At 64.5% G+C, this 56819-nt stretch carries 51 protein-coding genes, 3 tRNA genes and 3 pseudogenes (1 of these 57 running past the window's edge); 48 read left to right on the plus strand and 9 right to left on the minus strand.

What is annotated here, in order from left to right:
- Positions 1–280, plus strand: a pseudogene (locus tag ACFDR9_RS01985) (hypothetical protein); the annotation flags it as partial.
- A gap of 104 nt (positions 281–384) precedes the next feature.
- Here ACFDR9_RS01985 and ACFDR9_RS01990 read toward each other — a convergent pair.
- Complete coding sequence (locus ACFDR9_RS01990; RefSeq protein ID WP_409029879.1) at positions 385–1146, minus strand: PP2C family protein-serine/threonine phosphatase; 762 nt, start codon at positions 1144–1146, stop codon at positions 385–387.
- A 215-nt stretch (positions 1147–1361) separates the two neighbouring features.
- On the opposite strand from ACFDR9_RS01990, the gene ACFDR9_RS01995 reads away from it, so the two are divergent.
- Both ACFDR9_RS01995 and ACFDR9_RS02000 read left to right on the plus strand, forming a co-directional pair.
- The gene (locus ACFDR9_RS01995; RefSeq protein WP_017874586.1) at positions 1362–1562 is read left to right on the plus strand and encodes a YdcH family protein; all 201 of its coding nucleotides are present in this window, start codon (positions 1362–1364) and stop codon (positions 1560–1562) included.
- Positions 1563–1617: 55 nt separating this feature from the next.
- Entirely contained in the window at positions 1618–3666 is a 2049-nt protein-coding gene (locus ACFDR9_RS02000) for an ATP-dependent DNA helicase (protein WP_409029938.1), read from the plus strand.
- Positions 3667–3718: 52 nt separating this feature from the next.
- Here the strand turns inward: ACFDR9_RS02000 and ACFDR9_RS02005 are convergent, their stop codons facing one another.
- Positions 3719–4696, minus strand: a complete 978-nt coding sequence (locus tag ACFDR9_RS02005) for an NADPH:quinone oxidoreductase family protein (RefSeq protein ID WP_409029880.1) — start codon at positions 4694–4696, stop codon at positions 3719–3721.
- A gap of 216 nt (positions 4697–4912) precedes the next feature.
- On the opposite strand from ACFDR9_RS02005, the gene ACFDR9_RS02010 reads away from it, so the two are divergent.
- The 9 genes from ACFDR9_RS02010 to ACFDR9_RS02050 all read left to right on the plus strand — a co-directional run bounded on the left by ACFDR9_RS02010 (position 4913) and on the right by ACFDR9_RS02050 (position 16864).
- Positions 4913–5518, plus strand: coding sequence for a toll/interleukin-1 receptor domain-containing protein (locus ACFDR9_RS02010; protein ID WP_017874589.1), 606 nt, complete (start codon positions 4913–4915; stop codon positions 5516–5518).
- 9 nt (positions 5519–5527) lie between these two features.
- On the plus strand, positions 5528–8032 hold the full coding sequence (locus ACFDR9_RS02015) for a tetratricopeptide repeat protein (RefSeq protein WP_409029881.1): 2505 nt from the start codon (positions 5528–5530) through the stop codon (positions 8030–8032).
- Positions 8033–8152: 120 nt separating this feature from the next.
- Positions 8153–8890 carry a 5'/3'-nucleotidase SurE gene (gene surE / locus ACFDR9_RS02020; protein WP_017874590.1) on the plus strand — a complete coding sequence of 246 codons (738 nt, stop codon included), beginning with the start codon at positions 8153–8155 and terminating at the stop codon, positions 8888–8890.
- Entirely contained in the window at positions 8887–9792 is a 906-nt protein-coding gene (locus ACFDR9_RS02025) for a protein-L-isoaspartate(D-aspartate) O-methyltransferase (RefSeq protein WP_409029882.1), read from the plus strand. The genes surE and ACFDR9_RS02025 overlap by 4 nt, the downstream gene beginning before the upstream one ends.
- Positions 9793–9843: 51 nt before the next feature.
- Positions 9844–10794 carry a peptidoglycan DD-metalloendopeptidase family protein gene (locus ACFDR9_RS02030; protein WP_409029939.1) on the plus strand — a complete coding sequence of 317 codons (951 nt, stop codon included), beginning with the start codon at positions 9844–9846 and terminating at the stop codon, positions 10792–10794.
- A gap of 8 nt (positions 10795–10802) precedes the next feature.
- Entirely contained in the window at positions 10803–11816 is a 1014-nt protein-coding gene (rpoS, locus tag ACFDR9_RS02035) for an RNA polymerase sigma factor RpoS (RefSeq protein ID WP_409029883.1), read from the plus strand.
- Between the two features lie 179 nt (positions 11817–11995).
- Positions 11996–13336: a 23S rRNA (uracil(1939)-C(5))-methyltransferase RlmD gene (gene rlmD / locus ACFDR9_RS02040; RefSeq protein ID WP_409029884.1), complete on the plus strand. Its 1341-nt coding sequence runs from the start codon at positions 11996–11998 to the stop codon at positions 13334–13336.
- 451 nt (positions 13337–13787) lie between these two features.
- Positions 13788–15755: a glycosyl hydrolase family 18 protein gene (locus ACFDR9_RS02045; RefSeq protein ID WP_409029885.1), complete on the plus strand. Its 1968-nt coding sequence runs from the start codon at positions 13788–13790 to the stop codon at positions 15753–15755.
- A gap of 77 nt (positions 15756–15832) precedes the next feature.
- Positions 15833–16864 (plus strand): cupin-like domain-containing protein, encoded by a 1032-nt coding sequence (locus ACFDR9_RS02050; protein WP_409029886.1) that lies wholly within the window; start codon positions 15833–15835, stop codon positions 16862–16864.
- Positions 16865–16951: 87 nt separating this feature from the next.
- On the opposite strand, the gene ACFDR9_RS02055 is transcribed toward ACFDR9_RS02050, so the two are convergent.
- Positions 16952–17638, minus strand: a complete 687-nt coding sequence (locus ACFDR9_RS02055) for a Bax inhibitor-1 family protein (protein WP_026132381.1) — start codon at positions 17636–17638, stop codon at positions 16952–16954.
- A 231-nt stretch (positions 17639–17869) separates the two neighbouring features.
- Between ACFDR9_RS02055 and ndk the strand changes: the two genes are divergently transcribed.
- The 17 genes from ndk (at position 17870) to ACFDR9_RS02140 (ending at position 35269) form a co-directional block, all read left to right on the plus strand.
- On the plus strand, positions 17870–18286 hold the full coding sequence (gene ndk, locus ACFDR9_RS02060; protein WP_017874598.1) for a nucleoside-diphosphate kinase: 417 nt from the start codon (positions 17870–17872) through the stop codon (positions 18284–18286).
- Between the two features lie 85 nt (positions 18287–18371).
- The gene (gene rlmN, locus ACFDR9_RS02065; protein WP_017874599.1) at positions 18372–19544 is read left to right on the plus strand and encodes a 23S rRNA (adenine(2503)-C(2))-methyltransferase RlmN; all 1173 of its coding nucleotides are present in this window, start codon (positions 18372–18374) and stop codon (positions 19542–19544) included.
- Complete coding sequence (gene pilW / locus ACFDR9_RS02070; RefSeq protein ID WP_409029887.1) at positions 19544–20362, plus strand: type IV pilus biogenesis/stability protein PilW; 819 nt, start codon at positions 19544–19546, stop codon at positions 20360–20362. The genes rlmN and pilW overlap by 1 nt, the downstream gene beginning before the upstream one ends.
- Positions 20363–20375: 13 nt before the next feature.
- Complete coding sequence (locus ACFDR9_RS02075; RefSeq protein ID WP_409029888.1) at positions 20376–21296, plus strand: helix-turn-helix domain-containing protein; 921 nt, start codon at positions 20376–20378, stop codon at positions 21294–21296.
- Position 21297: 1 nt separating this feature from the next.
- A complete protein-coding gene (gene ispG, locus ACFDR9_RS02080; protein ID WP_409029889.1) occupies positions 21298–22554 on the plus strand; it encodes a flavodoxin-dependent (E)-4-hydroxy-3-methylbut-2-enyl-diphosphate synthase in 1257 nt (418 codons plus the stop codon).
- A 103-nt stretch (positions 22555–22657) separates the two neighbouring features.
- A complete protein-coding gene (gene hisS, locus ACFDR9_RS02085) occupies positions 22658–24010 on the plus strand; it encodes a histidine--tRNA ligase (protein WP_026132383.1) in 1353 nt (450 codons plus the stop codon).
- A gap of 56 nt (positions 24011–24066) precedes the next feature.
- Positions 24067–24720, plus strand: coding sequence for a YfgM family protein (locus tag ACFDR9_RS02090; RefSeq protein WP_409029890.1), 654 nt, complete (start codon positions 24067–24069; stop codon positions 24718–24720).
- A 95-nt stretch (positions 24721–24815) separates the two neighbouring features.
- Positions 24816–25961 carry an outer membrane protein assembly factor BamB gene (gene bamB, locus ACFDR9_RS02095; RefSeq protein WP_409029891.1) on the plus strand — a complete coding sequence of 382 codons (1146 nt, stop codon included), beginning with the start codon at positions 24816–24818 and terminating at the stop codon, positions 25959–25961.
- A gap of 5 nt (positions 25962–25966) precedes the next feature.
- Positions 25967–27310, plus strand: coding sequence for a ribosome biogenesis GTPase Der (gene der / locus ACFDR9_RS02100; protein WP_026132384.1), 1344 nt, complete (start codon positions 25967–25969; stop codon positions 27308–27310).
- A 142-nt stretch (positions 27311–27452) separates the two neighbouring features.
- Positions 27453–27689 carry an RNA chaperone Hfq gene (gene hfq / locus ACFDR9_RS02105; protein WP_017874608.1) on the plus strand — a complete coding sequence of 79 codons (237 nt, stop codon included), beginning with the start codon at positions 27453–27455 and terminating at the stop codon, positions 27687–27689.
- 42 nt (positions 27690–27731) lie between these two features.
- Entirely contained in the window at positions 27732–28964 is a 1233-nt protein-coding gene (gene hflX, locus ACFDR9_RS02110) for a GTPase HflX (protein ID WP_409029892.1), read from the plus strand.
- 1 nt (position 28965) lies between these two features.
- Positions 28966–30261, plus strand: a complete 1296-nt coding sequence (gene hflK / locus ACFDR9_RS02115; protein ID WP_409029893.1) for an FtsH protease activity modulator HflK — start codon at positions 28966–28968, stop codon at positions 30259–30261.
- On the plus strand, positions 30261–31157 hold the full coding sequence (gene hflC / locus ACFDR9_RS02120; RefSeq protein WP_017874611.1) for a protease modulator HflC: 897 nt from the start codon (positions 30261–30263) through the stop codon (positions 31155–31157). Before hflK ends, hflC begins: the two co-directional genes overlap by 1 nt.
- 290 nt (positions 31158–31447) lie before the next feature.
- Positions 31448–32608, plus strand: a complete 1161-nt coding sequence (locus tag ACFDR9_RS02125) for an ATP phosphoribosyltransferase regulatory subunit (protein WP_017874612.1) — start codon at positions 31448–31450, stop codon at positions 32606–32608.
- A 2-nt stretch (positions 32609–32610) separates the two neighbouring features.
- A complete protein-coding gene (locus ACFDR9_RS02130) occupies positions 32611–33924 on the plus strand; it encodes an adenylosuccinate synthase (RefSeq protein ID WP_026132386.1) in 1314 nt (437 codons plus the stop codon).
- A 22-nt stretch (positions 33925–33946) separates the two neighbouring features.
- Positions 33947–34492 carry a phosphoribosyltransferase gene (locus tag ACFDR9_RS02135; RefSeq protein ID WP_026132387.1) on the plus strand — a complete coding sequence of 182 codons (546 nt, stop codon included), beginning with the start codon at positions 33947–33949 and terminating at the stop codon, positions 34490–34492.
- Positions 34493–34756: 264 nt separating this feature from the next.
- Positions 34757–35269: a GNAT family N-acetyltransferase gene (locus ACFDR9_RS02140; RefSeq protein WP_017874615.1), complete on the plus strand. Its 513-nt coding sequence runs from the start codon at positions 34757–34759 to the stop codon at positions 35267–35269.
- Positions 35270–35297: 28 nt separating this feature from the next.
- Here the strand turns inward: ACFDR9_RS02140 and ACFDR9_RS02145 are convergent, their stop codons facing one another.
- Entirely contained in the window at positions 35298–37349 is a 2052-nt protein-coding gene (locus ACFDR9_RS02145; protein WP_409029894.1) for an extracellular solute-binding protein, read from the minus strand.
- A 223-nt stretch (positions 37350–37572) separates the two neighbouring features.
- Positions 37573–39660 (minus strand): excinuclease ABC subunit UvrB, encoded by a 2088-nt coding sequence (gene uvrB, locus ACFDR9_RS02150; RefSeq protein ID WP_409029895.1) that lies wholly within the window; start codon positions 39658–39660, stop codon positions 37573–37575.
- Positions 39661–39765: 105 nt separating this feature from the next.
- Between uvrB and ACFDR9_RS02155 the strand changes: the two genes are divergently transcribed.
- The 7 genes and pseudogenes from ACFDR9_RS02155 (at position 39766) to ACFDR9_RS02185 (ending at position 43797) form a co-directional block, all read left to right on the plus strand.
- Positions 39766–40983: an amino acid aminotransferase gene (locus tag ACFDR9_RS02155; RefSeq protein ID WP_017874618.1), complete on the plus strand. Its 1218-nt coding sequence runs from the start codon at positions 39766–39768 to the stop codon at positions 40981–40983.
- Positions 40984–41103: 120 nt separating this feature from the next.
- Positions 41104–41179 (plus strand) — tRNA-Asn (locus tag ACFDR9_RS02160).
- A gap of 269 nt (positions 41180–41448) precedes the next feature.
- Positions 41449–41892 (plus strand): hypothetical protein, encoded by a 444-nt coding sequence (locus tag ACFDR9_RS02165; protein WP_409029896.1) that lies wholly within the window; start codon positions 41449–41451, stop codon positions 41890–41892.
- A gap of 41 nt (positions 41893–41933) precedes the next feature.
- Positions 41934–42352 (plus strand): annotated as a pseudogene (locus tag ACFDR9_RS02170) (aminotransferase class IV); the annotation flags it as partial.
- Between the two features lie 27 nt (positions 42353–42379).
- A pseudogene (locus tag ACFDR9_RS02175) lies at positions 42380–42666 on the plus strand (PEP-CTERM sorting domain-containing protein); the annotation flags it as partial.
- Between the two features lie 97 nt (positions 42667–42763).
- Positions 42764–42839, plus strand: a tRNA-Asn gene (locus tag ACFDR9_RS02180).
- Positions 42840–42957: 118 nt separating this feature from the next.
- Positions 42958–43797 (plus strand): metallophosphoesterase, encoded by an 840-nt coding sequence (locus ACFDR9_RS02185; protein WP_409029897.1) that lies wholly within the window; start codon positions 42958–42960, stop codon positions 43795–43797.
- A 206-nt stretch (positions 43798–44003) separates the two neighbouring features.
- Here the strand turns inward: ACFDR9_RS02185 and ACFDR9_RS02190 are convergent, their stop codons facing one another.
- A complete protein-coding gene (locus tag ACFDR9_RS02190; protein ID WP_409029898.1) occupies positions 44004–44546 on the minus strand; it encodes a helix-turn-helix domain-containing protein in 543 nt (180 codons plus the stop codon).
- A 129-nt stretch (positions 44547–44675) separates the two neighbouring features.
- On the opposite strand from ACFDR9_RS02190, the gene ACFDR9_RS02195 reads away from it, so the two are divergent.
- From ACFDR9_RS02195 to ACFDR9_RS02205, 3 genes are all read left to right on the plus strand, one after another.
- Positions 44676–45458 carry an aldolase gene (locus ACFDR9_RS02195; protein WP_409029899.1) on the plus strand — a complete coding sequence of 261 codons (783 nt, stop codon included), beginning with the start codon at positions 44676–44678 and terminating at the stop codon, positions 45456–45458.
- Positions 45459–45472: 14 nt separating this feature from the next.
- Positions 45473–46381, plus strand: a complete 909-nt coding sequence (locus ACFDR9_RS02200; RefSeq protein ID WP_409029900.1) for a dihydrodipicolinate synthase family protein — start codon at positions 45473–45475, stop codon at positions 46379–46381.
- Positions 46382–46640: 259 nt separating this feature from the next.
- Entirely contained in the window at positions 46641–48242 is a 1602-nt protein-coding gene (locus ACFDR9_RS02205; RefSeq protein WP_409029901.1) for an FAD-dependent oxidoreductase, read from the plus strand.
- Here ACFDR9_RS02205 and ACFDR9_RS02210 read toward each other — a convergent pair.
- The gene (locus ACFDR9_RS02210) at positions 48234–48959 is read right to left on the minus strand and encodes a helix-turn-helix domain-containing protein (RefSeq protein ID WP_017874631.1); all 726 of its coding nucleotides are present in this window, start codon (positions 48957–48959) and stop codon (positions 48234–48236) included. The genes ACFDR9_RS02205 and ACFDR9_RS02210 overlap by 9 nt on opposite strands.
- 105 nt (positions 48960–49064) lie before the next feature.
- On the opposite strand from ACFDR9_RS02210, the gene ACFDR9_RS02215 reads away from it, so the two are divergent.
- The 8 genes from ACFDR9_RS02215 to ACFDR9_RS02250 all read left to right on the plus strand — a co-directional run bounded on the left by ACFDR9_RS02215 (position 49065) and on the right by ACFDR9_RS02250 (position 53246).
- Entirely contained in the window at positions 49065–49535 is a 471-nt protein-coding gene (locus tag ACFDR9_RS02215; protein WP_409029902.1) for a gamma-glutamylcyclotransferase family protein, read from the plus strand.
- Positions 49536–49729: 194 nt separating this feature from the next.
- Complete coding sequence (locus ACFDR9_RS02220) at positions 49730–49897, plus strand: hypothetical protein (RefSeq protein WP_409029903.1); 168 nt, start codon at positions 49730–49732, stop codon at positions 49895–49897.
- A 61-nt stretch (positions 49898–49958) separates the two neighbouring features.
- A complete protein-coding gene (locus ACFDR9_RS02225) occupies positions 49959–51206 on the plus strand; it encodes a glycerate kinase (protein ID WP_409029904.1) in 1248 nt (415 codons plus the stop codon).
- Positions 51207–51222: 16 nt separating this feature from the next.
- Positions 51223–51561, plus strand: coding sequence for a Dabb family protein (locus ACFDR9_RS02230; RefSeq protein ID WP_409029905.1), 339 nt, complete (start codon positions 51223–51225; stop codon positions 51559–51561).
- A 159-nt stretch (positions 51562–51720) separates the two neighbouring features.
- Positions 51721–51796, plus strand: a tRNA-Asn gene (locus tag ACFDR9_RS02235).
- 189 nt (positions 51797–51985) lie between these two features.
- Entirely contained in the window at positions 51986–52369 is a 384-nt protein-coding gene (locus tag ACFDR9_RS02240) for a GtrA family protein (protein WP_017874636.1), read from the plus strand.
- A gap of 133 nt (positions 52370–52502) precedes the next feature.
- Positions 52503–52757 (plus strand): hypothetical protein, encoded by a 255-nt coding sequence (locus ACFDR9_RS02245; protein WP_409029906.1) that lies wholly within the window; start codon positions 52503–52505, stop codon positions 52755–52757.
- A 168-nt stretch (positions 52758–52925) separates the two neighbouring features.
- The gene (locus ACFDR9_RS02250) at positions 52926–53246 is read left to right on the plus strand and encodes a hypothetical protein (RefSeq protein WP_017874638.1); all 321 of its coding nucleotides are present in this window, start codon (positions 52926–52928) and stop codon (positions 53244–53246) included.
- An 80-nt stretch (positions 53247–53326) separates the two neighbouring features.
- Here ACFDR9_RS02250 and hutH read toward each other — a convergent pair whose 3' ends face one another.
- On the minus strand, positions 53327–54955 hold the full coding sequence (hutH, locus tag ACFDR9_RS02255) for a histidine ammonia-lyase (protein WP_017874639.1): 1629 nt from the start codon (positions 54953–54955) through the stop codon (positions 53327–53329).
- A 72-nt stretch (positions 54956–55027) separates the two neighbouring features.
- Complete coding sequence (locus ACFDR9_RS02260; RefSeq protein WP_409029907.1) at positions 55028–56281, minus strand: allantoate amidohydrolase; 1254 nt, start codon at positions 56279–56281, stop codon at positions 55028–55030.
- A gap of 378 nt (positions 56282–56659) precedes the next feature.
- On the opposite strand from ACFDR9_RS02260, the gene ACFDR9_RS02265 reads away from it, so the two are divergent.
- Positions 56660–56819, plus strand: the 5' end (the start) of a protein-coding gene (locus ACFDR9_RS02265) for an NCS2 family permease (RefSeq protein WP_409029908.1). 1142 nt of this gene lie beyond the right edge of the window; the window shows 160 of its 1302 coding nt (coding positions 1–160); the start codon lies at positions 56660–56662; its stop codon lies beyond the right edge, outside the window.

Genomic DNA, 56819 nt, shown 5'->3' on the forward strand with positions numbered 1-56819 from the left:
ACGCCTCCCCCGCCCCCCCCCCCCTCCCCCCCCCCCCCCCCCCCCACCCCCCCCCCCCGCCCCCCCACCCCCCCCCCCCCCCCCCCCTCCCCCCCCCCCCCCCCCCAACGCCGCCAAGTACGACGCCAAGCAGCGGGAGGCGGCCGAACGCCAGCGCAAGGTCGCCGTCAAGCAGGCCGAGAAGGCGGAAAAGGGGCGCAAGGCCGCCGCCGACAAGGCCGCGGCGGACGCCAAGGCGGCGGCCAAGGCGGCCGCCGCCGCCGCCGAAAACAAGAAGTAGGGGCCGCCGATGGCTTTGTTTACGCCAACGGCGTAAGCCCGAGGTCCGACCCCGAGGGTCCGAGCCGGCCCGTTGCCGGTGGTTTTACATGGCGCCGGCGGCCTTTACGCGGCCGGCGCCACCAGTTTGACAATCGCCATGCTGCAATTGTCGCCCTTGCCGCCGGCCCGTTCGAGCGCCTTGCCGATCAGCCGCTCGGCGGCGTGGCGCGGGGTTTCCTTGGCCACCACCGCGGCCAGCTCGGCGTCGGCGAAAAATTGCCACAGGCCGTCGCTGCACAGCATGAAGGCGTCGCCGGCGCGCACGCCGGCGTGGCTGCCAAAGGTAATAAACGGCTCCTTGAAGCGGTTGCCCAGCGCGTTGCCCAGCAGCGCGGAGCTGCGGTGCTTGCGGGCCGACTCGGGCGCCAAGCCGTCCTGCCGCACCAGGTGCTCGACATAGGCGGCGTCGCCGCTGCGCGCGGCGCAGCGGGCGCCGTCGAAGCGGTACACGCGGCAATCGCCGACGTGCGCCCAGACCGCCTGGCGCTGCGGCCCCAGCATCAGCAGCGCCAGCGCGCAGCGCGCCTCGGCCTGGCCGAGGGCCGGACTCATCTTGACGATCGCGTGCGCCTCCTGCACCACCTCGCGCAACAGGCGCACCATGTGCTCCGGGCTGGTGTCGGCGCCGGCGGCGAAGCCGTCGAACAGGTGTTTGCTGGTATGCAGCACTTGTTCGGCGGCGGAGGCGGCGCCGTCGCCGTCGGCCAGTACCGCCATCATGTAGCCGGGCGCGCGCGCGCCGGCGTACAACGCGGCGCGGTCGTGTTGCCGGGGGCGGCCGCCGATGTGCTGGCCGGTTCCTGCTTCGATTTTGTATGCGCTCATGTCCATTCCGCTGTCTTGCCGCCCGCCGGTTGCGCCGCGCCCGGCCCCCGCGTTGTGAATGCAGGTTGGCGGCGGCGTCGCTGTAGATTAAACTATCACCTGTAAGCAGTTTTGTTGCAAGTAAAGGTTGTTGTTATGGCGAAACTATTGGCGACAATACGCGCCGCCGCTCAGCCTCCCGGAACGTTTTGTCTCAACCGCAAAGAATGCGACACATGACCGATGCACTGGAAATACAGCGGCGCCTGGTGGAACTCGATGTCGAACATCGGGATTTGGACGCCGTCATCGACTTGCTGATACTCGATGGCCACCACGACGAATTGCAGCTGCGCCGCTTGAAAAAGCGTAAATTGCAGCTGAAGGATTACATTACTTTGTTGAAAATGCAATTAGTGCCCGATGTCCCGGCCTGACCGGCGCCAGTAGCGCCCCGCCTCACCGAAGCTTATTTTGACCGAACCCCTTACCATGCCCGCCCCGGCGGCCGGCGCCAGCGACGCGCCGCAGCCCGTCGCCGTCGCCGGCAAACACGACGCCGACATCGACCGCCTGTTCGGCGCCGGCGGCCCGCTCAGCCCCGCCGTCGGCAGTTACCGTCCGCGCCGTTCGCAGACCGAGATGGCGAAAGCCATCGCCAGCGCCATCGACGGCCAGAAAACCTTGATCGCCGAGGCCGGCACCGGCACGGGCAAAACCTTCGCCTACCTGGTGCCGGCGTTGCTGTGGGGCGGCAAGACCATTGTTTCCACCGGCACCAAGAACTTGCAGGACCAGCTGTTCCTGCGCGACATCCCGACCGTGCGCGCGGCCCTGCGGGCGCCGGTCTCGGTGGCGCTGCTCAAGGGCCGCTCGAACTACGTCTGCCACTACCACCTAGAGCGCACCTTGCAGAACGGGCGCATGACCTCGCGCGACGACGTCGGCCACCTGCGCGAAATCTCGCGCTTCATCAAGATGACCAGCTCCGGCGACAAGGCCGAGCTGGCCAAGGTGCCGGAAAACGCGTTGATCTGGAACCTGGTGACGTCGACCCGCGACACCTGCATGGGCGCCGAATGCCAGTACTACCAGGATTGTTTCGTGATGAAGGCGCGCAAGGAGGCCCAGCAGGCCGACGTCGTCGTCGTCAATCACCACCTGTTTTTCGCCGACGTGGCGCTGAAGGACACCGGCGTGGCCGAGTTGCTGCCGTCGGCCAACACCATCATTTTCGACGAGGCGCACCAGTTGCCCGACACCGCCACGTTGTTTTTCGGCAGCACCGTGTCGACCTCGCAGGTGCTCGAACTGTGCCGCGACGTGCTGGCCGAAGGCCTGGCGCACGCCCGCGGCATCGACTGGGGCAAGACCGTTACCGTCGTCGAGAAGGCGGCGCGCGACCTGCGCCTGACGTTCCCGCAAGACATCGTGCGCCTGTCGCTGGCGCAAATCGCGCCGTCGAGCGACTTCTTCCCGGCGCTGGAGACCCTGAAGGACGAGCTTGACGGCATGGTCGCCGTGCTGGAAACCCAGGCCGAGCGCGCCGAGACGCTGGAGCAGTGCCGCACCCGCGGCGTGGAACTGGTGCAGCAACTGGCGCGCTGGAAGTTCGATCCGAAGGCCAAGGTCGCCGCCGGCGAGGAGGCGGTGTTCTGGGTCGAGGCGTTTTCCAGTTCGCTGCAATTGCACCAGACCCCGCTGTCGATCGCGCCCATCTTCAACAACCAGCGCGAGGGCGTGCCGCGCAGCTGGATCTTCACCTCGGCCACGCTGGCGGTGAAGAACGACTTCAAGCATTTTTCGGAGCAGATGGGCCTGGCCGGCGAGCCGGCGCAGTCCTGGCCCAGCCCGTTCGACTACGCGCGCCAGGGCTTGCTGTACGTGCCGCAAAACCTGCCGCAGCCGAATGCGCTCGGCTACACCGACGCCGTGCTCGACTGCGCGCTGCCGATTATCGAGGCGGCCGGCGGGCGCACCTTCCTGCTGTGCACCACCTTGCGGGCGGTCAAGCGCGCCGCCGAGCGCTTGCGCGAAGAGTTCGCCGCGCGCGGCCTGAACTACCCGCTGTTCGTGCAGGGCGACCGCGGCCGTACCGAGCTGCTCGACCAGTTCCGCGCCGCCGGCAACGGCGTGCTGATCGGCAGCCAGAGCTTCTGGGAAGGCGTCGACGTGCGCGGCGAGGCCTTGTCGCTGGTGATCATCGACAAGCTGCCGTTCGCGCCGCCGGACGACCCGGTGCTGGCCGCGCGCATCGAAGTGATGGAAAAGCAGGGCAAGAACGGCTTTATGCACCACTCGCTGCCGGAGGCGATCATCAACCTGAAGCAGGGCGCCGGCCGGCTGATCCGCGACGAGGGCGACCGCGGCGTGCTGATGATCTGCGACCCGCGGCTGATCTCCAAGCCGTACGGCAAGCGCATCTGGCAAAGCCTGCCGCCGTTCAAGCGCACGCGCGAAGCGGCCGACGTCATCGCGTTCTTCCAGAACCCGCAAGGCGCCGGCGCGCCCGAAGCGCAGCCCGAACCCGACGCCGCATAAAGCCGGGCGCGGCGCTGTTGCCGGCCGGCTGGGCCCGGTGGGCGGCTGCGCCTCACCCCGGCAAAATCACCACTTTCCCCGTCACCTTGCGCGCCGCCATGTCGTTGAGCGCCCGCGCGGTGTCGGCCAGCGCGTAGCGCGCCGAGATGTGCGGCTTGATCTTGCCTTCGGCCAGCCAGCCCATCAACTGGCGCATCGCCGCCAGGTTGGCCTGCGGCTCGCGCTTGGCGTACTCCCCCCAGAACACGCCGATCAGCGCGGCGCCCTTGAGCAGCGTCAAATTCAACGGCAGCTTGGGAATCTCGCCGTTGGCGAAACCGACCACCAGGTAACGCCCGCGCCAGCCGATGGCGCGGAAGGCCGGCTCGGCGTAGACGCCGCCGACCGGATCGTAAATCACGTCCGGGCCCTTGCCGCCGGTGGCCGCCTTGATCGCCTCGCGCAAGTCCTTGGTGCTGTAGTTGATGGTGGCGTCGGCGCCGTGGGCGCGGCACACCGCCAGCTTTTCCTCGCTGGAGGCGGCGGCGATGACGCGCGCGCCGAGCGCCTTGCCGATCTCGATCGCCGCCAGTCCGACGCCGCCGGCCGCGCCGAGAACTAGCATGGTCTCGCCAGCTTTGAGCATGGCGCGGTCGACCACCGCGTGGTGCGAGGTGCCATAGGTGAGGGTGATAGCGGCCGCCGTGTCGAAGTCCATGCCGGCCGGCATCGGCATCAGGGCCTGCGCCGGCACCGCCAGTTGCTGGGCGAAGCCGCCCTGGGCGCTGAAGGCGATGCCGCGGTCGCCCACCCGCCAGCCGGCCACGCCCTCGCCGACGGCTCGCACCACGCCGGCCACTTCGCTGCCCGGCGTGAACGGCAGCGCCGGCTTGAATTGGTACTTGCCCTGGATGATCAGCACGTCGGGGAAGTTGACCGCGGCCGCCTTCACGTCGAGCACCACCTGGCCCGGTCCCGCCAGCAAGTCCGGCAACTCTTCCACCACCAGGCTGTCGGGCGGGCCCCAGGCTTTGCAAACAATGGCTTTCATGTACGCGTCTCCGTTTATTCTTTTGTTATAAAAAAGTACGACCGTTTGATTTTTTATTATGCCTGAATCCACGCGCCCGCGTACGTGCGCCGGCCGGTGCCGGCAACGCATGAGGCCGATGTAACTTTGCGCCGGCGCAAAGCGCTACCAGGTCAGCTTGCTACAGTGGCTCAAAGAGCGAAGTTATGAGGAAGGCAAGAAACAGGGGGGGATGATATGAAAATCCGCTACGGCTGTTTCTTAAGCTATGCGCACGGCCATTATGCGCATATGAGCAAGTTCAAGGACGACTTGGTCGACGCGCTCAAGTGTTACCTGGAGCCGCACCTCGACAACGAATACGCGCTGTTTGTCGACAGCGAGCAGCTCGGCGGCGGCGACGACCTGGATCAGCGCATCGCCCGCGCCCTGTGCGAGAGCGTCTGCATGGTGGTCCTGTACACCCCCAAATACGAAGCGCACGGCTATACCCGGCGCGAGTTCGCCGCGATGCAAATGATTGAAAACGAACGCAAGCAGTGGTACACCCTGCCCAGCCACCTGATCATCCCGGTGATCATGACGCGCCATCCCGCCGGTTTGCCGCAGCAAATCGCCGGGCCTGGCATGTACGCCGATTTTTCCGGCTACACGCTGGCCAGCGGCGACCTGAAGGCCAATGTGGCGTACCTGCCCGATATTGAAAAAATCGTGCTGCGGATCGCCAGCCACTACCACCTGTTGAAAAGCGCGACCCCAGCCGGCCACGATTGCAGCCGTTTCGTGATGCCCGATATTCCGCCGGAATGGCGTGCCATTCCGCCCCCCCATTTTCCACGCTAAAGGTTCGCCATGGAACTCCACCGACTGTTCCTGCCGCCGCTCACCGCGCCCGGCGAAGTCATCACCTTCTACTCGTATAAAGGCGGTACCGGCCGCACCATGGCCCTGTCCAACATCGCCGTGCTGTTGGCGCGGCGGCAGAACGCCACCGTGCCGATCCTGATGATCGACTGGGACATGGAGGCGCCCGGCCTGCACCATTATTTCGGCCAGCACGAGGAGCGCCCCGGGGTGCTGGAGTTTTTCGAGGCTTGCCGCGCCCAGCTCGAGCGCTTCGACCTGGAGCCGGCCGACCCGGGCGGCGTCGACGCCGAGGCGGACGCCGAGGCCGACACCGTGCTGGCCCAGCGGGTGCTCGACGCCATCGACTGGCAGCAGTATGTGGTGCGGGTCGACCAGAGCAGCCCGCTGTACCTGATGCGCGCCGGCCGCTTCGACGCCAGCTACAGCGACCGCCTGGCCGACATGCACTGGGACCGCCTGTTCCACGCCTGCCCCGCGCTGTTCCGTTGCTTCGCCGACAACCTGGCGCGGCATTTCCGCTACGTGCTGGTCGATTCGCGCACCGGCCGCACCGACAGCGCCGGCATCTGCACCACTTTGCTGCCGAAAAAGCTGGTGGTGGTGTTCACCCCCAACCGCCAAAGCCTGGAAGGGGTCGAGGCGCTGGTCACGAGGGCGATCGAATACCGCCGCAGCCACGAGGACGAGCAGCGCCCGCTGCTGGTGTATCCGTTGCCCTCGCGCATTGAAATGGGCGACGGCGAGCAGCGCGCGCAATGGCGCCGCGGCGATACGCACAAGGGCATCTTCGGCTTCCAGCCGATGTTCGAGCGCCTGCTGCGCCTGTCCTACGGCCTGCCGCTAATCGACCTGGACAGCTACTTCGACGAGGTCCAGCTACAACAAACCAAAACCTTCGCCTACGGCGAGCAACTGGCGGTGCGCATCGACCAGGGCGGCGACCGCTTTTCGCTGACGCGCACCTTCGAAGCCTTCCTGTTCTGGATGACGGGCGGCTATTTCCCCTGGCAGTCGAGCCGGGAAATCCATTTGCTGGCCGCCATCGACGAGGCCCGCCACACCCTCGACGACGGCCTGAGCCGGCCGGTGGCGCTGCCGCTGGCGCGCGACCTGGGGCGCCTGGGCGAGCTGTATAGCAAAGAGGGCAAGACCGGCCAGGCCCTCGACTGCGTGCGCGAATGCCTGGCGATGCGCGCGCGCCTGCTCGGCGAGGACCATGCCGACACGCTCGACAGCAAGGCCGCGCTGGCGCGGCTGCTGCGCCTGTGCGGCAAGCTCGACGAGGCGCGCTTCCTCGAAGAGGCGATCGTCGACGCGCGCACCCAGTTGCTCGGCGCCGAGCATCCGGCCACGCTGGCCGGCATGGCGAACCTGGCCGCGACGCTGGCCCAGCAGGGCGACTGCGCCACCGCGCTGGCGCTGCAGGACGCGGTGCTGGCCGCCTACATGCGCCTGCTCGGGCGGGAGCATTTGCTGACCCTGGGCGCGCTCGACAGCCGCGCCGCCACGCTGGCGCAAATGGGCGGGCTGGAGCAGGCCCGCACGCTGCTCGAGACGGTGGTGGCGGCGCGCGAGCGCCTGTTGGGCGTCGAGCACGCCGACACCCTCGACAGCCAGCACGCGCTGGCGCAGGTGTTGGCGCGGCTCAACGACCTGGCCGGCGCGCGCCGCCTGTTCGACGCCGTGGCCAGGGCGCAGCAGCACCGGCTCGGCGGCGACCATCCGAGCACCCTGGCGACGCTGGACCGGCTCGGCGAGGTGCTGACCCGGCTGGGCGACTGGCCGGCGGCGCGCATGCTGCACGAGACGCTGCTGGCGGCGCGCGAACGCAGCAACGGTTTGGAACACCCGGACACGCAGATGAGCCGGCGCAACCTGGCGCAGGCGCTGGCGCGCTATGGCGAGCCGGAGGCGCCGCACGGCGGCCGCGAGCCGCCGCTGCAAGCCTTGCGCGGCCAGCGCACGCCGTCCTGGTGGCCGCAGCAGGCCGGCCCCAGCCACGAGCCGGCGCACGACCGGGAGCAACAGCGGCGCGAGCAGCGCGAGCGGCACAACGTCGCGCGCGCGCTGGAAGACGCGGTGCTTGGCGCCAGCGACAGCCTGCTCAGCGCGCACCACCAGAGCCTGGCGGCGGCGTCGCCGTATCCGGAGCGCCTGCTCGACGTCGAACTGCACGGCGCGCACGGCTTGCACGAGGCGATGATGCTGGGCGGCCACGGCGCCGAGCCGCCGGCCACGCTGGCGCACATGATCAACACGCTGCAAGCCTTGCTCGACAGCGAGCAGCTGCGCCAGGCGCGCGAACTGGCCGACCGCCTGCGCGAGCCGCTGTTCAAGCCCGGCGTGGCGAGCAAGTTGCGCAAGCGCGGCATGACGGTATTGAAGCGCACCTACCGCTTGCAGGGCGACAAGGACGCGCTGGTCGCGCTGCAAGAGGAGGAGGTCTTGGCGCTGGAGGGGGCGCTGGAGGCGCGCGTCGGCAATCGCTGAGCGCGCCCCGGCCGGCCTCGCGCGGCGGCCCCGCCGGCCAATGCGCCCCGGCGCAAAATTTAAATGTCAAACGGGGCACCGCGTGCTCAGCCGGAGCGTTGCTTCAGGTAAAATCGGTGCATGAGAATCCTTATCAGTAATGACGACGGCTACCTCGCCCCCGGCATCGCCGCGCTCGCCGAGGCGCTCGCCGCCATCGCCGACATTGTCGTGGTGGCGCCGGACAGCAACCGCTCGGGCGCGTCCAACTCGCTGTCGCTGGACCGGCCCCTGTCGGTGCAGCGGGCCGCCAACGGTTTCTATTTCGTCAACGGAACGCCGACCGACTGCGTCCACGTGGCGCTGACCGGCATGCTGATCGAGCGCCCGGACCTGGTGGTGTCGGGCATCAACAACGGCCCCAACATGGGCGACGACACCTTGTACTCGGGCACCGTGGCGGCCGCCACCGAGGCTTACCTGTTCGGTATCCCGGCGATCGCCTTTTCCCAGGCCGCCTACGGCTGGACCCATGTCGACGCGGCCGCACGGCTGGCCCGGGACATCGTGCAGCGGCGCTTCGACGAGTTGCAAAAACCGTATCTGCTGAACGTCAACATCCCGAACCTGCCGTACGAGCAGCTCGGCAACGTGGTCGCCACGCGCCTGGGGCGGCGCCATGCGGCCGAGCCGGTGATCAAGGCGCTCGACCCGCGCGGGCGCGAAATTTTTTGGATCGGCCCGCCGGGCGCGACCCGCGACGCCGGCGAAGGCACCGACTTCCACGCGGTGGCGCAGGGGCGGGTGTCGATCACGCCGCTGCAAATCGACCTGACCCACAAAACCCAACTCGATGCATTGGCAAAAGGCTTGGCATGAGCGACAAACACCGAAATTTCCCGCTGTCCTTGTCGGCCGTGGTCGATAAATCGGTGAAGAAGAGCGGCGAGTTCGCGCCGGCCCGGGTGGCCACGCCGCAGACGGCGACGCAGAACGCGGCCCGGAGCGCGGCGCAAAGCGCGGCCCGCGGCACGCTCCAGCAGGCCGCCCAGGAAGCCCGGCCCGGCGCCTCGCCGTCGCGCGCCCACGGCTACGCGCTGGAGCGGGCGCAGTCGCCGGCGCCGGCGGCGCCGCCGCGGCAAAATCCGCTGGTGTCGGCGGCGGTGCGGCGCGCCATGGTGGCGCGGGTGGCCAAGCTGGGCGTCAAGGACGGCCAGGTGCTGGCGGCGATGGAAACGGTGCCGCGCCACCTGTTCATGGAGGAGGCGCTGGCCTCGCAAGCCTATATCGACGCCTCGCTGCCGATCGGCCACCACCAAACCATCTCCCAGCCCTACATCGTGGCGCGCATGATCGAGGTGATGCGCAACGGCGGCGCGCTGCAGCGGGTGCTGGAAATCGGCACCGGCTGCGGCTACCAGGCGGCGGTGCTGTCGCTGCTGGCCAAGGAGGTGTATTCGATCGAGCGCATCAAGCCCCTGCACGAGCTGGCCAAGAGCAATTTGCGGCCGCTGCGCGTGGCGAATCTGCGCTTGCACTACGGAGATGGTATGCTTGGCCTGCCGCAGGCGGCGCCGTTTGACGGCATCATCCTCGCCGCGGCCGGTCTGGAAGTGCCACAAGCCCTGCTGGAACAACTGACAATCGGCGGGCGCCTGGTGGCACCGGTGGGCGCCCGCTTGCAACATCTACAATTGATTACCCGCCTGGGCAAACAGGAATGGCGCAGCGATACACTGGAGGATTGCCATTTCGTGCCCTTGCGTCCCGGAATCGTATGATGCTTGCCGAGAGACAAAGCCGGATGGACAGAATTGACACACATTATGAGAATGACTAAAAAAAGCCACATTGCCGTACTGACTATTTCGCTGGGCCTGCTGAGCGCCTGCAGCTCGACTTCGAACCGCGCGCCGGTTGTCGACCGCACCTCGGTCGAGGCCACCAAGGGCATCGCCGACGACGGCAAGGACCGCGACCCGGCCCTGTACACCGTCAAGAAGGGCGACACGCTGATCCGCATCGCCCTCGAATACGGCCAGAACTACCGCGACCTGGTGGCCTGGAACAACCTGTCCAATCCGAACGACATCAAGGTAGACCAGGTGCTGCGCGTGCAGCCGCCGGAAGCCGGCTCGGGCGCCCAGACCGTGGCGGTGGCGATGCCGCCGGTCGAAGTGCGGCCGCCGCCGGCGCCGGCGCTGCCGAAGAAGAACGGGCCGCGCGGCGACAAGCGCGCCTACACCGACGCCGCGCTGGCCGAGTTGCAGCGCGTCGACGGCGCGCCCGCCGGCACCGCCGTGGCCGTGGCCGTGGCCGCCAGGCCCGAGCGCAACGCCGACCGCGAAACGGCGGCCGCCGCCAACGCCGCTCCGGTCGCGTCCGCGGCCGCCGCCTCGTCGAGCGCCGAGGACGACAAGCTGAGCTGGATGTGGCCGTCCGAAGGGCGCATCATCGCCAGCTTCGACGAGGGCAAGAACAAGGGCATCGACATCGCCGGCAGGGCCGGCCAGCAGGTGATGGCGGCCGGCTCCGGTAAAGTCATGTATGCCGGCAGCGGTATCCGCGGATATGGTAATCTCGTTATTGTGAAGCACAGTAATAGTTTGTTGTCGGCCTACGCGCACAACCGCAGCATCGTTGTGAAGGAAGGCCAGAGCGTGAACAAGGGTCAGATGATCGCCGAAATGGGCGACTCCGACGCCGACGGCGTCAAGCTGCATTTTGAAATCAGGCAGCAGGGCAAGCCGGTCGATCCTTCGAAATTCCTGCCTAACCGTTAGATACCGCAATGATACACATGCCGCCCGACCAGCTGGAAGACGATACGGCACCGGACCAGTTTCCGGAGGAGTCCATCGACGACATGGCGGTCGACTCCGGCGAGGCGGCGGACGAGGACGGCGCGGTCGAGGTCGGGGCGGCGCTGGAAAGCGTCGACGAATTGAAGAAGGTGCTGGCGGCCGAACTGTCGACCGACACCACCCAGCACTACCTGAACCAGATCGGCACGCGCGCGCTGCTCAGCGCGCCGCAGGAGGTGCACTACGCCACCCTGGCCAAGCAGGGCAATTTCGAGGCCCGCCAGACCATGATCGAACACAACCTGCGGCTGGTGGTGTCGATCGCCAAACACTACATCAACCGCGGCGTGGTCCTGCTCGACATGATCGAGGAGGGCAACATCGGCCTGATGCGGGCGATCGACAAGTTCGAGCCCGAGCGCGGCTTCCGCTTTTCCACCTACGCCACCTGGTGGATACGCCAGAGCATCGAGCGGGCCATCATGAACCAGGCGCGCACGGTGCGCCTGCCGGTGCACATGGTGCGCGAGCTGAACCAGATCCTGCGCGGCAAATACCACCTCGAAGCGCAACACCACAACGGCAAGGACGCCACCGCCGAGGACATTGCCCAGCTGGTCGGGCGCACGGTCGAGGAGGTGCAGGACATCCTGGCGCTGTCCGAGCACGCCACCTCGCTCGACGCGCCGCTCGACAACGACCCGCAGTCGTCGCTGATGGACATGCTGCCGGGCGACGCCGACGCCGGCCCCGACGCCCGCGCCGAGCACCGCGAAATGACGGTGCTGGTGCGCGACTGGCTGACCAAGCTGCCCGACAAGCAGCGCGTCGTCATCATGCGCCGCTTCGGGCTCGACAACGACGACCCGGCCACGCTGGAAACGCTGGCCGAGGAAATGGGCGTCACGCGCGAGCGGGTGCGGCAGATCCAGCAAGAGGCGCTGGTCAAGCTCAAGCGCGCTATGGCCGCCCGCGGCGTGGTGCGCGACTCGCTGCTATAAGCGCGCCGCCGCCCCGGGTCCAGAGCCTCGGGGTCCGACCTTCTCGCCTTGGCGCCGGCCCTTGCCCCTGGCTTAAAGCCCGCCCCCCCCAAAGCCGCATCTGCTATCATACGCCCCGCTCGCGGCGTCCGCACCCCCCATCCCATCCGCGCCTGGCCCACTTTTACATACTGATCGTTATGCAAGAAAATATCATCGAAATCGAATCGCTCGACATGGACGCCCGTGGCGTCGGCCATTTGGAAAACGAGGACGGCACCCCGGGCAAGGTGGTGTTTGTCGAAGGCGCGCTGCCGGGCGAGCGCGTGAGCTTCCTCACCTTCAAGAAAAAGAAAAGCTGGGAAGCGGCGCGCATGACCGCGCTGCACCGCGAATCGTCGATGCGGGTCAAGCCGAAGTGCGTGCACTACGAAATTTGCGGCGGCTGCTCGATGCAGCATCTGGAGCCGTCGGCCCAGGTCGCCATCAAGCAGCGCGTGCTGGAAGACAACCTGTGGCACATCGGCAAGGTGCGCGCCGAAACCGTGATGCGGCCGATGTACGGCCCGACCTGGGGCTACCGCTACCGCGCGCGCCTGTCGGTGCGCCACGTCAAGAAAAAAGACACCGTGCTGGTCGGCTTCCATGAAAAGAAATCGGCCTTCGTGGCCGACATGAGCAGCTGCGAAATCCTGCCGCCGCACGTGTCGGCGATGCTGCTGCCGCTGCGCGCGCTGATCGGCTCGCTGTCGATCTTCGAGCACATGCCGCAGATCGAACTGGCGGTCGGCGAGGAAACCACGGCGATGGTGCTGCGCATCATGGCGCCGCTGACGGTCGACGACGAAACCAAGCTCAAGGCCTTCGCCGACGCCTGGGACGTGCAGTGGTGGTTGCAGGTCAAAGGGCCGGAAACGGCGGTGCCGTTCTATCCGCTGGACAAGGAACTGTATTACCTGCTGCCGGAATTCGGCGTCAAAATGCCGTTCAAGCCGGTCGACTTCACCCAGGTCAACCACCACATCAACCGCGTGCTGGTGGCCAAGGCGCTGCGCCTGCTGGCGGTGCGGCCGGAAGACCGCGTCGCCGATCTGTTTTGCGGCCTGGGCAACTTCACGCTGCCGCTGGCCACCCAGGGCAGCGAAGTCGTCGGTATCGAGGGCAGCACCACGCTGACCGAGCGCGCGCTGGCAAACGCCAAGGCCAACGGCCTGTCGGCCAAGACCTCGTTCTCGACGCGCAACCTGTTCGACGTCACGACCGAGGACTTGATCGCGTTGGGCAAGTTCGACCGCATGTTGATCGATCCGCCGCGCGACGGCGCGATGGCGGTGTGCCAGGCGCTGGCCGGCCTGCGCCAGAGCCGTCCCGACATGATGCCAAAGCGCATCGTCTACGTGTCGTGCAGCCCGTCGACGCTGGCGCGCGACGCCGGCATCCTGACGCTGGAGGCCGGTTATGTACTGAAGCAGGCGGGCGTGGTCAACATGTTCCCGCACACCTCGCACGTCGAATCGATGGCGGTGTTCGAGCTGGTTTAACGCTGGCAATGGCTGGCGGCCGGCCCGGCCGCCAGTCGCGATACCGGAGGAGGGCGCAAGGCCTTCGATACCACTTCAAATCCGCTGGAAATTGGTCTGGGTTTTGCTCCTCGGACAATTTTCATGCGCATAGGCTACCTTTGGCCGCGGCGCTCCCTTTTTCTCGATTCCCCGTTTGATTCCGCCTATGCCGGGTGTGCGCCGGCGCGTGCGCGCCGAAGCGATCCGGGCGCGGATTTGCTGTCGTCTATTGCAAACGGAGCATTGATTTTTCCTTAATACATGGTTGCCTCACAATTGGTATTGCTGGTTTTGATGCCACTATAAAACCACTTGACCACCAGTTGTTTCCGCAACATGCTCGGCCTCGACAACGCATCGTCAACTACGGGAGCGCTTTCAGCCGGAAGAGTCGCGGAGTGGGGTTCCGCCAAACGACAGAGGAGACATCATGGAAAATTTTATAATAAGAAATAAGATCAGAAACATCGTACTGTGCCTTTCCAGCGGCGGCATTCTGGCCGCTTGCGGCGGCGGCACCGGCGGCAGTGATGCGCCGGCCACCCAAAGCAAATTATTTGCGGCGACAGTGACGTCTTGCGTGCTGTGGCAGGACGGCGGCACCTACACCGCCGGCACGGTGGTCAGCTATCTTGGGTCCAACTACACGGCGCTGGTAACGCAGACCGACCACGTTGGCGCCGGATGGAATCCGGCTGCGACGCCGAGCTTGTGGTCCGCCGGCGGCACCTGCGGCGACACGCCGACGCCGACGCCAACTCCGACACCAACGCCAACGCCGACGCCAACGCCAACTCCGACGCCAACGCCAACGCCGACACCAACGCCGACGCCGACACCAACCCCGGCGGCCTGTTTCGCCGCGTGGAGCGCGGACACAGCCTACGGCGGTGGCACGACGGTGACCTATGCGGGTGTGAATTACAAATCGAACTACTGGACCAAGGGCGACGTCCCGTCGACCAATAGCGGCGACGCCGGCACCGGCAAACCATGGACCAAGGTCAGCGACTGCGTGGTATCGCCAACCCCGACGCCGACTCCGCCAACCCCGACGCCGACGCCGACTCCGCCAACACCCACGCCAACCCCGACGCCGCCCACACCGACGCCGACGCCAACGCCGGTCGCCGGCAGGGAAGTCGGTTCGTATTTCGCGCAATGGGGCGTCTACGGGCGCGACTATGAAGTGGCGAACGTCCACACTAGCGGCGTGGCCGACAAGCTAACGTTCATCAACTACGCCTTCGGCAACATCTACGCCAAAAACGGCGGCTACGAGTGCGGCATGATCACCAAGGCCGAGCCGGGCGCCACCAACCCGAACGCGCCGGACGCCGGCACGGGCGGGGACGCCGAGGCCGATTACATCCGTACGCCGAAGCGCACGGTCGACGGCCAGGTGATTCCTTGGGACGCTCCGCTGTCGGGCAACTTCTTGCAGTTGAGGAAACTGAAGGCGCTGCATCCGAAACTGAAGGTTATCATTTCGCTGGGCGGTTGGAGCTGGTCGAAAAACTTCTCGGCCGGATCGGCAACCGACGCCTTGCGCAAGCAAATGGTCAGTTCCTGCATCAATATCTATCTGAAAGGGAACTTGCCGGTGCAGGAAGGCCGTGGCGGCGTCGGCGCCGCCAAGGGCGTCTTCGACGGCATCGACATCGACTGGGAATACCCGGTCGCGGGCGGCCAGCCGTACAACGGCTACAACCCGGCCGACAAGCGCAACTTCACCTTGCTGATGGCCGAATTCCGCGCGCAACTCGACGCGCTGGGCACGGCCGACAACAAGCGCTACCTGTTGACGGCGGCGGTCGGGGCCGGCAAGGACAAGATCGACAACACCGAGCCGGCCCTGTACTCGCAATACATGGATTGGATCAACGTCATGACCTATGACTTCCATGGAGCCTGGGACAACACGACCAACTTCAACGCGCACCTGTACGCCGATCCGGCCGACGTGTCCGTTGGCGTGGCGCGTGAATACGTCGGCGACAAGGCGATCCAGTACATGATCGGCGCCGGCGTGCCGCGCAACAAACTGTTGCTGGGCATTCCGTTCTACGGTCGCGGTTGGACCGGCGTGCCGGCCGGCCCGAAAGGCGACGGCTTGTACCAGACCGGCACCGGCGGCGCACCCGGCGCCTATGAAACCGGCATCGAGGACTACAAGGTGCTGGTGGCCAAGGCCGGCACCCGCTACTACCATCCGCTCACCAAGCAGTTGTACCTGTACACCGGCGCCGGCGGGCAGTGGTGGAGCTATGACGATCCAACGGTTATCGCCACCAAGGTCCAGTACATCAAGGACCAGAACCTGCGCGGCGCCTTTTCGTGGGAGCTGGACGGCGACGCCAACGGCGTCCTTGCCACCGAGGTATGGAAAGCGCATTAATCCGTAGCGGCAGGTGAGGGCGGCGGACATGATCACCATGTCCGCCGCTTTTTCGTCATTGTAGGAAGGAGATAGAAATGGACCGTATGCGTGCCATAAACACCGCGCCGCCAGCCGAGTTAAGCCACGAATGGCGGCGCTGGATTGCCGAGAACTTGATACTGGGCAGTCATCCCGCCAGCCTGATTCCGATCCTGGTGCAGGCCGGCATTGCCGAGCGCGACGCCGCCGCCGAGCTTGAGCAGGCGCTGCGCAGTCCGTATATCGAAGGCGCGGCCCGGTTGCGCAACCGGCTGGCCAAGCGCGACTGGGTGCTCGACATTTACCGCAAGCTGAACCGCCTGCGGGCGCCGCGCATCGAGCGCCGCCACCGCTTGTCGGCGGACCAGTTCCTGTCCGAGTATTACCGGGCGAATCAGCCCGTCATCATCACCGGCATGATGGATGACTGGCCGGCGATGCGGAAATGGAGTCTGGACTATTTCCGCGAAAATTTTGCCGGGCGCGACGTCGAAGTCCAATTCGGCCGCAACGCCGACGACAACTATGAAATGAACAGTGTCGCGCACAAACGCAAGATGCCCTTCGGCGACTATGTCGACCTGGTGCGCGACTGCGAAGGCGGCAACGATTTTTACATGACCGCCAACAACGACTCGTTGAACCGGCAGTCGCTGGCCGAGCTGTGGGCCGATATCGGCCAATTGCCGGAGTACCTGAGCCAGGACGCCGGCCGGCGCGGCTTTTTGTGGCTGGGTCCGGCCGGCACCGTCACGCCGTTCCACCATGACTTGACGAATAACTTCATGGCCCAGGTGATGGGGCGCAAACGGCTGCGCATCATCCCGGCGTGCGAGGTGGCCAAGCTGTCGAACCAGCAGCACTGCTTCACGCAGCTGGACGGCCGCAAGCTCGACTTCCGCCGCTTCCCGGACGCGGCGCAGGCGCAAATGCTGGAGTGCGTGCTGGAGCGCGGCGAGATCCTGTTCCTGCCGGTGGGTTGCTGGCACTTCGTCGAGGGGCTGGAAACCTCGGCCACGGTGGCCTTTACCAACTTCCGCTGGGACAACGACTTCTACAGCAACTACCCCGCTAACCATGAGTTTTAAGTGTTGTTCGCCGCGTCTGCGACAAACCCGGACGAAAAAAAGCCGACCTCGAAGGTCGGGTTTTTTGATGCCGCGTTGCCGCGTCGTTTAGTCGCGGCTACCGCCGCCAATGCCCAGCAGGGACAGCAGGCTGGTGAAGATGTTGTAGACGTCGAGGTAGATGCTCAGCGTGGCGGTGATGTAGTTGGTTTCGCCGCCGTTGATGATCTGCTGCACGTCATACAGGATGTAGGCCGAGAAGATGGCGATGGCCATGACCGAGATCACGATCGACAGCGCCGACATGCCCAGGAAGATGTTGGCAACCGACGCCAGCAACAGAACGATGACGCCGGCGAACAGCCATTTTCCCATCGCCGAGAAGTCGCGCTTGGATACCGTGGCGATGCTGGCCATGACGGCCAGGATGCTGGCGGTGCCGCCGAAGGCGGTCATGATCAGCATGCCGCCGTTCGAGTAACCCAGCGTGCGGGTCAGGATCGGCGTCAGCATCAGGCCCATGAAGAAGGTGAAGCCGAGCAGGAACGCCACGCCCAGGCCGGAGTCCTTGGTTTTTTGAATCGCGAAGATGAAGCCGAACGCGATCGCCATGAACAGCAGCATGCCCATGCCGCCGCCCAACATCGGCAGGTGCATTTGTACGCCGATGAAGGCGCCGAGCACGGTCGGGATCATCGACAGCGCCAGCAGCCAATAGGTATTGCGCAGTACGCGGTGGCGCACTTGCTGCATGCCTCCGGTCATGTCGTAGGTGCGTTGCATGTTTTGGGTCATAATGCCTCCGAGTTCGTTGAATCAGGTTAGTACATGTTCAAAGGATAGCACGGCTGCGGTTTTTCACAAAAATACTGGCTTAAGAATCAATTAAACGCAGGTTTTGGCGGCGGAATCCCCCCTCCCATGGGCTGATTCTGGGTTGTAGGGGGTGTTGTATGGTAAAATCGAAGGTTGATTGAGTTATCAATTTCTTGTTTTAAACCTTTCTTTTTATTGGAGTTTTTACACATGGCTATCGAACGCACCCTGTCGATCATCAAACCAGACGCAGTTGCAAAAAACGTCATCGGTCAAATCTACAGCCGTTTTGAAGGCGCTGGCCTGAAGATCGTCGCTGCCCGTATGGCCCAGCTGTCGCGCGAAGAAGCTGAAGGCTTCTACGCCGCTCACAAAGAGCGCGGCTTCTTCAAGGATCTGGTTGACTTCATGGTTTCCGGTCCCGTCATGATCCAGGCCCTGGAAGGCGAAAACGCCGTCCTGGCCCACCGCGACCTGATGGGCGCAACCGATCCTAAGAAAGCGGAAAAAGGCACGATCCGCGCCGATTTCGCTGAATCGATCGACGCTAACGCCGTGCACGGTTCCGACGCCGTCGACGCCGCTAAGGTTGAAATCGCTTACTTCTTCCCAGGCTTCGCAGCCTAAGTTGCACCCGTTACACTGATACACCCCCGTTCCCGCCGCGCCTTGCGCGCGGGAATGGATTTTTAGAATTGTTTTGAAAACGAATATGAACGCTACCCTCACCAACTTGCTGGATTTTGATCCCGCGCAACTTATCGCCTACTGCGCCGAGTTGGGGGAGAAGCCGTTCCGCGCCAAACAACTGCAGCGCTGGATCCACCAGTTCGGCGCCGCCGATTTCGATTCCATGACGGACCTGGCCAAGTCGCTGCGCGACAAGCTGGCCACCCGCGCCGAAGTGCGCGCGCCGGCCGTCATCAGCGACCACACCTCGCTGGACGGCACGCGCAAGTGGCTGGTCGACGTGGGTAACGGCAACGCGGTCGAAACCGTGTTCATCCCGGAGGAAAACCGCGGCACGCTGTGTATCTCGACCCAGGCCGGCTGCGCCGTCAACTGCCGTTTCTGTTCGACCGGCAAGCAGGGCTTCAACCGCAACCTGAGCGTCTCCGAGATCATCGGCCAGCTGTGGATGGCGGAATTCGAATTGCGCCGCACCAAGGGCATCGAACCCGGCCCGAAGGGCGAGCGCCAGATCACCAACGTGGTGATGATGGGCATGGGCGAGCCGCTGCTGAATTTCGAGCCGACCGTCACCGCCCTCAAGCTGATGCTCGACGATAACGCCTACGGCCTGTCGCGCCGCCGCGTTACCCTGTCGACCTCGGGCGTGGTACCGATGATGGACAAGCTGTCGCAGGAGGTGCCGGTGGCGCTGGCGGTGTCGCTGCACGCGTCGAACGACAAGCTGCGCGACAGCCTGATTCCGCTGAATAAAAAATATCCGCTGGCCGAACTGATGGCGGCGTGCAAACGCTACCTCGAATTCGCGCCGCGCGACTTCATCACCTTCGAATACTGCATGCTCGACGGCGTCAACGACACCGACGAGTGCGCCCGTGAACTGGTGGCGCTGGTGCAGGACCGCCAGTTCGGCGTGTCGTGCAAATTCAACTTGATTCCGTTCAACCCGTTCGCCGAGTCCGGCCTGCTGCGCTCGAAAAACCCGCGCATCAAGGCCTTCGCGCAGATCCTGATGGACGCCGGCATCGTCACCACCGTGCGCAAGACCCGCGGCGACGACATCGACGCCGCCTGCGGCCAGCTGGCCGGCGAGGTCAAGGACCGCACCCGCGTCCAGGAGCGCATGGAAAAAATGGCCGAATACCAGGAAAAATTCGGCGCCAACTTCGGCAAGATCGTGGAGATCCGTTCCTGATGAGGGACTTCGCTCACCGCTGCACGCTGGCCCTGGCCGCCGCCTTCGCGGCCGCGCTGCTGGGCGGCTGCGCGGCGGGCGGTGGCGTCGGCCAGAGCGGCAAGGCCGAGCTGGCCACCAGCTCGGACCAGTCGGCCGAGCAAAAGCGCGCGGCGATCCGCCTGCAACTGGCGGCCGGCTACTACGAGCAGGGCCAGCTGGAAGTGGCGCTGGACGAGGTTAAGCAGGCCCTGCAGGCCGACCCCAACCTGGCCGACGGCTACGGCGTGCGCGCCCTGATCTACATGGGCATGGGCCAGAACGCGCTGGCCGAGGATAATTTCCTGCGCGCGCTGAAATTGGCGCCGCAGCAGGCCGACCTGAGCAATAATTACGGCTCCTTCCTGTGCCGCAACGGCCGCGCCGCCGAGGCGATGGCCTACTTCGACGCGGCGCTGAAGAACCCGGCCTACCAGTCGCCGGGCCAGGCCTACAACAACGCCGGCTCGTGCGCGCTGCAGCTCAAGGACAACGCCGGCGCCGAACGCTACTTGCTGCAGGCGCTGAAGAGCACGCCCGACCTGCCGGCGACCAACGTCAACCTGGCGCGGGTCTATTACGAACGGCGCGACTACGCGCGAGCCGGGTTGTTCATTTCCCGGTTGACGAAAATAGCGAAAATGGAGAGCCTGACGGCCGATGTGCTGTGGCTCGCGATCAAGGTGCAGCATCAGCTCGGTGATGCGGGTGCGGAAGCAAGCATGGCGACGCAATTGCGCCGCCATCATTCCGCCTCGCCCGAATATGCTGCTTATCAACGTGGGGCGTTTGATGAGTGAGACAGGGATACCAATGAATTCAGAGTGGGCAGAACAGCCGCAGTCCCAGGGCAACCTGGGGGCGCCCGGAGCGCAATTGAAGGCGCAGCGCGAAGCCATGGGTTGGACCGTCGAAAACGTGGCCGACCAGCTCAAGCTGGCGCCGCGCCAAGTGGTCGCGCTGGAAGAGGGCGACTTCGCTTCGCTGCCGAACCTGGCCGTGGTGCGCGGCTTCGTGCGCGGCTACGCCAAGGTGGTCAAGCTGGACCCGGTGCCGCTGGTGGCGATGATCGACGTCAATCCGACCCCCAGCGCCGAAGCGGCGCCGGCGCGACGCGAGATTTCCGCCTCGTTCTCCGAGGCGCGCTTCCCGTCGATGACGCAGCGCTCGTCGACCAAACCGACCGTGTGGATCGTCGCGGCGGTGGCCGCGGCGGTGGCCGCCGCGCTGCTGGCCTACAAGTTCGGCTATATCTCGCCGGCCATGTTCGCGCAGTCCGACAAGGCCGCCGCGCCGCTCGCCGCCAGCGCCCCCGCGCCGGTCGGCACCGCGCCGGTGGAAACCACCTTGATGAAACCGGGGCAGGAACTGGCGCCGCTGCAAACGACGTCGGTGCCGCTAATTTCGGTGCCCGGCCCGGCCAACCCGACGGCGCCCGCGCCGGCCTCCGCCGGCACGCCGACGCCGGCCGCCGCCGCCGCCCCGGCCGCCACCGCCAACGCGCTGGTGCTGACCGTGGCGCAGGATTCCTGGGTCGACATCCGCCGCGCCAGCGGTGGCGCGCCGCTGATTTCGCGCATCGTCAAGGCGGGCGGCACGGAAACATTCAACATCACCGAGCCGGTGCAACTGGTGGTCGGCAAGCCGGCCGGCGTCGAGGCCAAGCTGCGCGGCGCCAAGCTGGAACTGACGCCGGTGCCGGGTGGTACCACTTCACGTTTAAACATTCAATAATATGTCCTCCTCGAATACAGCCATCGGATCGGGCCCGTCGGGCCGGCGCGACAGCCGCGGCGTCTTGATCGCGCACGGCCAGCGCCGCATTGTCGTCGGCGGCGGCGCCCCCGTGGTGGTGCAGTCGATGACCAACACCGACACCGCCGACGCCGTCGGCACGGCCATCCAGATCAAGGAGCTGGCCCGCGCCGGCTCGGAGCTGGTGCGCCTGACGGTGGACCGGCCCGAGGCCGCCGCCGCCGTGCCGTATATCCGCGAGCAGTTGGATAAAATGGGCATCGACGTGCCGCTGGTGGGCGACTTCCATTACAACGGCCACACGCTGCTGAACGACTACCCGGACTGCGCGCGCGCGCTGTCGAAGTACCGCATCAACCCCGGCAACGTCGGCAAGGGCGCCAAGCGCGACACCCAGTTCGCCCAGATGATCGAGGCCGCCTGCAAGTACGGCAAGCCGGTGCGCATCGGCGTCAACTGGGGCAGCCTGGACCAGGCCTTGCTGGCCCGCATCATGGACCAGAACGCCATGCGCGCCGACCCCTGGACCGCGCAGGCGGTGATGTACGAGGCGCTGGTGACGTCGGCGGTGGAGAACGCCGTCCGCGCCGAGGAGCTGGGCCTGGCGCGCGACCAGATCATCCTGTCGTGCAAGGTGTCGGGCGTGCAAGACCTGATCGCCGTGTACCGCGAGTTGGCGCGCCGCTGCGACTACCCGCTGCACCTGGGCCTGACCGAGGCCGGCATGGGCAGCAAGGGCATCGTCGCCTCGACGGCGGCGCTGTCGGTGCTGCTGCAAGAGGGCATCGGCGACACCATCCGCATTTCGCTGACGCCCGAGCCGGGCGGCGACCGCTGCAAGGAAGTCGTGGTGGCGCAGGAGATCCTGCAAACCATGGGCCTGCGCAAGTTCGCGCCGATGGTGATCGCCTGCCCCGGTTGCGGGCGCACCACCTCGACCACCTTCCAGGAGCTGGCCGACAACATCCAGACCTATCTGCGCGAGCAGATGCCGGAATGGAAGAAGCTGTATCCGGGCGTGGAAGCGATGAACGTCGCCGTGATGGGCTGCATCGTCAACGGCCCGGGCGAGTCGAAGCACGCCAACATCGGCATCAGCCTGCCGGGCACCGGCGAGTCGCCGGCCGCGCCGGTGTTCGTCGACGGCCAGAAAAGCGTGACCCTGCGCGGCGAGCGCATCGTCGAGGAATTCCAGGACATCGTGCTGGCGTACGTGAAGAGCCACTACGGAAAATAAACGCATCATGGCGCCGCGTGCGCCGGCTTCAACGTAGGTCGGGTTAGCCGAAGGCGCAACCCGGCACACGCGGCCCCACCGAACCACGGAATAGAAGAACACTATGTCAGAAAATAAAAAAGCAGAGAAAATCACCGGCGTCAAAGGCATGAACGACGTCTTGCCGGCCGACGCGCCGCTGTGGGAATTGTTCGAGAACACCGCCCAGTCGATCATGCAAAGCTACGGCTTCCAGCAGATCCGCACGCCGATCGTCGAAGAGACCAAGCTGTTCGCGCGCGCCATCGGCGCCGTCACCGACATCGTCGAAAAGGAAATGTACTCGTTTACCGATTCGATGAACGGCGACAACCTGACCTTGCGCCCCGAAGGCACCGCCGGCGTGGTGCGCGCCGTGGTCGAGCACAACCTGGTCTACGAAGGCCCGAAACGGCTGTGGTACAAGGGCCAGATGTTCCGCCACGAGCGCCCGCAAAAGGGCCGCTACCGCCAGTTCTACCAGTTCGGCGCGGAGGCGGTCGGCTTCACCGGCCCCGACATCGACGCCGAAATGATCATGCTGTGCCGCCGCCTGTGGGACGACCTGGGCCTGGAAAACATCCGCCTCGAACTGAACTCGATCGGCGACGCCGGCGAGCGCCTGCGCCACCGCGCCGACCTGATCGCCTACCTCGAAGGCCACGTGGACGTGCTCGACGAGGAGGCCAAGCGCCGCCTGCACAGCAATCCGCTGCGCATCCTCGACACCAAGAACCCGGCCATGCAGGAACTGGTCAACGCCGCGCCGAAGCTGCTCGACTACCTGGGCGCCGAATCGCTGGCCCACTTCGACGGCGTGCAGAAGATCTTGAACCACAACAACGTGCCGTTCACCATCAACCCGCGCCTGGTGCGCGGCCTGGACTACTACAACCGCACCGTGTTCGAATGGGTCAGCGACGCGCTCGGCTCGCAAGGCACCGTCTGCGCCGGCGGCCGCTACGACGGCATGGTTGAAATGTTCGGCGGCAAACCGACGCCGGCGGTCGGCTTCGCGATGGGCATCGAACGCCTGGTGCTGCTGATGAAAGCGGCCGGCGAACCGGAACTGCCGGGCCAGTGCGACGTGTATATGGTGCACCAGGGCGAGGGCGCGCAACTGCAGGCTTTCGTGCTGGCCGAACGGATTCGCGATGCCGGCCTCGACGTTGTGCTACATTGCGCAGCTAGCAACGGCGGCGGCAGCTTCAAGACGCAGATGAAAAAAGCCGACGCCAGCGGCGCCGCCTTCGCCGTCATCCTCGGCGAAGACGAGGTGACGCAGCACGTGGCCAACGTCAAGGCGCTGCGCGCCTCCGACGAGGGTCAGCAGCAGAGCACGGTGCCGTTCGACCAGGTGGTCGACTTCCTGGTGGACCAGATCACCGGTTGCACCGACCCGAGCCACGACCACGGCCACACCCATTTTCACCATTGATGTCTGAAATACGTTTTTTTCGCGCATTTTTTCGCTAACCATTACAACCGATACTCATGGCATACGACCTCGAAGAACAAGAACAATTAGCTTCGCTTAAAGCGTGGTGGAACAAGTACGGCAACCTGACATCGTGGGTGCTGATCGTCGCCATGGGCTCGTACAGCGCCTGGACCGGCTGGAACTACTACCAGCGCAGCCAGTCCACCCAGGCTTCGCAGCTGTACGACGAAGTGCAGAACGCCGTCACCGCCAAGGACAACGCCAAGGTGCAGCGCGCCGCCGGCGACATGGAAAGCCGCTTCGGCCGCACCGCCTATGCGCAGATGAGCGCCCTGGCCGCGGCCAAGAGCGCCTACGAGGCGAAGGACTTGAAAGCGGCCAAGGCCCAGTTGCAATGGGTCGCCGAGCACGGCAACGAGGAATTCAAGGCGGTCGCGGCACTGCGCCTGGCCGGCGTGCTGCTCGACGAGAAAGCCTACGACGAGGCGCTGAAGGCGCTGGCCGGCGAACTGCCGGCGCAGTTCGCCGGCGCCGTGGCCGACCGCAAGGGCGACATCCTGGTGGCGCAGAACAAGCTGGTCGAGGCGCGCGCCGCCTACCTGGCCGCGCTGGCCGCGACCGACAAGAAGAACCCGGGCCGCCAGTTAATCGAAGTCAAGCTCGAAGCCATCGGCGGCAGCGTGCCAGAGACCAAGGCGGCGGCTTAATCGGCTGCGATACGGCCCGCGGCTGCAGCCGGCGGGTTGCGTGGCCCCGCCGCGGCGGGGCGTGCATTCATAGTAGAGATCAAGGTTAAACTTATATGCGTATCACCGAAAAGCTGGTTGGTCTGGGTCTGCTGGTTCTGGTGGCGGGCTGTTCCTCATTGAATCCGTTCGCCTCGAAACAGACGAAAAACCTGCCGGCCAAGCTGGTCGAGTTAAAATCGAGCATTGCCGTGCGCAACGTTTGGAAGCAGTCGATCGGCAAGGCCGGCGCGTATTCGTTCACGCCGGCGCTGGCCGGCGGCAGCCTGTACGTGGCCGCCAAGGACGGCGCCGTGGCGCGCCTGGACGCGGCCAGCGGACGCGAAGTGTGGCGCATCAAGGCCGGCGGCGAGCTGACCGCCGGCGTCGGCAGCGACGGCGCGGTGGTGGTGGTCGGCGGCGCCAAGGGCGTGGTACTGGCCTTCGACGCCGACGGCAAGCCGTTGTGGAAGCAGCAGGCGTCGAGCGAAATCCTGTCGGCCCCGGTGGTCGGCCAGGACGTCGTGGTGGTGCGCAGCGTCGACAACCGCATCGTCGCCTTCGACGCCAAGACCGGCGCCAAGAAATGGACCGTGCAGCGCACCACGCCGTCGCTGACGCTGCGCAACGCGCCGGGCATGGTGATCGGCGGCGACAACGTCTACGTGGCCCAGCCCGGCGGCAAACTGCTGGCGCTGACCCTGGCCGCCGGCGTGCCGCGCTGGGAGGCGGTGGTCGGCGAGCCGCGCGGCGCCACCGAGCTGGAACGCGTCACCGACATCGCCGGCACGCCGGTGCTGTTCGACAAGGACGTTTGCGCGGTCTCGTACCAGGGCCGGGTCGCTTGCTTCGACGCCGCCACCGGCGTGCCGCGCTGGACCAAGGAACTCTCGTCCGACGTCGGCGTGGCCGTCGACCAGCGTTTTGTTTTCACCGCCGACGAGAAGGGCGCGCTCGCCGCGTTCAGTCGCGAAGGCGGCCAGAGCGCGTGGAAGAACGACGCGCTGGCCTACCGCCGCCTGTCGACCCCCTTGTCTTACGGTCGCGCGGTCGCGGTCGGCGATTTTGAAGGTTACATCCACTTCCTGTCACGGGAAGATGGCGCAGTAATAGGTCGCGTCAGCACCGACGGCAGCCCGGTTATCTCGGTTCCCGTCGTCGCAGGCACGAATTTGATTTTTCAAACCCAATCAGGGACAGTGACCGCTCTCGCGGTCGAGTAATACAAATGAAGCCGGTAATAGCACTAGTAGGTCGACCCAATGTTGGGAAATCGACTTTATTCAATCGTCTGACCCGCTCGCGCGACGCGCTGGTGGCCGACCTCCCTGGGTTGACGCGCGATCGTCACTATGGCGAAGGTCGGGTAGGCGAACGTCCCTTCCTGGTCATCGACACGGGCGGTTTCGAGCCCGTCGCCAAGGAAGGCATCATGCACCAGATGGCGTTGCAGACCAAGCAGGCCGTGGCCGAGGCCGACATCGTGATCTTCATCGTCGACGGCCGCCAGGGCCTGACGCCGCACGACAAGACCATCACCGACTTCCTGCGCAAGAGCGGCCGGCCGGTGATCCTGGTCGTCAACAAGGCCGAGGGCATGCGCTACACCGCCGTGGTGTCGGAGTTCTACGAGCTGGGCATGGGCGATCCGATCGCCATCTCCTCGGCCCACGGCGACGGCGTCACCGACATGATCGAAGAGGCGCTCAACACCGCCTTCTCGCTGCGTCCGCAAGAGGCTGAAGAGCTCGACCCGGTCGCCCGCGGCATCAAGATCGCCATCGTCGGCCGGCCCAACGTCGGCAAGTCGACGCTGGTCAACACCCTGCTGGGCGAAGAGCGCGTGATCGCCTTCGACATGCCGGGCACGACCCGCGACGCGATCGAGATCCCGTTCGAGCGCGACGGCCAGCAATACACGCTGATCGACACCGCCGGCATCCGCCGCCGCGGCAAGGTGTTCGAGGCGATCGAGAAATTCTCGGTCATCAAGACGCTGCAGTCGATCTCGGAAGCCAACGTGGTGGTGCTGCTGCTCGACGCGCAGCAGGACATCTCGGAGCAGGACGCGCACATCGCCGGCTTCGTGCTGGAAACCGGCCGCGCGCTGGTGGTGGCCGTCAACAAGTGGGACGGCCTGCAGTCGGACCAGCGCGACGAGATCAAGATCGACATCGACCGCAAGCTCGACTTCCTGTCCTTCGCCCAGACCCATTTCATCTCGGCGCTGAAGGGCTCCGGCATCGCCCCGCTGATGAAGTCGCTCAACGCGGCCTACGCGGCCGCCATGTGCGACCTGTCGACGCCGAAGCTGACGCGCGCCTTGATCGAGGCGGTCGAGAAGCAGGAACCGCGGCGCAAGGGTTCGATCCGTCCGAAGCTGCGTTACGCGCACCAGGGCGGCATGAACCCGCCGATCATTGTTATCCACGGCAACGCCCTGGACGCCGTCGGCGATCCGTACAAGCGTTACCTGGAGAAGCATTTCCGCGACACCTTCTCGCTGGTCGGCACGCCGCTGCGCATCGAGCTGCGCACCGGCAAGAACCCGTTCAATAAAACACAGAAATAGTCGCCGCCTGTGCGACGGACGGCGCCAAAACAGGTTACAGTAGCCAATAAGCATCATTCTCTTTGCGGAGAATGATGCATTGGCACTTGAAATCGGGCGAGTCGTCTCCAATTCTTAATTACAACAACATCACGGAGCTGTTATGAGCAACAAAGGGCAACTGTTACAAGACCCATTCCTCAATGCATTACGCAAAGAGCATGTTCCTGTTTCTATCTACCTGGTCAACGGCATTAAACTGCAGGGCCATATTGAATCATTCGATCAATACGTCGTCTTGCTGCGCAATACGGTCACGCAAATGGTGTACAAGCACGCCATTTCGACCGTGGTGCCGGCGCGCGCCGTCAATCTCAATATTGAAACCGAAGCGGAATAAGGCCTTGGGCCAAACTCTCCCCACCACCAGCCAGAATGCCGTATGCGCGCAGCCTTAGTCGGAGTTGACTTCGGTCACGGTGATTTCACCGCCAGCGTCGAGGAATTGATGCTGCTGTCGCGTTCGGCCGGCGCGGACCCGATCACGACCATCACGGCCAAGCGGTCGAGCCCGGATTCGGCGTATTTCGTCGGCAGCGGCAAGGCCGACGAGATCGCCGACGCGGTGGTCAATGACGGGCTTGAAATCGTCATTTTCAACCACGCGCTGTCGCCGGCCCAGCAGCGCAACCTGGAAAAGCGCCTGAACATCCGGGTGCTCGACCGCACCAGCCTGATCCTCGACATCTTCGCCCAACGCGCCAAAAGCCACGAAGGCAAGCTGCAGGTCGAGCTGGCCCAGTTGCAGCATCTGGCCACCCGCCTGATCCGCGGCTGGACCCATCTGGAACGCCAGAAGGGCGGTATCGGCCTGCGCGGTCCCGGCGAAACCCAGCTCGAGACCGACCGCCGCCTGATCGGCGACCGCGTCAAGGCGCTGCGCGCGCGTCTGGAGAAGCTGCACAAGCAGCGCGAAACCCAGCGCCGCGCGCGCGGGCGCAGCCACACCTTCTCGGTGTCGCTGGTCGGCTACACCAACGCCGGCAAGTCGACGCTGTTCAACGCCGTCACCAAGGCCGGCGTGTACGTCGCCGACCAGCTGTTCGCCACGCTCGACACCACCTCGCGCCGGGTTTACCTGGGGCAGGACGTCGGCAACGTGGTGATCTCGGACACGGTCGGCTTCGTGCGCGAACTGCCGCACCAACTGGTGGCGGCCTTCCGCGCCACGCTCGAAGAGACCATCCACGCCGACCTGCTGCTGCACGTCGTCGACGCGGCCTCGCCGGTGCGCATGGAGCAGATCGAACAGGTCAACCTGGTCTTGAAAGAGATCGGCGCCGACCACATTCCGCAGATACTGGTGTGGAACAAAATCGACGCCGCCGGCCTCGAACCGGCGGTCGAGCGCGACGAGGACGGCAAGCTGCACCGCGTCTTCATCAGCGCGCAGAAGGGCATCGGCCTCGATTTGCTGCGCGCGGCGATCGTCGAGTCGGCCAAGGACGCGCCCGGTTCGGCCCACCTGTACCAGCAGCCGGACGACGAGCCGGCGCAGCACCCGGGCGAAGACGAAGCGCCGGACGACGCGCAGGGCGACGCCAGTTCGGACCAGGCCTGCGAGGCTGATCCGACAGATAGTAATCCAACCAACATCCATGCCGGAACACGATAGTATGCTTGTCTCCCTAAAGAAAAAAATCGGCTTGAAGCTGTCCCTGAACGATCCTCGCTGGGGTAATCGGAAGGACGACGCCAACAAAGCCCAAGAGGGCAAAAAGCCCGGCGAAGGTCCGCCGGACCTGGACCAGTTGTGGCGCGACTTCACCAACCGCCTGAACACCTTTTTCGGCCAGAAGAACCGGCCCGACGGCGGCGGCAACAGCGGTGGCGGTGGCGGCATGCTGCCCGACATGAAGGGGGCCGGCATCACCGTCGGCGTGGCCGCTTCGGTGGCGGCGCTGATCTGGCTCGCCAGCGGCGCCTTTATCGTGCAGGAGGGCCAGACCGGCGTGGTGCTGACGTTCGGCAAATACAGCCATTCGACGCCGGCCGGTTTCAACTGGCGCTGGCCGTACCCGTTTCAAAGCGACGAGACCGTCAACGTGTCGCAGGTGCGCACCGTCGAGGTGGGCTACCGCAAGTCGGTGCGCGACAAGCAGGCCAAGGAATCGCTGATGCTGACCGACGATGAAAACATCATCGACATCCAGTTCGCGGTGCAATACAAGCTCAAGGACCCGGTCGCCTGGTTGTTCAACAACCGCGAACAGGAAGAGACCCTGCGCCAGGTCGCCGAGACCTCGATCCGCGAGATCGTCGGGCGCAGCAAGATGGACTTCGTGCTCTACGAGGGCCGCGAAAAAGTCGCCTTCGACACCCAGCAACTGATGCAGCACATCCTCGACCGCTACGCCGTCGGCGCCGTCGTTACCAACGTGACGATGCAGGCGGTGCAACCGCCCGAGCAGGTGCAAACCGCGTTCGACGACGCCGTCAAGGCGGGCCAGGACCGCGAGCGCCAGAAAAACGAGGGCCAGGCCTACGCCAACCAGGTGGTGCCGGTGGCGCGCGGCAACGCCTTCCGCCTGCTGCAGGAAGCCGAAGCCTACCGCTCCATGGTCACGCAAAACGCCATCGGTAACGCCTCGCGCTTCCAGCAGGTGCTGGCCGAGTACCAGAAGGCGCCCGGCGTGACGCGCGACCGCATGTACCTGGAGACCATGCAGCAAATCTTCTCCAGCGCCAGCAAGGTCATGGTCGACGCGAAAAGCGGCAGCAACCTGCTGTACCTGCCGCTCGACAAGCTGATCGCCCAAAGCGCCGCCCAGGACGCCAGCGCAGCGGCGGCCAAGGCCGCGGCGACGCCGCAGGCCAGCACCGCGCTGCCGCCGGAATTGATACAAACAGTGGAAGGGTCGCGCCGCGACAGCCGTTCCCGGGAATCGTCGCGTGATCGGGAGAGCCGCTAATGAATCGTATCGTCACAGCCTTGGTCGCGGGCTTTATCGCGCTGATGCTCCTGTCGTCGACCGTCTTCATCGTCGACCAGCGTAAATACGCCATCGTGTTCGCGCTGGGCGAGGTCAAGCAGGTTATCAAGGAGCCGGGTCTGCACTTCAAACTGCCGCCGCCGTTCCAGAACGTGCTGTTCCTCGACAAGCGCATCATGACCATCGAATCGCCGGAGGCGGACCGCTTCATCACGGCCGAGAAGATGAACATCCTGGTCGACGCCTTCGTCAAATGGCGCATCGTCGAGCCGAAACTGTACTTCGTCAGCTTCGGCGGCGACGAGGGCAGGGCGCGCGACCGCATGTCGCAAATCGTCAAGGCGTCGCTGAACGACGAAATCACCAAGCGCACGGTGCGCGAAGTGATTTCCGGCCAGCGCGGCAAGGTCATGGACGCTATCCTCGCCAAGGTCGTCGCCGAATCGAAACTGATCGGCATTGAAATCATCGACGTGCGCCTGAAACGCGTCGACTACGTCGAGCAGATCAACAACTCGGTGTACGAGCGGATGAAATCGGAACGCGTGCGGGTCGCCAACGAACTGCGCTCGACCGGTTCGGCCGACTCCGAGAAGATCCGCGCCGACGCCGACAAGCAGCGCACCGTGATCCTGGCCGAAGCCTACCGCGAGGCGGAGAAAATCCGCGGCGAGGGCGACGCCAAGGCTTCGCTGACCTACTCCGAGGCGTTCGGCAAGAACCCCGAGTTCTACAAGTTCTACCGCAGCCTGGAAGCCTACCGCGCGACGTTCAAGAGCCACAGCGACGTCATGGTGGTGGACGCCAACTCGGACTTCTTCAAATACTTCAAAGGGTCCGGCGCGTCCGGCCCGGCGGCGCCGGCGAAGAAGTAAGCGGCAGTCCCAGCGCGGACCGGGGCCGGTCCTTGCATCCCAACATTCTTCAGGGAATGCTGGCGTGCAAGGCCCGGCCCCGGTCTTTTTAACGCCTTTCGACGGCGTTTCGATCTGTATAGACATCGTTGCCGGCCGGGCTGTGGGCGGATTTTCTGGTCGCCGCGAGCGAACTTATCCCTGTTGCCACACATTTTCGCGTAAAATATCAGGTTCGGCCTTCTGCTGCGTGCGCGTTTCTCCGTCGCGCAGAAAGCATTTTTCAACTTTCTTCCGTATCTTGTCCCCTCATGCCGAATTGGCTTTTGCCCGAAAATATCGCCGATGTATTGCCGTCGGAAGCGCGCAAGATTGAAGAGTTGCGTCGGCTCATGCTCGATAATTTCCGTCTGTACGGATATGAACTCGTCATGCCGCCGCTGCTGGAGTATCTGGAGTCGCTGCTGACAGGCGCCGGCGCGGATACCGATCTGCGCACCTTTAAACTGGTCGACCAGCTGTCCGGGCGCATGCTCGGCCTGCGCGCCGACATGACGATCCAGGTCGCCCGCATCGACGCCCACCTGCTGAACCGGGCTTCGGTGACGCGCCTGTGCTACGCCGGCAGTGTGCTGCACACGCGCCCGTCCGGCCTGCACGCGACGCGCGAGCCGCTGCAGATCGGCGCCGAGATCTACGGCCACGCCGGCCTCGAAGCGGACGCCGAGATCCAGGAACTGGCGCTGGCGTCGCTGGCCCTGGCCGGCTTTAGCGAAGTGCGGCTGGACCTGTCGCACGTCGGCGTGCTGCGCGCCATCATCGCCGACGACGCCGCCGCCCTCAAGGACGAGGCGGCGCTGTACACGCTGCTGCGCGCGAAAGACGCGCCGGGCCTGGGCGCGCTGACGGCGAACTACCTGCCGGTCACCCGCGCGGCCCTGCTGGCCTTGCCCGGCCTGTACGGCGACATCGACGTGCTGGCCAGGGCGCGCGACGTGTTGCCGCCGCTGCCCGGCATCGGCAAGGCGCTGGCCGAGTTGGCGGCGCTGGCCGGATCGGCCATCGGCCGCGCCGAAGTGGCGATCGACCTGGCCGACCTGCGCGGCTACCAATATGAAAGCGGCGCCATGTTCGCGCTGTACGTGCCGGGCTTGCCGAACGCGGTGGCGCGCGGCGGCCGTTACGACCACGTCGGCGAAGCGTTCGGCCGGGCCCGTCCCGCCACCGGCTTTTCGCTCGACCTGCGCGAACTGGCGCGGCTGCTGCCGACCGCGGAGCGCAAGCATTCGATCCGCGCGCCGTGGGGCAACGCCCCCGAATTGAGGGAAAAAATCGCCGAGCTGCGCAAAGCCGGCGAGGTGGTGATCCAGAGCATGCCTGGTCACAGCAATGAACAAGACGAGTTCGAGTGCGATCGCGCGCTGGTCCTTGACGATAATGGTAGTAACTGGATTCTTAAAAACTTAGGTTAAGTATGTCAAAGAAAATTATGGCAAAGAACGTTGTGGTTATCGGCACCCAATGGGGCGATGAAGGTAAGGGCAAGATTGTTGACTGGTTGACCGATCACGCCCAGGGCGTGGTGCGCTTCCAGGGCGGCCACAACGCCGGCCACACGCTGGTCATCGGCGGCGTCAAAACCGCCTTGCAACTGATCCCGTCGGGCATCATGCGCCCGGGCGTGGCCTGCTACATCGGCAACGGCGTGGTGGTGTCGGTGCCGGACGTGCTGCGCGAAATCGACAAGCTGCAAGCCGTTGGCGTTGAAGTCGCCTCGCGCCTGAAGATCTCGGAAGCGTCGCCGGTTATCCTGCCGTACCACTCGGCTCTGGACGCGGCGCGCGAAGCGGCCCGCGGCGCCGCCAAGATCGGCACCACCGGCAAGGGCATCGGCCCGGCCTACGAAGACAAAGTGGCACGCCGCGCGATCCGCATCGCCGACCTGCTCAACGAAAGCCGCTTCGCCGAGAAACTGGCCGAGAACCTCGACTACCATAACTTCGTGCTGGAAAACTACCTGAAGGCGCCGAAAGTCGACTACCAGAAGACCCTGGACGACGCGCTGGCCTACGTGCCGCGCCTGCGCCCCATGGTCGCCGACGTCTCCAGCGCGCTGTACGCCGCGCACAAGGCTGGCGCCAACCTGCTGTTCGAAGGCGCGCAGGGCAGCTTGCTCGACGTCGACCACGGCACCTACCCGTACGTCACCTCGTCGAACTGCGTGGCCGGCAACGCCGCCGCCGGTTCGGGCGTCGGTCCGAACATGCTGCACTACATCCTGGGCATCACCAAGGCCTACACGACGCGCGTCGGCTCCGGCCCGTTCCCGTCCGAGCTGAGCACGGACGACGGCGTCGGCCACCACCTGTCGGCGGTCGGCCACGAGTTCGGCACCGTCACCGGCCGCGCCCGCCGCTGCGGCTGGTTCGACGCCGCGCTGCTGCGCCGCTCGGTGCAGATCAACGGCGTGTCGGGCATGTGCCTGACCAAGCTGGACGTGCTGGACGGCCTGGAAACGCTGAAGCTGTGCACCGGCTACATGCTCGACGGGCGCAACGTCGACATCTTCCCGGTTGGCGCCGAAGACGCCGCCCGCTGCGTGCCGATCTACGAAGAAATGCCGGGCTGGAAAGACAGCACCGTCGGCGCGAAATCGCTGGCCGCGCTGCCTGCCGCCGCACGCGCCTACATCAAGCGCATCGAAGAACTGGTCGGCGTGCCGATCGACATGGTCTCGACCGGCCCGGATCGCGAAGAAACGATCGTGCTGCGTCACCCATTCGAATAATAAAAGTAGACGGAAAAGTATTATGACGACTCCACAAACCAACGAAAAACACCTCTGGGTGTCTTGGGACGAATACCACCGCCTGATCGAGCGCCTGGCGCTCAAAGTATACGAATCGGGCTGGAAATTCGACCAGGTGCTGTGCCTGGCGCGCGGCGGCGTGCGTCCGGGCGACGTGTTTTCGCGCATCTTCGACGTGCCGCTGGCGATCCTGTCGACCAGCTCGTACCGCGAAGAAGCGGGCACCGTGCGCGGCGACCTCGACATCGCCAAATACATGACGATGACCAAGGGACCGCTGGCCGGCCGCATCCTGCTGGTTGACGACCTGGTCGACTCCGGCGTGACGCTGGAAAAAGTCACCAAGCACCTGGAGACGAACTTCTCCGGCGTCACCGAAGTGCGTTCGGCCGTCATCTGGACCAAGGGTTGCTCGTCGATCCGTCCTGACTACTGCATGGAAGACCTGCCGCACAATCCGTGGATACACCAGCCGTTCGAAGACTACGACGGCCTGCGTCCGCACCAGTTGGCGGCGTGGCTGAAGAAAGACGACACGGCCGCGTAATCGACCGGGTTAGATGACAATGGCGGGTGAGCTTAACGGTTCACCCGCCATTTTTTATGGGCGCAACAACGCTAGGCTCCCGCACCGGCGTCGGCGCCGTGATTCCGCCGACTTCCCATGCGTGCGCCCTGGCCGTCGTGGCACGCTTGATCAGTTTCTCCGTGCAGACGAATAAATAGGCGCTTCCAGCCGGCCCGCCGGGCGGCTGCAATGGCCGCCCGAGCGTGATATGCTTGCCCTTCAAATAAGCTTTCGACACCCGCTATGACGACTCTGAAAACCGCGCGGCTCACGCTTGAGCCAGTCACCGAGCAGCACTACGCTGGGCTGCGCCAATTGAACACCGATCCCGCCGTCATGCGTTTCCTCAACGGCGGCCTGCCCGAAACCGAGGAGGCGACGCGGGCGATGATCGCGCGCGTCATGGCGGCGTGGGCGGCGTGGGGTTACTCGTGGTGGGCGCTGATCGCCGACGACACCGGCGAACTGATCGGCGCGGCCTGCCTGCAGCACCTCGACCGCGACGCCAGCAAGCCGCGCGAGATCGGCTGGCGGCTGGGCCGGAACTGCTGGGGCAAGGGCTATGCCACCGAGGCGGCGCGGGCGATTGTCGAATTCGCCTTCGAGGTGGTCGGCGCGGACGTGCTGTACGCCGTCGCGAACCCGGACAATGCCGCCTCGATCAAGGTGATGGAGCGGCTCGGCATGCGCTACGTCGGCATCGAAACTTTTTACGACCAGCCGTGCGCGACCTACCGTCTGGACCGGCCCGCCTGAAACGGTCCAACCGGCCCCGCTGCGCCGGTCATTTGAGGTAGCCGGAGTCCTTCATTTGCCGCAACACCAGCGCCTGCGCGGCGGCGAGCGCTTGCCTGACGCTTTGCCGGCCGCTCAGCGTGGCGGCCATCTCCTGTCCAACCTGGTCGCCGATGGCTGGAAACTCGGGAATGCTGACATACTGCATCTCGCGGTACAGTCCCGGTTTCAGGCCGGCGTCGCGCTGGTCGGCGCTTTCGATCGCGCCCAGCACGAACTGGGCGAACGGCGCCGCTTTCAGGTAATTCTCGTTCTGGTAGGTCGACTTGCGCGTGCCGGGCGGAATCGCCGCCCAGCCGTGGTATTTGGCCACCATGCCGATATAGTTTTTCGATGTGGCCCAGGCGATGAACTGCGCCGCCTCGGCCTTGTGCAACGAGGAGTTGGGCACCGCCAGGGCCCAGCTCCACAGCCACGCGCCGCCTTTTCTACCGGGCGCGCCGGGCGCCGCCACGTAGCCCAGTTGCGAGGCGACGTTCGAGCGTAGCGGGTTCGACAACACGCTGGCGGCCACGGTGGCGTCGATCCAGATGCCGCAGTGGCCGTCCGAGAACAGTCTCAGGTTTTCCTTGAAGCTGTTGCGTTCGGGGTTGGGCGGGCCGTAGCGGGTCAGCAGGTCGCGGTACATCTCCACTGTCTTTTCCCAAGCGGCGGAATCGAGGTCCGGCTGGCCCTGCTCGTCGAACCAGCGCCCGCCGTAGGCGCTGGCCATCGACGTCAGCAAGGCCATGTTGTCGCCCCAGCCGGGTTTGCCGCGCAGGCAAACGCCGTAGATCCCGGCCGCCGGCTTGTGGAGCTTCGCCGCCAGCGCCTTGATGTCGTCGTAGCTGGGCGCCACCGGCATGGCCAGGCCCGCCTTGGCGAACAGGTCCTTGCGGTAGTACGTCATGACGCTTTCGGCGTAAAACGGCAGCGCGTACAGCTGCTTTTGGTACGACAGGCCGCTGCGCACGGCCGGCAGCAGGTCGTCGACGTCGTAGTTGTCGGGCGGTTGCAGCGGCGTCAGCCAACCGCGCTTGGCCCAGATCGGCGTTTCGTAGGTGCCGATGGTGAGGATGTCGAACTGGCCGTCGGAGATGGCGAGGTCGCTTAGCAGGCGCAAGCGCAGCACCTCCTCGTCGAGTACGCGCCACTCCAGTTCGATGCCCGGATGCTGCTTCTGGTATTCGACGGAGAGGGCGCGCATCACCAGCATGTCGCTGTTGTTGACGGTGGCGATGACCAGCCGCGTCTTGTTCTTCGCGGCCTTGGCGGGCGAGTACAGGCCGTGCTTTTTCAGGATGCCGGTCAGCGTGCCGTCGCGCGTCATGTCGGCCAGGCCTTCGTTGAAGGCCACCAGCAATTGCCGTTGCCGTTCGGTGGCGGTGGCGAAGGCGACGTGGAATGCGCGCTGGGCCAGCGGCGGCATTATGAACTCGTAGTCGCCGATCAGGTGCGGGCGCCGGCCCACCATCAGGTCGGCCGCCGTGTACTTGTCGATCAGGGCGAAGTCGATGCGGTCGCGCTCCAGTTTGTCGAGGTTTTGCAGGTCGTTCGCGGCCGCCTCCCGGTGCGCGATTTTGGCGTTGTCGAACGCCGCCGGCGCGGCGGCGCCGCGCACCACGCCGACGCGGTGCGCGTTCAGCGACGCCAGCAGGCCTTCGCCCTTGTCGGCGGCGCCCGGCGCGGGGTGCGGCGCAAGGGTCCTTTTCCTCAGCAATCCGATGCTATCGCCGGGGAAGGGCAGCGAGTAGGCCAGGCCGGCGGTGCCGCCCTCGCCGGCCTCGCGCGCCAACGGCAGCACCGCGTCGACCTCGCCGGTCTGGGCCAGTTGCAGCGCCCGCGCCAGCGGGTAGAAGGCGATTTTGACGCGGTAGCCGCGGCGCTTGAACGCCTCCGTCGCCACTTCGGAGACGTAGCCGTTTTCCGGTAGGGTGGTGCCGATGTAGGGGGTGCGCTCGCTGGCCGCCAGCGTCACCAGCGGCTCGGCCCGCGGCGCTGCCGCCAGTAGCAGGGCGAGCAGGGCCGGCAGCGTAAAAGTCCGCAATTTGTTGGAGAGCATGTTTCCCCCGTGCGCGTGTGTGGCTGTGGCTGATGGGGCGGCGTGGGCCGCGCCATCGGCAGACTGTAGCACGCGGCGGGGCGCCGGCCCAAGATATTCGGGGAAGGGCGAAGGACGGGGTGGTGCCGCTGTTGTGTTGGTGGAAATCGTGGGTCGGATTACGCGTTCCGCTCATCCGACCTACGCAAACTCATTTGGCGGCATTGGGGCGCCACCGCTGTTTTTAGGAGCCCAGCAGCGAGGCGACGTTGTCGCTGCCCGGCGCGCCGAACAGCTGCTGCTTGAGCAGGTGCAGTTGGTCGCGCACCTGCGCCGCTTTTTCGAACTCCAGGTTCTTGGCGTGGTCGATCATCAGCTTTTCCAGGCGCTTGATTTCCTTGCTGATTTGCTTCTCGCTCATCGCCTCGTACTTGGCCGCCTCCTGCGCCACTTCGAGGTTGTCGCGCGCCTCCTGCGGGCTGTAGACGCCGTCGATCAGCTCCTTGATGCTCTTCTTGACGCCGACCGGGGTGATGCCGTTGGCGCTGTTGAAGGCGATCTGCTTGTTGCGGCGGCGCTCGGTTTCGTCGATCGCCCGGCGCATCGAATCGGTGACGCGGTCGCCGTACAGGATCGCCGTGCCGTTGAGGTTGCGCGCGGCGCGGCCGATGGTCTGGATCAGGCTGCGCTCGGAGCGCAGGAAGCCCTCCTTGTCGGCGTCGAGGATCGCCACCAGCGACACCTCGGGCAAGTCGAGGCCCTCGCGCAGCAGGTTGATGCCGACCAGCACGTCGAAGGTGCCGATGCGCAGGTCGCGCAGGATCTCGACCCGCTCCACCGTCTCGATGTCGCTGTGCAGGTAGCGCACCTTGATGCCGTGGTCGCCCAGGTAATCGGTCAGCTGCTCGGACATGCGCTTGGTCAGCGTGGTCACCAGCACGCGCTCGTTCTTCTTGACGCGGTCGACGATCTCCGACATCAGGTCGTCGACCTGGCTGCTGGCCGGGCGCACGATGATTTGCGGGTCGACCAGGCCGGTTGGGCGCACCACCTGCTCGACCACCTGGTCGGCGCGCTGCTTCTCGTAGTCGGCCGGGGTGGCCGAGACGAACACGGTTTGCCGCATCTTCGACTCGAACTCGTCGAAGCGCAGCGGCCGGTTGTCGAGCGCCGACGGCAGCCGGAAGCCGTAGTCGACCAGGTTGGTCTTGCGCGAACGGTCGCCGTTGTACATGGCGCTGAGCTGGCCGATCAGCACGTGCGACTCGTCGAGGAACATCAGCGCGTCCGGCGGCAGGTAGTCGACCAGCGTCGGCGGCGGTTCGCCGGGCAGGGCGCCGCTCAGGTGGCGCGAGTAGTTCTCGATACCCTTGGTGAAGCCGATTTCGGCCATCATCTCCAGGTCGAAGCGGGTGCGCTGCTCCAGGCGCTGCTCTTCGATCAGGCGGTTCTCCTGGCGGAAGAATTCCAGCCGCTCGCGCAGCTCGTCCTTGATGGTCTCGATCGCCCGCAGCACGGTGGCGCGCGGCGTCACGTAGTGCGAGCCGGGGTAGACGGTGAAGCGCGGGATCTTCTGGCGCACGCGCCCGGTGAGCGGGTCGAACAGCTGGATCGACTCGATCTCGTCGTCGAACATCTCCAGGCGCACCGCCAGTTCGGCGTGCTCGGCCGGGAAAATGTCGATGGTGTCGCCGCGCACGCGGAAGGTGCCGCGGCCGAAATCGACCTCGTTGCGCGTGTACTGCATCTGGATCAGGCGGGCGATGACGTCGCGCTGGCTGACCCGGTCCTTGACGCGCAGCGTCAGGATCATCTGGTGGTATTCCTTCGGATTACCGATACCGTAAATGGCCGACACGGTGGCGACGATGACGACGTCGCGCCGCTCCATCAGCGACTTGGTGCAGGACAGGCGCATCTGCTCGATGTGCTCGTTGATGGACGAGTCCTTTTCGATGAACAGGTCGCGCTGCGGCACGTAGGCCTCGGGCTGGTAGTAGTCGTAGTAACTGACGAAGTACTCGACCGCGTTCTGCGGGAAGAATTCGCGGAACTCGCTGTAGAGCTGGGCCGCCAGCGTCTTGTTGGGCGCGAAGATGATGGCCGGGCGGCCCATGCGGGCGATGACGTTGGCCATCGTGTAGGTTTTGCCCGAGCCGGTCACGCCCAGCAGGGTCTGGTAGGCGAGGCCGTCGCCGATGCCCTCGCACAGCTGCTCGATGGCGCTCGGCTGGTCGCCGGCCGGCAAAAACGGCTGGTGCAGCTTGAACGGCGAGTCGGGGAACGACACCACGACCGGGGTCGCGTCATTTGCTAAGGATAAATCAGCCATACGAATCAGACCTTTGTTAGAATAGTGCTCTGCTGGCGACGCTTATTGGAGACGCTGTCAGCAATCCGCTGCGAACCCTGCTTCCCAATCGAATCCAATCTTATCATGACGAATCCTTCCGCTCCCGCCAGCCTGTTCAGTGCCATCGACATGGCCCCACGTGACCCGATCCTGGGCATCACCGAAGCCTTCAACGCTGATAAAAACCCTGCCAAGATCAATCTTGGCGTCGGCGTCTATTATGACGAAAACGGCAAAGTTCCGCTGCTCTCGTGCGTCCGCAAGGCCGAAGCGATCCTGATCGAACAAGCGGCGCCGCGCACCTACCTGCCGATCGACGGCCTGGCCACCTACGACGCCGCCGTGCAAGAACTGGTATTTGGCGCCGACAGCGCGGTTATTCAAGAGCGCCGCGCGGTCACCGTGCAGGCCATCGGCGGCACCGGCGCGCTGAAAATCGGCGCCGACTTCCTGCAGCGCTTCGCGCCGGGCGCGCAAGTGTACATCAGCGACCCGAGCTGGGAAAACCACCGCGCGCTGTTCGAAAGCGCCGGTTTCGTCGTCAACAACTACGCCTACTACGACGCGGCCACCCGCGGCGTGAACTTCGACGGCATGCTGGCCGACCTGCGGGCGATGCCGCGCGGTTCGATCGTGCTGATGCACGCCTGCTGCCACAACCCGACCGGCGCCGACCTGAACGCCGACCAATGGGGTGAAGTCATCGCCGCCGTCAGCGCCGGCGGCCTGATCCCGTTCCTCGACATGGCCTACCAGGGCTTCGGCGCCGGTATCGCCGAAGACGGCGCCGTGGTGCGTCGCTTCGTCGCGGCCGGCGGCCCGCTGCTGATCTCGAACTCGTTCTCGAAGTCGTTCTCGCTGTACGGCGAGCGCGTCGGCGCGCTGAGCGTGGTTGCCGCCAGCACCGAAGAAGCGGCGCGCGTGCTGTCGCAGCTGAAGCGCGTGGTGCGCACCAACTATTCGAACCCGCCCGTGCATGGCGGCAAGGTCGTCGCCACCGTGCTGACCACGCCGGAACTGCGCCAGCTGTGGGAAGACGAGCTGGCCGCGATGCGCGTGCGCATCCGCGAAATGCGCGAAGCGTTTGTCAGCAAGTTGAAAGAGAAGGCCCCGGCCCACGATTTCGACTTCGTCAACAAGCAAGTCGGCATGTTCTCGTACTCCGGCCTGACCAAGGCCCAGGTCGAGACGCTGGCGCGCGAGCACTCGGTGTACGCCGTCGACACCGGCCGTATCTGCGTCGCGCCTTTGAACATGGGCAATATCGACAAGGTTATTGACGCGATCGCCAAAGTCCTTTAAGATATTGCTTCTTCGGATACAGTCGCAAGATTGATCCGAAAGGGTAACAAAAACGCCGACGAAAGGGCGTCATCGGAACGCTTGATGATGCGCTTAAGAAGTATATAATGTTGCCTCTTTTCCCTGATAGCTCAGTTGGTAGAGCGACGGACTGTTAATCCGCAGGTCCCTGGTTCGAGTCCAGGTCGGGGAGCCAGAATTAAAAGGAAATGGTTACGAGCAATCGTAGCCATTTTTTTCGCCTGCGTATTTGCGCCGCCCATCGCACCATTGCCACCGCTTGGGCCGGCACGCCACCGCCGACGCGCGCCAAAGACTCTGCGGCTGTTAGGGCGAGCCGTTAAAGCTGCTCACAGTGCGTCACCCATTTGTCGAGGATTGGTCAGGTCTGTTACGTTGATTCTCGAGCGCTCTGAGGGTACTGTTTCAAGGAAAAATGGGCTGGAAAGCTAAAGGGTGGCAGTTATGAGTAACGATAAAGAGCAATCCTATGTGGATATGGGAATGCAGGCCGGAGATAAGGCAGCCCATCAGGCGCTCGCTCCGTTGCACAGAAGCATTAACCGTGCCTTGTCCGCTAAATGCTCAAGGGGCTATGGCAAGAAATTAAAAGATTTAGGCTTCGTTTTGCGTGTCGATGGCGAGATTGGGTATTGGGAAAAGGTTGGATGCGATAATGTTGCCGGGCGGAGGGCGGGTACGGCAACGGTCGATATTTTCATGTCAAACGAAACGTGGCAAGGAGTGTCAACTGATGAGCTGAAGCGATTCCTAAGTAAGCATTTGAGGGAGGGGTTCGTCCTCATGCTTGATAAGCTGAAGCACCTTGGCGTTGAATTTGACGAGAAGAATCTTGCTTCCGATTTTGACGAAGCCATCCGACTTTTCGAGAACACCGAGATTCCGTAGTCTCCGGGATAACTTCGCCACTCAAACGTACTGGATCATAGCGCGTGCTGCCGGCCGTGAAGCACGTCGGCGAAGTGGCCAAGACATACTATCTGCGCCAAGCCGTCGAACGGGGTTTCGACGCCGCCGCTTTCCTTGATCGCCGCGGCCGCCTCAGCGAAGGCTCCATCTGGAATATGACTTTTTGGGACGGCGAGGCGGTGGTGTGGCCCATCGCCGACATGCTGGCAGGCACTGCGATGGGCATCGTCCGCCGGCAACTGGCACGCCTCGGCGTCGCCAACGCGACCAAGAGGTGACGCGGGCCGACCTGCCGGCATTGGCCGGGGCGGTGGTCATGAATTCCTGGACGCCGGGCGTGGCGCTGCGCCGCATCGGCTCGGCGCCCCTGCCCGAGGCGCCGTCCTTCGTGGAGCAGCTTCACCGCGCCTTCCATGCCGAGCAAGCGACCCGGCCGTGAGCTCAAGCGTGGCCGTTCGCTATTCCTGGCGCTCAGAAGATCATCACCGTCGGCGTCACCGGCGACCACACCTTCACCTTCGACATTCCGGCAGGTCGCACGGCAACATGGGCTGGACGAGCCGGAGTTTCACCTTCAAGGCCATCAGCGCGATGAGCAAGCTGCATTTGTCCGTCGACAGCAGCAACTCCGCTTTTGGCGCCGCTCTGGACAACATCGCGGTCACCCCCGCCGTGCCGGAAGCCGAGACCTACGGCATGTTGCTGGCCGGTTTGGCGCTGCTTGGCGCCATCGCACGACGCAAGGAAGCGGCGGCTCAAAACGACGGGGCTTGCCGTCGCCTGAGATCCCGCGCTACGGCGCGGTTTTTTTTGCAAATTTCAATTCGATGCGTTATAGTGCGGCCTCTTTTCCCTGATAGCTCAGTTGGTAGAGCGACGGACTGTTAATCCGCAGGTCCCTGGTTCGAGTCCAGGTCGGGGAGCCAGAACGCAGCGTGAATACAAAGGCCTTCCTCGGAAGGCCTTTGTCGTTTACGCCAAACGGCGGGTGTTGTGCCGGGGGAGACGGGTAAGTCTTAGGTAAGTCTTATATACTGGCGAACTATGCGCATACAGTTATTCTCAGACCTCCATCTCGAACGTTATCCCGACTTCCGCCCCCGTATCGCTACCGACGTCGACGTCGTGGTGCTGGCCGGCGATATCGGCTCCTATCAAGCGGGCTCGCGTCTGGAGACCGGCGACTTCGGCCTCGAACGATTTTCACCTTTGCGGCCGGACTCAACGTGTTCCACAGTCCTGTTCGTGCCGGGCAATCACGAATTCGACACGCTTGAGTTCGATGAAACGTATATTCGCCTGCGCCAGACGTGTGAGCGTCTCGGTATCACCTGGCTGGACCGCGAAGTCGTCACGCTCGGACGCGTTCGTTTCGTTGGCACCACGCTATGGAGCGATTTCGAGGCACTCGCCGGCAAGGAAAAAACGCCGACCAAGCAAATGCAAATGCTCAGCAAGGCCTACCGCGCGGCAAACTACTATTTAAGCAAGAACACGACGCTGAAAGGTGGCGAGCCTCTGCTGGCCGAGGGTATTCGTGACATGTCGCTCGCATGCCAGGCTTGGCTTCGCGCCGCGCTGTCCGTGCCGTTCGACGGCACAACCATAGCGGTAACGCATTTCGCCCCCACGCTGCTGAGCGCCGACCCGCGATACGGCCTGACGCCGGGTACGGCGGGATTCTGCAATGCCCTGGACGACCTTTTTCCGCTCGCCGACGTGTGGATGCACGGGCACCTTCATTGCATGAATGACTATATCGTTCAAGGCAACCAAGATGGACGGCCTTGGACGTGTCGGGTTGTCGCCAATCCTCTGGGCTACTTGAGTAAAGGCGAGCAGGAGGGATTCCGCGGAAATCTGGTTATTCAGGTCCCGTCTTAATTTGCTGGCAAGATCGACCCGGTCAAGTTGACCGCCCTGGCTACCCGCGCGAACGCCGCGCCGTTTCCGTCAGCCCCTTCGAAAGCCAATTCGCTCGTATGCCTCCAGCCGCCCCACCTGTGAAGGGTGAGGCTGGCTAGCCATATGCCGATTTTCACCATGGAGATTGGCACGCAAGCGAGCGTACTCAGTCAGTGGTATCCGACTCAATCATCTTCGTGGCTGACAACGACCAGAACTTCCGCCTGTACTGGGCCGATGCTACGGGTTTTGTGTGGAATGAGCGCATTGAAATACAGCGAATCCCCGGCCTGGAGTTCGACGTTACCAGTTGGGAACGCCACCTCTATAGCGCCTTTGTGAACGAAAAGCAGTTCCTCGCCCTCGTGCTCCTTGAATGCGGATGCGACGAATTCGCTTGGCGGATAGACGACAAAGGGAAGCATTCTCTTGGAGGCGGCCCCGGAAGCGATGCTTTGCACCGATGGCTTGTCGGTTTGCGCCGCGCTGAGGGAAGTACGCTCACTGGCTCGCGTAATGCTGATTTCGGTGGGCGACACCTGATCTGAGAACAGCTCTTCCAAATCGACGTCCAGTGCGCGCGACAGTTTGATTGCCACGGCAATCGAAGGCACGCTCAAGCCCCGCTCGACCTTCGACAAATAGCTCTTCGTCAACTCGGTGCGCTCAGCAAGTGCCTCAAGCGACCAAGCTTTTTGTTTTCGTAGCAGTTTAAGTCGAATGGACATCGAAAATTCCCCCAAAAATGTATTGTACCATATGACACAAGGTGTCATACTTGGCTCAAGGTGTCCTTGGCAAGTTGTTATAGGCATGTCAAGGGCACCCCATCCGTTCGCATTTTTTTGGAGCTACACATGGCTAATACTCTTGAAATGTCTAAAAAGGAACTTGTTTCCATCGCCCAGCGACGCCTCGATAAGGGCGTCGGCGAAAGCTTATGGTCGATGCGTCAGAAGCTCGCGCTGACCTGCCGTATTCTTTACGACGGCGGGCATGACTCCGGTCTCGCCGGGCAAATCACCTGCCGCGCTGAACAGCCCGACACGTTCTACACCCAGCAGTTGGGCCTCGGTTTCGACGAAATATCGACTTCGAGCCTGATCCAGGTGGACCAAGACTTGGAGCTTGTCGCCGGCAGCGGCATCCCTAATCCAGCGAACCGTTTCCATACCTGGATCTATCGCCAACGCCCCGACGTTAACTGCATCGTGCATACCCACCCCGCGCATATCGCAGCGCTGTCGATGCTTGAGGTGCCGCTTGAAATATCTCACATGGACACAACGCCGCTTTACGAGGATTGTGCGTTTCTGAAGACTTGGCCTGGCGTTCCGGTGGGGAATGAGGAGGGCGAGATCATCGCAACGGCCCTGGGTGGTAAGCGCGCTATTTTGCTGGCCCATCACGGCCAACTGATCGCCGCAAAATCCATCGAAGAAGCCTGTGTGCTGGCTCTGTTGATCGAGCGCGCCGCCAAATTACAGCTGCTGGCGATGGCCGCAGGCGAGGTTAAGCCGATTCCCCCTGCGCTGGCGAAGGAAGCGCACGACTGGATATCGACCGATAAGCGCAATACGGTCGCCTTTAACTACTATGCCCGGCGTGCACTTCGCCAACATGCCGATTGCCTTATTTGATACGAGAGTTCACCATGCACAAAAAATTTGAAGGAATTATTGCCTACCCGGTCACGCCATTCAAGGAGGACGGCAGCGTCGACGGCGACATGCTCAAACAGTTGATCAATCGCCTGATCGATAGCGGCGTGCATGCTATCGCGCCGCTCGGCAGCACGGGCGAGAGCGCGTATCTCAGCGACGATGAGTGGGAGTTGGCAGCGCAAATCGCTGTCGATGTCGTCGCCAAGCGCGTCCCGACCGTCGTCGGTATTTCGGAGCTGACGACCGGCAACGCCGTCCGGCGGGCTCGCTTCGCGGAGCGAGTTGGCGCCGATGCCGTCATGGTGCTGCCAGTCTCATACTGGAAGCTGGGCGACACCGAAATCATTGCGCACTACGCAGCGATCGGCAACGCGATAGCGCTGCCGATTATGCTGTACAACAACCCGGCAACGAGTGGTGTCGATATGTCCCCTGAACTCATCGCGCAAATTTGCCGCGAAGTGCCGAGCGTGACGATGGTCAAGGAAAGCACCGGGGACCTCCAGCGGATGCACCGCCTCCGTCAGCTTACGAATGGCACCATCCCGTTCTACAACGGCAGCAATCCACTCGCCTTTGCGGCGTTGAACGCGGGAGCCGCTGGCTGGTGTACGGCTGCGCCGAACCTCAATGCCGAGCTTCCGCTTGCGTTGTACCGGGCGATTAAAGGCAACGACGTCGAGGGCGCCCGCGTCACCTTCGATCGACTGCTTCCGCTGCTGCAGTTTATTGTACGAATCGGTCTGCCAACGTCCGTCAAGGCTGGTCTGCGGCTCCAGGGGATCAACGCCGGCGTTCCACGCCTACCGCTACAGCAGCTCAATGCACCGGTGACCGCGGAACTGAGCGCTATCCTGACCGTGCTGCAGGCGATACAGTCGCCATCCTCGACGACGTAATGAGTCCTCTGGCTGATATGCGGGCCCCGCAGTAAGGGCGCCCGCGCGTCAGATTTTGTCGGTCAGAAGGGACGGCGCCATGTAGGAAGCGAAGGCGCCGTAGCCCGCCGACCAGCTGTCGGCCATGCGCAGCATCCTATTTTTACTAAACTAATCGCGCGCGCCATGGTCTATCTATGAATAACTGGATTTGCACGTCTACCGTGATTTCCTTTTTGAAAAATCACGTTTCGCCTGTGCTGGATCGAAAGGAAGAATCATGCTGGCAGCTACCAATGGCGCGTCCACCTCGATCTGGATGGACACCGCGTCTGTTCCCGCCTACCCGCCGTTGGCCGGCGACCTTGACACCAGCGTGTGTGTTATCGGCGCCGGCATCGCCGGACTGACCACGGCCTATCTGCTGTCCCGGGAGGGGCGCGAGGTGGTGTTGATTGATGCGCTGGGAATCGGCGCCGGCGAAACCGGCCGGACCACCGCGCATTTTTTCCCGCCGGACGAATGGTATGTCGATGTTGAAAAAGCGTTTGGGACCGACTCCGCCAAGCTTATTGCCAGTAGCTTTTCGGGTGCCATCGATTTGGTCGAGTCCATTGTTCAGCGCGAGCAGATCGACTGTGCATTCGATCGTCTCGACGGTTATCTGTACACGCCGTCCGGCAATGGCTTCCGGGAAATGGACAAGGAATACGCGGCGGCGCGGCGTGCCGGCGTGGAGGTTGAGCAGCTGGAGCGGGTTCCGGGCTTGAGCTTCGACACCGGACCATGCGTGCGCTACAGTAAGCAGGCGCAATGTCATCCCTTGCAGTACCTGGGCGGACTGGCACAGGCTTTCGTCCGCAACGGTGGGCAAATTTACTGCGGTACGCGCGCCACCAGCATCGACGGCAACCGCGAGGTTCAGGTGGTCGGCACGACGCACGGAAAGGTTCGTGCCAGGGCGGTCGTGGTCGCCACCAATACGCCGTTCAACGACCGGGTTGTCATGCATACGAAGCAAACCGGCTACCGCACTTATGTCATCGGCATGCGGGTTCCCAAGGGAACGGTCCCGCGCATCTTACTGTGGGATACGGGCGATCCGTATTACTACGTGCGGCTCGAATCCGCCGACCGCGCTGCCGATCACGACATTCTCGTCGTCGGCGGCGCCGACCACAAGGTCGGCCAGGATGCGCACCCGGAACACCGTTACGACGACATCGAACGCTGGGTGCGGCATCGCTTCCCCATGGCGCAGTCGGTCGAATACCGCTGGTCCGGCGAGGTCATGGAGCCGTCGGACGGTGCGGCTTATTTAGGGCGCAATCCGATGGATAACAAGAATGTCTACATCATCACCGGGGACTCGGGCAATGGCATGACGCATTGCACGATAGGTGCGATGCTCGTGAGCGATTTCATCATGGAGCGCGACAATCCCTGGAGGTCGATCTACGATCCGGCGCGCAAGGTAACACACGGACTCGCCGACTTTGTCATGGAACAGGCCAACACGCTGGCGCAATATGGCGAATGGGTGACGGGCGGAGAAGTGGAATCGGTGCAAGAGATTGCCGCCGGCGCGGGCGCGATTGTCCGGGACGGCGCCCGCAAGCTGGCGGTTTTCCGCGACGAGCAAGGCGAACTGCGTGCGCTATCGGCGAAATGCACCCATCTTGGATGCGTGGTGCATTGGAATTCGGCTGAGCGTTCTTGGGATTGTCCATGCCATGCTTCGCGTTTCGGCACGGACGGCGCGGTGTTGCACGGCCCGGCCGTCTCGCCGCTGGAAGAAATAGCACTCAATTCCGAAGGGAAACGAGACTCGGCAAGATCCGCCGCGCGTCCCGCGCAACAGCGCTCCGACGACTTACGTTAAGCCTCGAAACAAGCCCGGCGGGCTGCCCAGCACTTCGCGGAACGCCGCAACATAGGCGGCGGCGTTCGCAAAGCCCATTGCGTGGGCGATGAATTTGGTGGAACGATGCGCCGCCACCAAGTCCAGCGAGGCGATGATGCGTGCGCGTTGCCGCCATTGCCGGAAACTCAGGCCCACTTCAGCCGTAAAACGCCGGGTGAAGGTGCGCCCGGACATCGCCGCGCGCGCCGCCACCGCGTCCATCGGCAACAGCCAGTCGTTGGCCGCCATCAGCGCCGTCAGCACCTCGCGCAGCCGGGCGTCGCTCGGCATCGGCAAGTAGGTCGGCAGGGCAGGGGTTTCGCCCAAGGCGTGCGGCAACAAGGCGGCCATCTGGGCGCGCATCTCGTGGCGGCGCTGCGCGTCGAACAATCCCAGTACCAGTTCCCTGATCAGTGGCGATGCGACCACCGCGTGCACCTGCCCGTGGCGCGCGAACCCGGCGCATTGCTCGACCAGCGCCGGCTGCAGGTAGACGGTGCGCATGTGCGTGTCGGAGAACATCTGGATCGCGTGCGGATGCTGCGGCGGCACCCACAGGGCGCGCTGCGGCGGCACCGTCCAGCGGCCATCCCCGGTGTCGACCTGCATCACGCCGGCGGTGGCGTAGATCAGTTGCCCGGCGCGGTGCTGGTGCCGCGCCAGCACGCTGCCCTGCGGATGGTTTTTCGCCAGCACGCTCCACGGATCCGCGTCATGGCGTACCGGCGATATATCTTGGCGTTCGGGGTTTGTCATGCCGACATAGTATCGGAGTTCCCTATTCCACTTCAAGGCGCCAACATGCAAAACGACAAATATTCAAGCCAGCCAGACTCCGAGGGCGCGTCGCCACCGGCGGTGAAACGCGTCGCGGTGTTCTTCTACGGTAGTTTCATGCGCCGCGAGGTGATGGCGCGCGGCGGCTTCCAACCGGATCACATCGAGGTTGCCAAACTGAACGGTTTCGACATTCATCTCGATCCGCACGCCAATATCCGCCGCTCCGACCGGCACGCCATTTACGGCGTCCTGGTGCGCGCCAGCCACGCCGAGCTGGACCGGCTCTATGCGATGGACGGTGTCGGCGCCTTCCTGCCGGAAGCGCTGCTGGTGGAGACGCGGGACGGGGCGCTGCAGCCGGCGCTGTGCTACATCCCGCCGGCGCGCGACAGCCAGCCAACCGACCGCGCCTATCAGGAACGCCTGGTGGCGGTGGCGCGGGAGTACGGCTTTCCCGATTGGTATGCCGAGCGCTTGGCGGGCTGCCGGTAAAGCGCGGCGGCATATATCCATAACTGTGCCGCAAACGTCGAGAGCGAGATTGGGTGGGAATTTGATCATAATCCCGGGTTACGATACCGGCGCCGTATCGAGAAGTTTGTTTAAGCCAACATAAGAGAGAGGTGAACGCAGTGGTGTTGGCAGCCGGCGCAGCGCTGCCATAGCGCGGCCGACAACTATCTTTGATGAATCTTCATATCGGATTCCAGTCTGCCTACTTCGAACGCGCCACCACGGATGCCGTCAAAGGTGAGATTATTGGGGTGGCACACGCGTATTTCCGTTCCGCGATGAGCGACGCCGCGGCGCCGCGGCAGGTGGCCGACATGGCCAGGGCGCCCAAGTGCGGCTAACACCGGCGCAATACACGTTTGCATCGCACGTTCGCGGTACCAACCTTTACTATACAAAACCATGACTCCTCGCGCCATTCTGCTGGACCTGTTTCACACGGCGGTCGCCGCCGCGCAAGCGTCGAAGCGCCTGCCGCTGTTCCTGCCGCCGCCACCGCGCGGGCGCACCATCGTCATCGGCGCCGGCAAGGCCGCGGCGGAAATGGCGGCGCAGCTTGAAGCGGCCTGGCCCGGCCCGCTCGAAGGCGTGGTCGTCACACGCTACGGCCACGCCGTGCCGTGCCGGCACATCCGCGTGCTGGAGGCGGCCCATCCCTTCCCCGACGAGAACGGCATCGTGGCGGCCCGCGAGATCCGCGCCGCGCTGGCCGGCCTGAGCGCCGACGACTTGGTCATCAGCCTGATGTCCGGCGGCGGCTCGGCCCTGCTGGTTGAGCCGGTGCCGGGCATCAGCCTGGCAGACAAACAGCAACTGACGCGCGACCTGTTCCAGGCCGGCGCCACCATCCGCGAACTGAACCGGGTGCGCCAGGCGCTGTCGCAGGTCAAGGGCGGCCGCCTGGCCGCCGCCGCGTGGCCAGCGCAGGTGCTGACGCTGGTGATCTCCGACGTGCCGGGCGACGACCCGGCGCTGGTCGCCTCCGGCCCGACCGTGGCGCCGTCGAGCGACGAGGAAAGCGCGCTGGCCATCGCCGGGCGCCTGGGCGTGGCGCTGCCGGCGCACGTGCGCGCCGCGCTGGCGGCCGCGACGGCGCCGCCGGGCGATTTCGCGCATTGCCGCACCGAGTTGATCGCCACGCCGATGCAAAGTCTGCGCGCGGCCGCCGCCCGCGCCAGGGAGCTGGGCTTGACGCCGCTGATCCTGAGCGACTGTATCGAGGGCGAGGCGCGCGAGGTGGCCGAAGTCCACGCCGGCATCGCGCTGTCGGCGAAGCACTACGGCGAACCGTTGGCCGGTCCGGCCGTGCTGCTGTCGGGCGGCGAAACCAAGGTCAGCTTCGGCGCCGTCAAGCCGGGCCGGGGCGGGCGCAACGTCGAGTTCCTGCTGGCGCTGGGACTGGCGCTGCGCGGCGAGCGCAGCATCAACGCCATCGCCTGCGACACCGACGGCGTCGACGGCAGCGAAGACAACGCCGGCGCGCTATGGCTGGCCGACAGCGCCGAACGGGCGCGCGCCGGCGGCGTCGACCTGCGCGGCTACCTGGACCGGCACGACGCCTACAGCGCTTTCGCGGCGCTGGGCGACCTGGTGGTGTGCGGCCCGACCCACACCAACGTTAACGACTTCCGCGCGATCCTGATCGCGTAAACGTGAGGAGATGAGCATGAACCAGACAGAGGGCTTGCGCCACATCGTATTGTGCGCGTTCCGCGACGACGCTACCGAGCAACAGGTCGCCTTGCTGAGGCGTGAATTCGCGCTGCTGAAGGAGTACATCCCGCAGGTGCGCCATTTCGAATGCGGCGTCAACGTCAGCCCGGAAGGCCTGGCCGACGGCTTCACCGACTGCTTCACGCTGACCTTCGCCGACGCGGCGGGGCGCGACGCTTACCTGATCGACCCGGCGCACCTGCGTTTTGTCGAGCTGCTCAAGCCGTCGCTGGCGAAGGTGCTGGTGGTCGACTACGCGCCGACGGATCCGGGGTCGGACCTCCAGGTCTGACCCCGGCTTGACGTGCGCGGCACGTCCAGTCTCCAGTCGACAATGTTGCTGGCCTTCTGGCGCAGGCTGGCGCGGCGAACGGCATTTCCGGCGTGGGTAAAATTTTTCACCCCGGAATCTGTACAAGCGGAATTTCGCCGTATATAATGCGGCCTCTTTTCCCTGATAGCTCAGTTGGTAGAGCGACGGACTGTTAATCCGCAGGTCCCTGGTTCGAGTCCAGGTCGGGGAGCCAGAACACGTAGTATGAAAAAGCACTCGCGAGCAATCCGGGTGTTTTTTTTCGCCTATAGCTGCCGCGAGCCGCTGGCATCGCCATTCCACGCTTGTGCGGTGTGGACGGGCGCTTGCGAGGATCGCTGTCGTTTTGCTATATTATTCACCCGCAAGAATTCTGCGTGCAGGTCTTTGAAAGAAAGCTCCGATGTCCGTCCAACGCCAGTTTCTCCACTTCGCCGCCGTCGGCGCGTCCGGTACCGCGGTGCAATATTCCGTGCTGTGGGTCGGCGTCGAGTTGACCGGGGTGAGCGCCGCCGCCGCCTCCGCGGTGGGCTATGTGTTGGGTTCGGTGGTGAACTACATCCTCAACTATTTCTTCACGTTCGAGAGCGGTAAAACGCACGGCGAGGCCGCCAGCAAATACTTCACCCTGCTGGGCCTGGGCTGGTGCATGAACACCGGTTTGATGTGGGCGCTGGTGCAGAACATGGGCTGGAACTACTGGCTGGCGCAGATTCTGGCGACGGCGATCGGGCTGGCGTGGAATTTCGCCGGTAGTCGGTGGTGGGCGTTCAAGCCGGCGGAGTAGGGCGGCAGTCGGCTATCGGATTGCTCAGGACGCCAGCGGCCGGGGTTTGGTATAGATCGGTGCCTGCCGCGCTTCGCCGATTGGCGTCGCGTGCTAAGCTCATGCTCACCATCCGGCCTTGGAAGGACGCGCTATGCATTCCGAACACTTTGGCGAATACGACATCGAGTACGCCGGCGTGCCGCTGCCGCTCGGCGAGGGCTGGGGCGCCCACTTGACCATCTACGGGCCGTCGCCGAACCCGATGCATCGCAATAGCATTTTCCCGCACCAGCGCGTCGCCGTCGGCGTGGTGTTCCACAGCGAGGAGGAAGCGGCGGCCGAGGCGCGCAAGGTGGCGCTGGCCATGCTGGCGTCCGGCGCGCACGACAGCCGGCCCGGTACGTAAGCGCGCAGCCTGCTATTGAGCGAACTCAGCAGCAGTATTGCGCAAGATCATGTCAAGTTTATGCACGTATTGCTTGCGGGTGCGGCGTTAATTGACTAAGGTTAACTTCCCCAGCCGCATATAAAACACCGTTACAGCGGCGTGTCCTGCAGCAACAGGAGAGAAAATATGGAGCAAGACGAAAAAGTGCGCCCGACCGAACGCGCGGTGGCGGAGCACCGCGACCCGCAAGTGAAGATGCCGCCGCTGATGTTGAAGGAGCTCGACCCCTTGGCGGTGGTGGTCGGGGCGCGTTGCGACGACGTGTATGTCGCCGAGGACGTGTTGACCCAGGGCGACATGCGCGAGACTTGTCCGGTCTGTACCGGGCGGCATTTGAAGTTGGTGCTGCGCCAGCACGACGTGCGCGTCGCCCATTTGTTTTGCGCGCAGTGCACGCGCTGCTACGACGCCTGCTTTGCCGACGGCTCGTCGGCCCTCAACTACTGATCATTACTGATCACTACGGATATTCCAGCGCTGCCGCGTCGGCCCGGCCATATGCCGGGCCGACGCGGCAGCCGCGCCGATCAGACGAAGGCGCCGATTTTCGCTTCCACAGCCCGGCGCACCGAGCCGGTGGTGACGAACGATTGCGCCACCACGATGTCGTTGTGGAACCAGCGGTCGCCGTCCAGGCAAGCCGGGATCTGGCTGCGCACCGATTCGTACGCCGCCTGCGTGCCCTTGCCCAGCACGAAGCCCGGCAGCAGGTCTTCCGTCATCGTCAGCGCCTGCGCCGCCAGCAGCATTTCCACTCCGACAATATATTGCGTGTTTGCCACCACGGTGGCGGCCTTGCGCGCGCACCAGGTCGAGTTCGACACGTGGTCTTCGCTGTTGCCCTTGGCCGGGATGCTGTCGACGCTGCCCGGCATGCACAGCGTGCGGTTTTCCATCACCAGCGAACTCAGCGAGCACTGTACCACCGGGTAGCCGGTGTTGACGCCGGCCGTGCCGCTCATCAGGTTGCGCGGCAGGCCCCACGACAGCGTCGGGTCGATCAGGCGCGCGACGCGGCGCTCGCAGATGCTGCCCAGGTCGGCGATCGAGATCGCCAGCAAGTCCATCGCCTGCGCCAGGTATTGGCCGTGGAAGTTGCCGCCGGAAATGATTTCAAAGCCGCCGCCGTCCTTGCCGAAGATCAGCGGATTGTCGGTGGCCGAGTTGATTTCCTTGACGACGATGTTGTCGATATAGTCGAGCGCGTCGAACACCGGGCCGTACACCTGCGGCGAGCAGCGCAGCGAGTAGACGTCCTGGATACGCGCGCTGTACGGAATGTCGGTGCGGCGCAGCTCGCCCGGGAATTGCACGGCGCGCGCCTCGTGGGTGGTGCGGGTCGAGCCGTCGAGCAGGTTGCGCATCACGGCGGCGGTCTTGATCTGGCCGGCGTGCGGGCGGGCCTGGTGGATGCGCGGATCGAAGGCGGCCATTTCGGCGCGCATCGCCTCCAGCGTCAGGCCGAGCGACAGGCAGGCGTCCGACAACAGGTTGCGCCCGTCGTGCGCGGCCAGCACCGCCACCGCCAGCGACACGGTGCAGCCGTTGATCAGCGCCGAGGCGTCCTTGGCCTTCAAGTCGAACTTGACCGGGCCGATGCCCGCTTCGGTGATGGCCTGCGCGGCCGGCATGCGCTTGCCCTGGTACATCACTTCGGCTTCGTCGAAACCGGCGATGGCGGCGGCCAGATAGGCCAGCGGCGCCAAGTCGCCGGAGGCGCCGACCGAGCCTTTTTGCGGCATGATCGGGTGGATGCCGGCGTTGACGAAGGCCAGCAGGCGGTCGACCACCTCGACCCGCGGCGCCGAGTAGTTCGAGGCGAAGGCGTTGGCGCGCAGCAGCATGGTGGCGCGGCTGACGTCCTCGGCGAAGGGCTCGCCCATGCCGGCCGCGTGGGCGCGGATCAACTGGGTCTGGAACAGCACGATGTCTTCGACCTTGACGCGGGTGTCCTTCAGCAGGCCGACGCCGGTGTTGAAGCTGTACATCATCGGCGCTTCGTCGTGCATCCAGGTCGCCTCGATATAGTCGCGGCTTTCCTTCAGGGCGTCGCGCGACGATTGCGCCAGGCCGACCTTGATGGCCGGGTCGCGGGCGATGGCGATCACTTGGGCCGCGGTCAGGGTGAAGCCGTCGATCAGGGTGGTGGTGCTCATGTCGTCTCTCATGGTATCTCTCTCAAGGGCAATGTTGCTGGTCGTGGCGCCGTGGGCGGCGCCGTTGTGTTGTTATTTGCGGGGTGAAAACTGTTCGACGAAGCGGCTGAACACGGCGGCGGCCGTGGCGGCGTCGTCGGCCGTCATGGTTTCGTCCGGGTGGTGGCTGATGCCGCCGTTGCCGCAGCGCACGAACAGCATCGCCACGTCGGTCAGCGCGGCGATCGCCATGGCGTCGTGGCCGGCGCCGGACGGCAGGTGCCGCAGCGGCAGGCCGGCGCTGGCGATGGCGCCGGCCAGTTGCTCCTGCAGCCAACCGGCGCAGGGCACGCTGACCGCCTCGTGGGTGCGGTTGACGTCGAGCGTGACGCCGCGGCGCGCGGCGATCAGCGGCATTTCGCGCACCACGTCGGCGACGGCGGCCAGGCGCACGGCGTCGCTCTCGGCGCGGATGTCGATGGTGAAGACGGCCTTGCCCGGCACCGTGTTGGCGGCGCCGTTGGGCACGTCGAACTGGCCGACGGTGCCGACCAGGCCGGGCACGCCGGAGCAGCGTTTTTCGATATACAGGCCGATTTCGGCGGCGGCCATGGCGGCGTCGCGGCGCAGGTTCATCGGCACCGTGCCGGCGTGGCCGGCCAGGCCGTTGGCGGCGACCAGGAAGCGCGAGGCGCCGGAGATGGCGGTGACGACGCCGACCGCCAGGTCTTCATCCAACAGCACCGGCCCTTGTTCTATATGCACCTCCATGAAGCCGAGCACGTGTTCCGGCTTGAAGGCGGCGCGGCCCAGCTCGCCGGCGTCGAAGCCGGCCGCGGCCATCACCTCGCGCATGCTCTGGCCCTGGTCGTCGCGCTTTTCCAGCACGGCGGTGTCGAAGGTGCCGGCGATGGCGCGGCTGCCCAGCAGGGTGGCTTTGAAGCGCACGCCTTCCTCCTCGGCGAAACCGACGACTTCGATGGCGAAGGGGAAGCGCCGTTGCTGCTGGTGCCACTGGCCGACGCAGGCGATCGGCAGCAGGATGCCCAGGTTGCCGTCGTACTTGCCGGCGTTGCGCACGGTATCGAAATGCGAACCGGTCAGCAGCGCCGGCGCGTCCGGCGCGCTGCCTTCGTAGCGGCCGATGACGTTGCCGGCGGCGTCCTGGCGCACCGTCATGCCGGCCTGCGTCATCCACTGCGCCAGCTGGGCCGCCGCGCTGCGGTGCGCGGTGGTCAGGTAGGTGCGCGTGAGCAGGCCGGGCGATTCGCTGTGGCACGCCAGTTGCTCGGCCCAGCGCATGATTGTGGCGCCGCAAGACGCGTTTCTTTCTTTGCTATCAGACATCGTCGCTCCTCCATTCTTGTTTGATTAAATTATATTCCGGTATTCGAAGATTGTATACAATATTTGGGGGCAATGTTGGGGTGTGTGTTTTTTGTGGCGTGGCAGGGCGCGGTGGGGGATAATCCAAGCCGTGGCAGGGCTAGTCGGCAAACCCGCGGCGTAAGGCCCCCCCCGGTGCCAGCCAAGGCCGTTGCGGCGCGAAAATTTCATTGTGGAAATCTATGTGTCCTGCCACTATCATCGGATCGCAATACCGCATATGTCGGCCAGCAGTATCTACCGGACCCGGATGTGAGCGACATTACATCACCCGACTTGCGAACAGAAAACTGTAGACTGCGTATGGGATGTGATGTTGATAATAATTAGGAGATTGAAATGGAATTCTTGGAGAAATTTTTTAAACTGAAGGATAACGGGACCGACGTTCGCACCGAGCTGCTCGCCGGTCTCACCACCTTCTTGACGATGGCTTACATCATCTTTGTTAACCCGTCCATCCTCGGCGATGCGGGTATGCCGAAAGACTCGGTGTTCG

Source organism: Janthinobacterium sp. CG_23.3 (assembly GCF_046115965.1).
Lineage (GTDB): Bacteria > Pseudomonadota > Gammaproteobacteria > Burkholderiales > Burkholderiaceae_D > Janthinobacterium.

Bases quoted from the DNA above. Each gene is read 5' to 3' on its own strand.
- ACFDR9_RS01990 (WP_409029879.1), bottom strand. From the start codon at position 1,146: ATGAGCGCATACAAAATCGAAGCAGGAACCGGCCAGCACATCGGCGGC.
- ACFDR9_RS01995 (WP_017874586.1), top strand. From the start codon at position 1,362: ATGACCGATGCACTGGAAATACAGCGGCGCCTGGTGGAACTCGATGTC.
- ACFDR9_RS02000 (WP_409029938.1), top strand. From the start codon at position 1,618: ATGCCCGCCCCGGCGGCCGGCGCCAGCGACGCGCCGCAGCCCGTCGCC.
- ACFDR9_RS02005 (WP_409029880.1), bottom strand. From the start codon at position 4,696: ATGAAAGCCATTGTTTGCAAAGCCTGGGGCCCGCCCGACAGCCTGGTG.
- ACFDR9_RS02010 (WP_017874589.1), top strand. From the start codon at position 4,913: ATGAAAATCCGCTACGGCTGTTTCTTAAGCTATGCGCACGGCCATTAT.
- ACFDR9_RS02015 (WP_409029881.1), top strand. From the start codon at position 5,528: ATGGAACTCCACCGACTGTTCCTGCCGCCGCTCACCGCGCCCGGCGAA.
- surE (WP_017874590.1), top strand. From the start codon at position 8,153: ATGAGAATCCTTATCAGTAATGACGACGGCTACCTCGCCCCCGGCATC.
- ACFDR9_RS02025 (WP_409029882.1), top strand. From the start codon at position 8,887: ATGAGCGACAAACACCGAAATTTCCCGCTGTCCTTGTCGGCCGTGGTC.
- ACFDR9_RS02030 (WP_409029939.1), top strand. From the start codon at position 9,844: ATGACTAAAAAAAGCCACATTGCCGTACTGACTATTTCGCTGGGCCTG.
- rpoS (WP_409029883.1), top strand. From the start codon at position 10,803: ATGATACACATGCCGCCCGACCAGCTGGAAGACGATACGGCACCGGAC.
- rlmD (WP_409029884.1), top strand. From the start codon at position 11,996: ATGCAAGAAAATATCATCGAAATCGAATCGCTCGACATGGACGCCCGT.
- ACFDR9_RS02045 (WP_409029885.1), top strand. From the start codon at position 13,788: ATGGAAAATTTTATAATAAGAAATAAGATCAGAAACATCGTACTGTGC.
- ACFDR9_RS02050 (WP_409029886.1), top strand. From the start codon at position 15,833: ATGGACCGTATGCGTGCCATAAACACCGCGCCGCCAGCCGAGTTAAGC.
- ACFDR9_RS02055 (WP_026132381.1), bottom strand. From the start codon at position 17,638: ATGACCCAAAACATGCAACGCACCTACGACATGACCGGAGGCATGCAG.
- ndk (WP_017874598.1), top strand. From the start codon at position 17,870: ATGGCTATCGAACGCACCCTGTCGATCATCAAACCAGACGCAGTTGCA.
- rlmN (WP_017874599.1), top strand. From the start codon at position 18,372: ATGAACGCTACCCTCACCAACTTGCTGGATTTTGATCCCGCGCAACTT.
- pilW (WP_409029887.1), top strand. From the start codon at position 19,544: ATGAGGGACTTCGCTCACCGCTGCACGCTGGCCCTGGCCGCCGCCTTC.
- ACFDR9_RS02075 (WP_409029888.1), top strand. From the start codon at position 20,376: ATGAATTCAGAGTGGGCAGAACAGCCGCAGTCCCAGGGCAACCTGGGG.
- ispG (WP_409029889.1), top strand. From the start codon at position 21,298: ATGTCCTCCTCGAATACAGCCATCGGATCGGGCCCGTCGGGCCGGCGC.
- hisS (WP_026132383.1), top strand. From the start codon at position 22,658: ATGTCAGAAAATAAAAAAGCAGAGAAAATCACCGGCGTCAAAGGCATG.
- ACFDR9_RS02090 (WP_409029890.1), top strand. From the start codon at position 24,067: ATGGCATACGACCTCGAAGAACAAGAACAATTAGCTTCGCTTAAAGCG.
- bamB (WP_409029891.1), top strand. From the start codon at position 24,816: ATGCGTATCACCGAAAAGCTGGTTGGTCTGGGTCTGCTGGTTCTGGTG.
- der (WP_026132384.1), top strand. From the start codon at position 25,967: ATGAAGCCGGTAATAGCACTAGTAGGTCGACCCAATGTTGGGAAATCG.
- hfq (WP_017874608.1), top strand. From the start codon at position 27,453: ATGAGCAACAAAGGGCAACTGTTACAAGACCCATTCCTCAATGCATTA.
- hflX (WP_409029892.1), top strand. From the start codon at position 27,732: ATGCGCGCAGCCTTAGTCGGAGTTGACTTCGGTCACGGTGATTTCACC.
- hflK (WP_409029893.1), top strand. From the start codon at position 28,966: ATGCTTGTCTCCCTAAAGAAAAAAATCGGCTTGAAGCTGTCCCTGAAC.
- hflC (WP_017874611.1), top strand. From the start codon at position 30,261: ATGAATCGTATCGTCACAGCCTTGGTCGCGGGCTTTATCGCGCTGATG.
- ACFDR9_RS02125 (WP_017874612.1), top strand. From the start codon at position 31,448: ATGCCGAATTGGCTTTTGCCCGAAAATATCGCCGATGTATTGCCGTCG.
- ACFDR9_RS02130 (WP_026132386.1), top strand. From the start codon at position 32,611: ATGTCAAAGAAAATTATGGCAAAGAACGTTGTGGTTATCGGCACCCAA.
- ACFDR9_RS02135 (WP_026132387.1), top strand. From the start codon at position 33,947: ATGACGACTCCACAAACCAACGAAAAACACCTCTGGGTGTCTTGGGAC.
- ACFDR9_RS02140 (WP_017874615.1), top strand. From the start codon at position 34,757: ATGACGACTCTGAAAACCGCGCGGCTCACGCTTGAGCCAGTCACCGAG.
- ACFDR9_RS02145 (WP_409029894.1), bottom strand. From the start codon at position 37,349: ATGCTCTCCAACAAATTGCGGACTTTTACGCTGCCGGCCCTGCTCGCC.
- uvrB (WP_409029895.1), bottom strand. From the start codon at position 39,660: ATGGCTGATTTATCCTTAGCAAATGACGCGACCCCGGTCGTGGTGTCG.
- ACFDR9_RS02155 (WP_017874618.1), top strand. From the start codon at position 39,766: ATGACGAATCCTTCCGCTCCCGCCAGCCTGTTCAGTGCCATCGACATG.
- ACFDR9_RS02165 (WP_409029896.1), top strand. From the start codon at position 41,449: ATGAGTAACGATAAAGAGCAATCCTATGTGGATATGGGAATGCAGGCC.
- ACFDR9_RS02185 (WP_409029897.1), top strand. From the start codon at position 42,958: ATGCGCATACAGTTATTCTCAGACCTCCATCTCGAACGTTATCCCGAC.
- ACFDR9_RS02190 (WP_409029898.1), bottom strand. From the start codon at position 44,546: ATGTCCATTCGACTTAAACTGCTACGAAAACAAAAAGCTTGGTCGCTT.
- ACFDR9_RS02195 (WP_409029899.1), top strand. From the start codon at position 44,676: ATGGCTAATACTCTTGAAATGTCTAAAAAGGAACTTGTTTCCATCGCC.
- ACFDR9_RS02200 (WP_409029900.1), top strand. From the start codon at position 45,473: ATGCACAAAAAATTTGAAGGAATTATTGCCTACCCGGTCACGCCATTC.
- ACFDR9_RS02205 (WP_409029901.1), top strand. From the start codon at position 46,641: ATGCTGGCAGCTACCAATGGCGCGTCCACCTCGATCTGGATGGACACC.
- ACFDR9_RS02215 (WP_409029902.1), top strand. From the start codon at position 49,065: ATGCAAAACGACAAATATTCAAGCCAGCCAGACTCCGAGGGCGCGTCG.
- ACFDR9_RS02220 (WP_409029903.1), top strand. From the start codon at position 49,730: ATGAATCTTCATATCGGATTCCAGTCTGCCTACTTCGAACGCGCCACC.
- ACFDR9_RS02225 (WP_409029904.1), top strand. From the start codon at position 49,959: ATGACTCCTCGCGCCATTCTGCTGGACCTGTTTCACACGGCGGTCGCC.
- ACFDR9_RS02230 (WP_409029905.1), top strand. From the start codon at position 51,223: ATGAACCAGACAGAGGGCTTGCGCCACATCGTATTGTGCGCGTTCCGC.
- ACFDR9_RS02240 (WP_017874636.1), top strand. From the start codon at position 51,986: ATGTCCGTCCAACGCCAGTTTCTCCACTTCGCCGCCGTCGGCGCGTCC.
- ACFDR9_RS02245 (WP_409029906.1), top strand. From the start codon at position 52,503: ATGCATTCCGAACACTTTGGCGAATACGACATCGAGTACGCCGGCGTG.
- ACFDR9_RS02250 (WP_017874638.1), top strand. From the start codon at position 52,926: ATGGAGCAAGACGAAAAAGTGCGCCCGACCGAACGCGCGGTGGCGGAG.
- hutH (WP_017874639.1), bottom strand. From the start codon at position 54,955: ATGAGCACCACCACCCTGATCGACGGCTTCACCCTGACCGCGGCCCAA.
- ACFDR9_RS02260 (WP_409029907.1), bottom strand. From the start codon at position 56,281: ATGTCTGATAGCAAAGAAAGAAACGCGTCTTGCGGCGCCACAATCATG.